Origin of the sequence: Allosphingosinicella sp. (assembly GCF_035626655.1) — a bacterium.
Lineage (GTDB): Bacteria > Pseudomonadota > Alphaproteobacteria > Sphingomonadales > Sphingomonadaceae > Allosphingosinicella.
This window is the reverse complement of the sequence record NZ_DASPNF010000009.1, coordinates 52,490-105,607: the sequence shown is the minus strand read 5'-3', so window position 1 is coordinate 105,607 and position 53,118 is coordinate 52,490. Positions and strand designations below refer to the sequence as shown.

Here is a 53,118-nt window from a genome sequence, read left to right as displayed (position 1 = left end):
TACGCGCCCGAAGGCGGCATAGCCCTCTGCGTCATTGTTGCCGCTGGAGGGGCGGCGGTTGCCAGCGTCCATCGAGGTCATGGTCCCCGAGACGATGAAGAAATCGCCCATCGCACTGCCCGGCTCGAGCCGCGCCATGGAGATCGTGCCGTCGACATGGCGCAGCCCGGTGCGGCTGGTCGGCTCGTGCGCGATCGGCGGCAGGCCGAGCATGGCATTGCGCCGGATGCCGCCCTGGATGAAGCCCTGGCCGGTCCGCCGCGGCGTCCGCGAGGCGCGGTAGAAGGTCACGCCGTCGAACCGGTGCTGGTCGACATAGGCGAGGAAATTGGCGGTGGTGACCGGCGCGGCACGGCCGTTCAGTTCCAGCACGATATTGCCGGCCTCCGTCTCCAGCCGAACCCGCGCCCGGTCCGGGACCGGCGCATTGGCCGTGCTGTTGCCCGACTGCGCCGCCGTATTGGCGGGGGCGGGCGCGTTGGCGGGCTGGCTCTCCCCACAGGCGGAAAGGAGAAGGGCGGCAGCGAGTCCGAGCGCGCGAATCATGGCGCGCACCATATCCGCAACCGCGCCCGCAGAGGCGAATTTTCCTACACGGCGAATTTGTGATCTACGCTCGCGGATGGACGATCCGTCGACCCCGCGCCCGCCTCGCCGGCAGCTGCCCGCTTTCGATCCCGTCCCGCTGCGCGCACGCCGCGACGGCTGGACCGAAGCGCGCCAGCGCGAGTTCATCCGCTTGCTCCATGTGAAGCGCTCGATCAGCACCGCCTGCCGGGCCGTCGGGATGAGCCGCAAGAGCGCCTATGCGCTGCGCGAGCGGCCGGGCGCAGAGAGCTTCGCGGCGGCGTGGGATGCGGCCTTCCATGGTAATGCCCAGGTTGTGCCGGCCGAGCACTATCCGCTCTGGCAGGCTCTGCTCCGCGGCCGCACGCGCGGCATCGTCCGCAAGGGCAAGGTGATCGGCACGATCACGCGCCCCGACAATGACGCCGCGCTGAGACTCCTGAAGCGGCTCGATCGCAGCGGCCGGCCGCCTCGCGCATGGCAGCGGTCGCGGGGCCCGGAGCCGGAAGGTGACAAGTGAACAAAATCCGCGAATCCGTCCACTTTGTCACCTTCCGCGGCCACGGGCGGGGGGCTAGATTCGACGCTTCACGCCAGCAACGAGGTTCCCGCCATGTCCACTTCCCCCTGGGGTGCGCCCTACAGCCACTCCCGCCAGGCCAATGTCGCCGACGACATCGATTATGCGATTCGTGGCCAGGAGCTGCAGTTCGTCGAGATCGAGCTCGATCCGGGCGAGAGCGCGGTCGCCGAGGCCGGGGCGATGGTCTGGAAGGATGCAAGCGTCGAGATGACGACCGTGTTCGGCGACGGCGGCGGCCAGGAGCAGGGCGGCTTCATGGGCAAGCTGCTCGGCGCCGGCAAAAGGCTGCTGACCGGGGAGAGCCTGTTCACCACCGTCTTCACCCACCAGGGCACGGGCAAGGCCAGGGTCGCGTTCGGCGCGCCGGTGCCGGGGGCGATCATTCCGGTGAAGCTGGACGCGCTCGGCGGCACCCTGATCTGCCAGAAGGACAGCTTCCTCTGCGCCGCCAGGGGCGTCTCGATCGGCATCCATTTCCAGCGCCGGATCATGACCGGACTGTTCGGCGGCGAGGGCTTCATCATGCAGAAGCTGGAGGGCGACGGCTGGGTGTTCGTGCAGATGGGCGGGATGGTGATCGAGCGCGAGCTCGCCGCCGGCGAGGAGCTGCACGTCGATACCGGCTGCATCGCGGCGATGATGCCGAGCGTCGAGTTCGACCTGATCGGCGCGGGCGGGGTGAAAAGCGCCCTGTTCGGCGGCGAAGGGCTGTTCTTCGCGCGGCTGACCGGCCCGGGCAAGGTCTGGATCCAGTCCCTTCCCTTCGCGCGGCTGGCCGGGCGGATGCTCGCCGCGGCGATGCCGATCGGCGGGCAGAATCGGGGCGAGGGCTCGGCGCTCGGGCCGCTCGGCAACTGGATCCAGGGCAACAGCTGAGATGGCGCAGTCGCTCGCCCATGTCGCGCTCGTCGTCCGCGACTATGACGAGGCGATCGCCTGGTTCAGCGAGAAGCTCGGCTTCGAGCTCCTCGCTGACGAGTATCAGGCGGAGCAGGACAAGCGATGGGTGCTGGTCGCCCCGCCGGGCTCGCCGCCCGGCGGCACCTCCCTGCTGCTCGCCCGCGCGGCGACGCCGGAGCAGGCCGCCTTCGTCGGCGACCAGGCGGGCGGGCGCGTCTTCCTGTTCCTGCGCACCGACGATTTCGACCGCGACCATGCGGCGATGCTCGCCAGGGGCGTCACCTTCGTCCGCCCGCCGGTCGCGCAGCCTTATGGCAAGGTCGCCGTCTTCCTCGACCTCTACGGCAATCGCTGGGATCTGGTGCAGTTCAGCGCGGCCCCGGCGCCCAGCCCCGCGGGGCGAGCGTGAAGCCGGCAAAGTCGAAGGCCGGCGAGACGACACAGGAGACCAAGGCCCAGCCCCGGTCGGCGCGCGCGGCCTGCCAGTGGCCGGGCGGGATCCGGAATTGTGGCACCTCGCCCGCGAGCACGTCCGGCCCGAGCCGCGCGGTTTCGACAGGGCCCTCGTCCGCGGCCGCGGTCTCCAGGCGAAGGGCGCTGCCGGCGTGGAACAGCCAGAGCTCGGTCGCGTCCACCTTGTGCCAGTGCGAGCTCTGGCCCGATTCGAGCAGAAAGAGGATGGCGGTCGCGGACCCGCGCGTGCCGGCCGGCGCCTCGGCGCGCCAGGTCTCGCGGTACCAGCCGCCTTCGGGGTGCGGCGCCAGCGCAAGCGCGTCGATCAGGGCCCGGGCGTCGTCCATGCCCGATTATAGGCCGCTTGGGCCGGGGCGAAAGCGGGTCGGCCGCCCCGGACAAGAAAAGGGCGCCCGCGTCGGGGCGCCCTCCAGGTGGCCGGTCGGGAAGACCAGCCTACATGCCGACCGTGTTGGATTCGACATTGTTGGTGCTGCCGCTGTCGCGGATCGCGTCGGCGGCGTTGCTGCCGGCGTCGCGCACCGCATCCGCGCCGTTGGTGAGCGCGTCCGCGGCCTGGTCGTTGGCGGTGTTGCTGGCCATCGCCTCCATATTGTCGGCGACGTTCTCCATCGCGTCCTGGACGTTGGCGGCATTATTCTCGGTCGGCGTCCGGCTGCAGGCGCCGAGCGACACCAGGCAGGCCACCGCGGCGAGCTTCAACACAGTCTTCATAAGGCATTACCCCTTCGAAACAGGATCGGGCGCCCTGGCCCGGCCCGGACGCCCCCGGATGCGGTCAGGCATCCGCGGGCGACAAAGCCCGCCATGGCGAAAAGGTTCCCTCGGCTTGGCTCGGCCTGCCGCATTTAGCGCCGCTTTAACCCTTGGCGCCTAGGATGGGCGCCCGAAACGACGGGGCAGAAATATGAGCTTCTCCTTCTCCGATTTCGCGGCCGCGCTGCGGAACGGCCACCGGATCACGCCCGAGGACGTGCTGGCTGTGCGCCGCGCAGTCTGGCCGGACGGCCGGGTCTCCGACGCCGAGGCCGGCATCGTCTTCGACCTCAACCGCGCGGTCGGCGAGCCCTCTCCCGAATGGCGCGACTTCTTCATCGAGGCGCTGACCGACTATGTCGTCAACCAGAAGGCGCCGCGGGGCTATGTCGACGAGGCCAATGCCGCCTGGCTGATCGCCGAGGTCGACCGCGACGGCGAGCCGGTCAGCCGGCTCGAGGTCGAGCTGGTCGTCAAGGTGATCGAGCGCGCGCTTAACTGCCCCGCAAGCCTCAGGAGCTGGGCGCTCGCCCAGATCGAGGAGGCGGTCGTGCGCGGCGCGAGGACGGTCGACGCCGACGAATGCCGCCTGCTCCGCCGGCTCGTCTTCGCGCCGGGCGGCGAAGGCGCTCTGGTCGTCGGTCAGGACGAGGCCGATCTGCTGTGGCGGCTCAAGGATGCCTGCCTCCGGTCCGACAACGCCCCCGAATGGAAAACCCTGTTCGTCCAGGCGGTCGGCAACCATCTGATGGCCTGGTCCTCCTACAAGCCGCTCGAGCGGGACGAGGCGGCGCGGCTCGAGGCTTTCGTCAACGATCATTCCAGCTCGGTCGCCGGCTTCTTCGCCCGGATGCGCGGCGCCAATCCGTTCGCGGAGGCGAAGAAGGTGCTCGACGAGGAGAAGGACGTCGATCACGCCGCGCGGCTCGCCGAGGCCGAAGAGGTCACGCCCGACGAGCAGGGCTGGCTCGACCGCAAGGTCGAGGCCGACGGCGCCCGCGACCCCTATGAGGAAGCCCTCCTCGCCTTCGTCGCGGCGGAGAAGCGGTAGGCAGAACGGGCGGTTCGGCTCGCCCCGTCAGCCTGTCATCCGAGAGGGTCACGGCGATCTCTTCCGCCGCTTGTCCCTCGTCCAGCCCATCACCCAGACCCACATCCGGGGGTCGTTCGAGCCGCACCGTTCGCAGCGGAGTCTCAGCCCGGCTTCACGCAAGGGTGTCGCGGTCGGGAACATTTGCCGCAGCTCATATGGGTCGGCCACGACGGTCCGACCGCAGCGACGGCACCGCATCTCCAGCTTGCAACCGAGATCCACCAGGGTCCGGGTGGTAACGATGCCGCGTCGCAGGAGCTGGGCGGCAGCGTCGCTCATCCGCTGCGGCGGTAGACCAAAGCCCCGTGCGCCACGGGTCTTGGGGCTCACGGCTCGACTCGCATGTTCCCATTATGTTCTGCTCCTCGCCGAGAGTCGAATCAGTACGGCTCAACACTCTCTTGGGGCCGGGCCGGCGGCGCGGTGTTCAGGCGGAAGGCCCGGTGAAGGCGCGGCTCACCAGGCTTCGCTGACCGCCCGCACGCCCCGATATTCGTCGATCCGGCGGAGAGTCGCGGGCGAGACGCCCCCGGGCAGGGCATCGAGCGCGAAGAAGCGCGCCTCGGCCACCTCGACCCCGTCGGCGCGGACCGCGCCGTCGACGCGGGCGCGGAAGAGGTGGACGGTGTCGCGCTTGCCTTCGCTGGTCGAAATATGGGTGGAGACGAAGACCAGATCGGCAAGACCGCAGCCCAGCTCCTCGCGCATCTCCCGCGCCGCCGCTTTTGCCGGCTGCTCGAACGGGCGGATGCCGCCGCCGGGCAGCAGATACTGGTCGGTGCGGCCGTAAGTGTGACGGACGAGCAGCACGGCCCCGGCCTCGTCGAACAGCATCACCTTCACGCCGCGGGTGCGCGGGCGGAGGATCCGCCAGAGCCGGCGCTGCAGGAGGTAGAGAGCGACGAGCCGGCGCACCGCGATCCGCGCGGCGGCTAGAGAAACTGGGTGAGGCTGAGGCCGTTGCCGTCCGGGTCGTTGAAGAAGGCGACCTTCGCGCTGCCGTCCGGCGAGGTCCAGATGCCCTTTTCGTCCTGGCCGAGGCCCGGATAGATGTTCATGGCGACGCCGTTCGCGGCCAGCGCCGCGACCGCCGCCTCCATGTCGTCGACCTGCCAGCCGAGCACCGGATGGGCCGGCGGAATGTGGCCGGGCACCTCGGTCAGGCGGAGCATCACGCCGTCGAGGTCGAACAGGGCGGCGAAGCCGTCATCGCCCGCGCGCGGCAGGCCGAGCGCCTCGGCGTAGAAGGGCTCGGCGGCCTTGCGGTCCTTAGTGGTGATCATGGCGATCGGGCGGGCACCGGCTAGTGACATGGCGAGTCTCCCTATTCTTGCGTCCGCACGATCATGCCCCATCCGGAGCGAAAAGCCATCGCCCGGACGGGTGATTCCGGCGCGCTCTAGCGCTCGACCGTCACGCGCAGATAGGTGGCGGGGATTTCGGTGCGGTCCGGTCCGGCCCGGTTCTGCGCCTCGAACAGGAGCGTGAGCTCGGCATGGAGATCGGCCGCGCGGCCCGACGCCTCGGCCGCCGCATAGGCGTTCATCGTCGGGCCGTAATAGAGGCGGAAGATGTCGAGGAATTGGGCGGGCGGGCCGTCATGGCGGAAGACCCAGGTGTCGGGCAGGCAGGAAATCCGCCCGGCGGGAATGCCGGCGGCGCCGAAGCGCTCGCGGACTTTGTCAGCAACGCCCCAGGTCACCGGGCTGACGAAGCCTCGGGCGGCGGCGGCGTATAGGCGGCGCTGATCTTCAGAATCTGCGCGACCAGGGTCGGATCGCCCGGGATCCAGTTGCCCATTACGATGCGCCCGCCGGGGCGGGTGACGCGCACCATCTCCCTCGCGACGTCGTGCGGGCGCGGGGCGAACATGGCGCCGAACATGGTGAGCACGAAGTCGAAGCGGGCGTCGGCCAGGCTGGCGAGATCGGAGGCGTCGCCTTCCTCAAAGCGGAGATTGGCGAGGCCCGCGGCCTGCGCCCGTTCATTGCCCGCGGCGACGAGATTGGCGGCGATGTCGATGCCGAGCACGTTCGCGCCGGCGCGGGCGGCGGGCAGGGCGGTGGTGCCGTCGCCGCAACCCAGATCGAGCATCTCCATGCCGGGGCCGATGCCGAGCGCAGCGATCAACTCCTCGCCGCTCTCGCGCATGGTCTCCGCGATGCGGGTGAAGTCGCCCTTTTCCCAAAGGGCCTTGTTGGGGTTCATGATCCGTCTCCTCGGTGAAGGGCGCCGCCTAGCCGGACCGGCCGGGCGGGACAGGCGCGTGCGACCGAAACGACCGATCGCGCGACGGAAAGGGCGAGAGGCTCAGGCGGCGGCGAAGCTGACGGCCTCGATCTTGTTGCCGTCGGGATCGCGGACGAAGGCGCCGTAATAATGGGCGTCATATTCGGGGCGAAGGCCCGGCGGGCCGGCATCCTCGCCGCCATTGGCCAGCGCCACGCGGTAGAAATCGTCCACCATCGCCCGCGTCTCGGCGAGGAAGGCGACATGGACGCCGTTGCCGACGCTGGCCGGTCGGCCGTCGGTCGGCTTCTCCAGGCTGAAGAACATGATCGAGGTGCCGTAATCCAGCGAGCCGTCGCGCTCGTGCAGCTTGCGGATACCCAGGGTGGCGAGCACCGGATCGTAGAAAGCGGCGGCGCGGGCGGCATCACTGGTGCCGAGGGAGACATGGCTGAGCATGCGGACGGGAACGCGCCGCCAGCGGGGCGGTTGCGGGCGGGTTTCGACGGGAGCGGGTCGGGCTTCGACCAGCGACGCGCCGGGCAGTGGCGCTCCCGGGGCCCTGCTCTTACGGTTTCGCCATGAATATTTCCCTCCGTTCGCTCCTGGCCGCGCTGGCCCTGGTCTGCCTCTCCGCCTGCATGACCGTTCCGGCCGCGCGCCCGTCGCTGGCGGGCGCTTGGCATTTCCGGATCGACACGGGCGGGGGCCGGATCACGCTCGGACAGCTCAGCCTCACGCCAGCCGCGGGCGGCTATACGGGCAGCCTGACGACCAACCGGGGCGACAATGTGCTCCCGGTCCGCTCCTTCACCGTCGACGGAAGGGCCGTGCGCATGCACGTCGAGTCGCCGCAGGGCGCGGTGACTTTCGCCGGCGACCTCGCCCCGGGGTCGCGGGCCTTCGCCGGCACGGTTACCTATCATGACGGTCGCCGCTTCACCCTGCGGGCGACGAAGGACTGACGGGCGGCCGCAGGGGACGCGAAAGGTCACCAAGGTCACGCCTCTACGCGCGCGCGCCCGAGGAGCGAGAAAGGTCAGACCCGGGAGGAACGAAAGACTGGCCATCCCCAGCGTAGACCAGAGACTTTCCTACATTGAAAGCGTCGCCGCTCAGGCCGGCCGCTGGACGACCCGCAGCGTGTTGCCGAACGGGTCGGTGACATAAAATTCGCGCGTCCCCCAGCTCTGGTCGACCGGACCGAGATGGACCGGAGATTCGGTACGGCCCGACTGGTCCAGACCGCGCCCGGTCCAGCGGGCGAAGAGGGCGTCCACGTCGTCGACGAGCAGATGCGCATTGACGCGGGGGACCTGGTCGGTCGGCAGGCTGGTCAGCATCAGCTCCGCCCCGTGGCGGGTGAGGCTGACGACGGGATCGTCGGGCGCCCCCCAGAGCGTGAAATCGAGGAGGCGCGTGTAGAAATCGACCGCGGTCCGCATGTCGGCGACGTGGAAAAGCGGAACCATCTTCATGCCGCGTCGCCCGTCGTCGCGCTCAGATCAGTTCCGCCGTCCGGGCGAAGCCGAGGCTGTCGAACATCTCCAGGAAGCGGACCGCCTTGCCGCCCTCGAAGGTCCAGATGTCGACCTTGGGCGTGTCGATCTCCTGCCCGGTCCGCCGGTGCCGCCAGGCGCAGCGGCCGATCCAGACCACGGTGTCGCCGTCCGCCACGATCTTCTCCTGGGGAAAATCGATCATCTCCCAGTCGCGGTGGACGATCGCGAAATATTCGCGCGCCTCGCCCTGCGAGCGGCGCCAGGCGGCGAGATCGTCGGGCAGAGCGGGCTCGAGCACCGAGCGCATCTCGATCCCGTCGGCCATCAGGTCGAGGAACAGATCGGGGGTCATCCCCCTGGTGTCGCGCCACTGCGCGTAGGCGTGGGCAAGCCGGTCGACCGGCAGTTCGGGATCAGGCATGAGCGTATCCTCCCCGGGCGGGGAGGATAGCACAGAGCAGGGCGCGCGGCGCGCGTTTTGTTCGGCGGTCAGCGCGCCGGGCTGCCCCGGGCGATCCACGCCAGCTCGGCGTCCAGGGCGGCGCGGGCCCGGCGGGCGTGGCGGAGGAAATGCGGCCAGGCGCGGGCCAGCGAGCGGCGCAGGGCCGCCGCCTCGGCCCGGGGCAACGGGCATTCGCGCAGATAGTCGGCCAGCCGCTGGTCGAACGAGCTGCGCGAGGTGCCGAGCTCGAACGGCACGATCGCGCTCGCATCCCCGCTCCGGCAGCGGCCGCGGCGAAATTCGTCCGAGAGCACGACGCCGCCATTGCCGCGCCAATATTCGAGATAATGTTCGTAGGCCCAGCCGCGCCCGCGGCGGGACAGGCGGGCGACATAGCCGCCGTCGCCCGAGCCGCCCGAGCTGATCCGCCAGCCGGCGACCATTTCGGCGCGGTCGCGGGGCCGGACCGGAGCCGCCGATGCGGCCGGCGGGGCGAGGATGGCCAGCGCCAGCAGCAGCTGTGCAGCGAGACGGACCTTCATCTCTTCCCTCCCTGGACGGCGCCGGCAACGCGGCCGGATCGTTTCGGTAGCGGGCCGGCGATGAACCGGCGGCAACGGCCGGGCTCAATCGATGATCTTCATGTCGCCTTCGGCCGCCATCCGGGCGAGCGCGTCCTTCATGTCCTGCAGCCGCCCGGGCGGATGGGGTTCCCACTCCGCGACCTCGCCGACGATGCGGAGCGGGTCGCGGGAGCGGTAGGAGCTGGTCGGGTTGCCGGGGAATTTCTTGTCGGTGAGATTGGGGTCGTCCTCGAACGGGCCGGTCGGCTCGACGATGTAGATGCGCTCGCGGCCTTCTCCCCTGGCCAGCTCGCAGCCCCAGATCGCCGCGTCGAGCGAGGCGGAGAAGTAGACCCAGGAGAGCTTCTGTTCCTGGTAATTGGAGCTGAAGCCGGGCGCGAGCAGGTCGCCGACGCACAGATCGGCGCGGGTGCCGTGGTAGAAGGGCGGCACGGCGTCCTTCGCGTAGGTCATGGGCGCCTCACCGCGTCACTCACGCTCGGGCTCCGCCTCGCGATTGTCGTGCCAGACCCACCAGTCATAGGGGTCGGTCTGAGGATAGCCGGGGGGTGAATCCTCCCATTTTTCCTGGCGGCCGAGCGCGGTCATATCGAGCCAGTTCCACAAGTTTCCCATCTGCTCGTCGCCGCGGCCGCTGGTGAAATAGGTGCGGAAGATGCGCTCGCCGTCGCGGAAGAAGAAATTGGTGCCGTGCCATTGGTCGACCCCGAAATCGGCGTCGAACTCGTCGGTCAACGTGTACCAGGGGATATGCTCCCAGCCCATCTTCGCCTTCTGCCGGGCGAGGTCCGCCTGCGAGCCGCGCGAGACGAAGGCGAGCTGGGTGTCTCGCTGATTGAGGTGGGCGGGATGCACGGCGTGATCGGCGACCAGCGAGCAGCCGATGCAGCCCCGCTCCGGCCAGCGCGACACGCCCGGCTCCATGAAGGCGCGGTAGACGATGAGCTGGCGGCAGCGGCCGAACAGCTCGCGCAGGTTCACCCGACCCTGCGGCCCCTCGAACGCATAATCCTTCTCGACCGCCAGCCAGGGCATGCGGCGGCGTTCGGCGGCCAGGGCGTCGCGGGCGTGCATCACCTCCTTCTCGCGCTCGTGCATCCGCGCAAAAGCGGCGTCCCATTCGGCGCGCGAGACGACGGGGGGAATCTGCATGGCTTCGCCCGTGGCGTTCGCGGATGATCCCGTCATCGCTCCATCTCCGATCCTGTTGCGGGAACTGCCACGCGGGCAGGCCCGGGATCAACGTCGACCCGCGCGGAAAGGTTGCTCTGGATCAGTTTCGGGCCGGCGGGTGCGGAACCTGACAGTCCAGAAGCTGACAAAGCTGACACGATAATCCTACAGCTCAACGCTCGTCCTCGTCGCCGTCGGGGCGGCCGCGATGGACGGGTTCCGGCTCAGGGTCCGGCATCCGTTCGCCCCGCAAGGCGGCGTTGAACTGCCGCCACGCCGCCTTCAGCATACGCGCGATGCGGAAGGAGAGGATCCCGATCGGCCCGTCCTCGTGCCGGCTCACCTCCTCCAGCCGGTCGTGCCAACGGCCGTAGCGGACCGGATCGCGGTAGCGGAGCAGGAACATCGTGAGTCTCTCGTCAAAATGCCGCCGCTCGCCGATCTGCTCGCCATTGTGAAAGATCGGCACCGGCACGCCGTTGATCGCGCGCGCCATGGCGGCATCGTCGAGCCGCTCCACCATCACGTCCTTCGCCGCGGCCCAAGCGAGCCGGAAGGCCTGCGCGTCGGGACGGCGGCGCAGCGCGTAGGCGGAGTCGCGGCTCATCCCGACCGCGCGGCAGGCCTCGTCGACGCAGCCGCATTCGGCGAGGCGCTGGATGAATTCGAGCTGCTTGTCGGGGACCCAGCCGTCGTGGCGGTAGCGGAGCAGGACGGGCTCGAAGAGGGCGTCGTCCTCGTCGGCGTCGGATGGGGTGGCGGGGTCCTCGGGGGGAGGGACGGGGGAGGATGAGTCGGTCATCCCCAGCTTAGGACAGAGATTATCCTACATTGGGAGGGGAGATTGATCCGGAATGGAGTTGGTAACACGCGAGCCGCAAGGCGAGAAATTGGAGCACTGTCACTGCAATTCCGCATTGACGCTGTATTAAAGCAGTAATACGCTTCGCCGAGAAAGGGAGCGAGCGATGCGGTACTGGCTGGCTCTGGCGATGATCGCGGCGGCCGGGAGCGCGCCGGCCTGCGCCCAGGAAACGACCGCGGCGGCGGTTCCCTCGACATTGGCTGCGCGGGTCGACGGCAGGACGGTGAACCATGCCGGCGAGGGCGTGACGGTGCGGGTGCCGGCCGGCGCGACCTATGTCGGCGGCGAGCGCTTCAATCTCTACGGCGTGGCCGACGCCGAAATTCACGTCTACGTCGAAGCGGACGCGCAGCGCCGGCTGACCCGGCTCTACTGGATCCAGTTCGAAAGCTACCTGCCGAGCGCCGCCACTGCGCGGTACAATTATGCGGACGGCAACACCCGCTACGATCTGTGGGGCGCGCCGACCTGGCTGGTCTGGGGGCCGCGGCGGACGGACAGCCCGACCAGGGCCGGCTCGGACCGCGAGCACGTGACCGGCATCCTGACCCGCGCCGGCTATTCAATCCCGCCCGAGATGATGAACGTCCGGATGGTCCAGATCCTCGACGATCCGCAAGGGACGGGCCGCGGCCGGCGCGAGCTGATGATGATCTATTCCGAGGATCTGGCGCAGACCGGGCGGCGCTATGACGAGCTGGTCCAGGACGGCCGCATCGTCACGTCGGCCTGGCAGCCGCTGCAGCAGCCGCTGATCGACCGCGCGACGACGGCGTTCGCGGTGGAGCGGCGGTAGGGACAGGGGGCTTGTCGAAGTGGCGCCGGCCGCACGGCGCGGCCGGGAGGAGCGCCGCTGTGCAAGGCCGCCTTGATCTTCGCCGCTCGCCTCGCTCCGGCGCGGAAGATCATCCCGGATCGAGCCGGGGCAGGCTTCGCTGCAGGTCCTCAGCCGCAGTCCAACTTGTCATCGAAGCTCAGATCAGCCGGCGCCTGCCCCGTCGACCGGTCAACCACGCTGGCCTCGCAATGGGAGCCGACGACGGCTCTCAGGGCGACATCGTAGGTGGCGCCCGGGCGCGGCGTGAAGCGGACGGACTTCCCGCAATTGCTCCGCCAGGCCCCGCTGGCACGCATGGTCGACATCCACAGGGTCACCGGCGCGCCCGCCGGCAGCTGGCGCTCCCGCTCCGCGCCGCTCAGCCACGAAAAGGACGCGAGCCTTCGCCGGCCCTGACAGACGCCGGCCGGCAGATGATAATAGGACTGCGCCGTGCTGCTGCCGAAGCCAAGGCCGCGGTCATAAGCCTTCCGGAAGACGAAGGTCGCGGATGCGCCGGCCGAGGTGCCTTGCGATTGCACCGTGCCCGTCATCGTGGCCGCAAATATGGCAACGAATATTGCCGACTTCATGATCGCGCGCATGGCGAAGCCCCCCTCTCCTGCATCGCGCTTATGCTGCGAATTCAGGAGTATCGCAACGAAGGTGCGAGGCCCTCAGTCATGTTCGCGCCCGCCGGCGCCCATGTAGAGTTCACTGCCTTTCTCCCGGAAGACCTTGCTCATTTCGGCCATGCCGGCCTCCGCCTCAGCCAAGGCTTCGGCGGACAAGTCCGCTTCCCCCTTCTCCTCCGTTCGGGCTGAGCCTGTCGAAGCCCTGCCTTTCTCTTCCGCCGTAAGAAAGGAAAACCCTTCGACAGGCTCAGGGCGAACGGTGGGGGTGGAGGCTGCGAGGAAACTGTCTGCCGACTGGTTCTGCTTCGCAGCAAAATCCCTGACTTCCTGGGTGATCTTCATCGAGCAGAATTTCGGCCCGCACATCGAGCAGAAATGGGCGGTCTTGGCGCCCTCCGCCGGCAGGGTCTGGTCGTGATATTGCTCGGCCGTGTCGGGGTCGAGGCTGAGGTTGAACTGGTCGCGCCAGCGGAATTCGAACCTCGCACGTGACAGCGCGTCGTCGCGGAGCTTCGCGGCCGGGTGGCCCTTGGCCAGGTCCGCGGCGTGGGCGGCGAGCTTGTAGGTGACGACGCCGACCTTGACGTCGTCGCGGTCCGGCAGGCCGAGATGCTCCTTCGGCGTCACGTAGCAAAGCATCGCCGTGCCGAACCAGCCGATCATCGCGGCGCCGATCGCGCTGGTGATATGGTCGTAGCCGGGGGCGATGTCGGTGGTGAGCGGGCCGAGCGTGTAGAAGGGGGCCTCGCCGCAGGCCTCGAGCTGCTTGTCCATATTGGCCTTGATCTTGTGCATCGGCACATGGCCGGGGCCCTCGATCATCACCTGGACGTCGTGGCGCCAGGCGATCTGCGTCAGCTCGCCCAGGGTGGCAAGCTCGGCGAACTGGGCCACGTCATTGGCGTCGGCGATGCTGCCGGGGCGGAGGCCGTCGCCGAGGCTGAAGGCGATGTCATAGGCCTTCATGATCTCGCAAATCTCGTCGAAGCGGGTGTAGAGGAAGCTCTCCCGGTGGTGGGCGAGGCACCATTTCGCCATGATCGAGCCGCCGCGGCTGACGATGCCGGTGACGCGCTTCGCGGTGAGCGGGATGTAGGGCAGGCGCACGCCGGCATGGATGGTGAAATAGTCGACGCCCTGCTCGGCCTGCTCGATCAGGGTGTCGCGGTAGATTTCCCAGGTCAACTCCTCGGCGACGCCGCCGACCTTCTCCAGCGCCTGGTAGATGGGGACGGTGCCGATCGGGACGGGCGAGTTGCGGAGGATCCATTCGCGCGTGTCGTGGATGTTGCGGCCGGTGGAGAGGTCCATGACCGTGTCGGCGCCCCAGCGGATCGCCCAGACCATCTTGTCGACCTCCTGCGCGACGTCGGAGGCGACGGCGGAATTGCCGATATTGGCGTTGATCTTGACCAGAAAGTTGCGGCCGATCGCCATCGGCTCGGACTCGGGGTGGTTGATGTTGTTGGGGATGATCGCGCGGCCGCGGGCCACCTCGTCGCGGACGAATTCGGGGGTGACGTAATCGGGGATCGAGGCGCCGAAATCCTGGCCGTCCCGGAGGTGGCCGCGGATTTGCTCGCGTCCGAGATTCTCGCGGACCGCCACATATTCCATCTCGGGCGTGACGATGCCGCGGCGGGCATAGTGCATCTGGGAGACATTCGCGCCCGGCTTTGCGCGGAGCACCTTGCGGCGGACGTTGGGGAAAGGCTGGACGCCACCGCTCCGGTCGGGGCCGAGCTGGCCGTTGTCCTCGGGGCGAACCTCGCGCTGCAGCACCTCCTCGACATCGCCGCGGCCGCGGATCCAGTCGCGGCGCAGCTCGGGCAGGCCCGCCATGATGTCGATGCTCGCGGCGGGATCGGTATAGGGGCCGGAGCAATCATAGACGCGCAAGGGCGGCTCGCCCGAACTGGGCTCGAGGTCGATCTCGCGCATCGCAACGCCCAGCGGGCCGACGTGAATCTTGCGGCTGCCGCGGATCGGGCCGGTCGTGACCTTGAGCTCGGTGCGGGCGGGGATGTCGGCCATTCGTCATTCTCCTTCAGCGGAGGGAGGACGGGCGGCCCGCATCTCCCTCCCTACGCCGGTGTCAGCCGGATCAGGTTCGACGGGTCTCGGCGTGCTCGCCGACTCTCAGCCGCGCGCAGCGGCCCCCCGGGGAATAGACCCGTCTAGCCCGAAGCCGGCCCGGGCGCTAGGCATGGCGGATGGAAATGCGAAAGCGGCCCAATCTGGACGATCCGGCCGAGCTTGCGGCCTACAGGCAGGAGCTCCGGCGGCTGATGCGGGTGCCGCGGATCCTGGGGCTGCTGCTGGTCGCGATCGGCACCGGCATCGTCATCTACGCGCAGCGCGCCGGCATCGAGGGGGCACTGAAGCCGATCGGCTGGGCGCTGGTCGCCTTCGGCTGGCTCAACCTGTTCCTGATCATCTATTATCGGAGCCGCTACCACCGCGCGCGCATGGCCGAGGATCCGGACGCTTTCTAGCAGCCGGGCTCGACGAGCCCGGCCTTCGCTTCGCCATGCTGAAATTGCCGAGATCTTCAGGCGACCTGCGTCACCAGAAGCGAGCCCGCCGGCAGCGGCTTCAGCAATTCCCTCGCGGGAATGGCGGGGTCCAGCCAGCGGGCCATGTCGGTCCTGCCCAGGATGGAGATGCCCCGATTGTGATACGGCGCGACGTCGGGATGCGGCTCGATGGTCAGCATGGTGAAGGCCTCCTCCCCGATGCCGGCGTCATGGCGCCAGAGGCCGGCAATGCCGAACCAGTCATGGTCCTGCAGGGTGAACAGCCATTTGTGCTTCGTCTTCGACTTCGGATCCGCATGGGCAGTAAATTCGTAGAAGCCGTCGGCGAGGATGATGCAGCGGCCCTTCGGGAACTCCCGCCCGTCGGCGCGATAATTGAAGACCGGCTTGCCGCCGGGGCCCGGCCAGGACCAGCGGCGCTGGACGAGCTCGACGGCGCCCGGCTTGTCGGTCGCGGCGCGCAGGATCGGCGCGCGGTCGGTGATGCGGATATCCGCGCGCGGCTCGAAATTGGGGATACCCTCCGGCGCGAGGACATTGGGGAAGAGCGTCTCCGCGGGCACGCGCTCGATGAGGCGGTAGTCGTTGCACATCAGAGCGGCAGCTCCAGCTCGAGCTCGGCGGGCTCGAGCTCGTCGCGGTCGGGGCTTTCGGTGAGATTCGAAAGGGTCAGGCCGAGCAGGCGGATGCCCTTGGCGACCGGGAGGAGGGTGCGGAGCAGGGCGACGCCGGTCTCGAGGAATTCCGCGCGGTCGGCGACGTTGCGCTCCAGGCTCTTCGCTCTGGTGATGATCTGGAAGTCCCGGAACTTGACCTTCAGCGTGACCGTGCGGCCCTTGATCCCCTTGTCCTCGATCCGCCGCCAGACGGTCTGGCTGATCCGGTCGAGCTCGGCGATCAGGGCGTCGCCGTCGGTCAGGTCCTCGAGGAAGGTGTCCTCGGCGCCGATCGACTTGTAGGGCCGGTCCGGCCTCACCTGGCGGTGGCAGATGCCGCGGGCGAGATTGAAATAATAGTCTCCCGAGCTGCCGAAATTATGCTGCAGGAAGGCGAGGCTCTGGGCGCGGAGGTCCGCGCCCGTCTGGATGCCGAGCCGCGCCATCTTCTCCGCCGTCTTCGGGCCGACGCCGTGGAAGCGGGAGACGGGCAGGGTCGCGACGAAGGCCTCGCCCCTGGACGGCGGGATCACGCAGAGGCCGTCCGGCTTGTTCTGGTCGGAGGCGAGCTTGGCGATGAACTTGTTGTAGGAGACGCCGGCCGAGGCGGTGAGCCCGGTCTCCGCCCGGATCCGGGCGCGAATCTCCTGCGCGATCAGGGTGGCGATGCCGATCCCCTTCAGGTCCTCGGTGACGTCGAGATAGGCCTCGTCCAGGCTGAGCGGCTCGACCAGCGGCGTGTAATCGAGGAAGATCGCGCGAATCTGCTGCGAGACGGCGCGGTAGGCGTCGAAGCGCGGCTTCACGAAGATCAGCTCCGGGCAGCGGCGCTTCGCCGTCACCGAAGGCATGGCCGAGCGCACGCCGAACCTGCGCGCCTCGTAGGAGGCGGCGGTGACCACGCCGCGCACCTGCCCGCCCACCGCCACGGGTTTGCCCCGGAGCTCCGGATTGTCGCGCTGCTCGACCGACGCATAGAAGGCATCCATGTCGACATGGATGATCTTGCGCAGGGGCGCAGCCGCCGCTTGATTCTGGGTCGCTTGACTCGGGGACGCGTCGTCGTTCACGCTTTGTGCTTATCATTCATCGCGGGGCCGCCGACAGTCCCAAAATGGCTTGATGCAGGTCAAGCGTGGCTTCCCGGGGCGGAATAAGGTTAAGGCGAGTCATGGCGCGAGGCAGGCGGGACGGAATCGTGATCGCGGGGGGCGGCCTGGCCGGCGCGCTCGCTGCGCTTGCCATGGCCCGGCACCGGCCGGACGTCCCCCTGCTGGTCGTCGAGGAAGCCGAGACGTTCGGCGGCACCGGCATCCGCACCTTCTCCGACGCCGAGCTCGGCCGGGACGGCGCCGGCCTGATCGGCGCCGAGGCGATCGCCCGCTGGCCGGGCATCTATCTCTCCTTCCCGGGCATGAACCGGAACCTCAGGCTGAACTGGAGCGGCTTCGGCGGGGTCGACCTGCACCGGGCGCTGGTCGAGGCGCTCGACCCGAAGCAATATCGGCTCGGCACCAGGGTGGTGGCGGTGCGCGAGGACGCGCTCGTGCTCGAGGGCGGCGAGGAGCTGAAGGCGGAGAGCGCGATCGACGCGCGCGGACCTGCCAATCTCTCCTCGCTCGAACTGCTCTACGAGGTGCGGCTGGAGCGCGAATATGCCTTTGCCGCGCCGCACCGGGTGGACCGGCCGGTGCTGATCGACGCGACGGTCGCGCAGGACGGAGCCCTGCGCTTCATGCAGTGCATCCCGCTGTCGGCGGACCGGCTGGTCGTCGGCGACGTCATGGTCTCGGAGCGGATCCAGCCGGATGCCGAGACCGGCGCGCGGCTCGACGCCTATGTGGCGGCGCGCGGCTGGAAGCCAACGGCCAGCGCCGATGATTCCGGGGGCGAGCATGTCGAGGTGCGGCCTTTGCCTCATGGCGGCGACTTCGCGGCGTTCTGGCGGCTGGGCGGGGCGCGGGTCGCCAAGCTCGGCCTGCGCGGCGGCTTCATCCATCCGCTGACCGGGCGGACGCTGGGCGACGCGGTGACCAATGCGATGCTGCTGACCCGGCAGCGCGACTTCTCCGCCGGGGCGCTGCACGATCTGTTCGAGGCCGAGGCCAAGCAGGCGTGGAAGAAGCGCGAGCTGCTGCGGGGCGTCACCGCCGCCTTCGCCAGGACCAGGCCGGAGGGCCGCCGCGACCTGCTCGCCGCGCTCTACGGGCTCGGCCCGGGAACCATCGCCGGGCTCAACACCGACGATCTCGGCTGGATCGACCGAATGAAGGTCAGGGGCGCGATCAAGGCCGCCTGAACGGTTCGTTACGGCGCAGTTCATACCCTATTCAGTCGCCATAATGTGATTTTGTCACATCACCCTTGCGGAGAGGAGGATGCGATGCGTTTCGTCGGCATGCTTTCGATGACGGCCCTGATCCTGACCGGCCTGCCCCCAGCCCCCATCGCACTGGCTCCGGCCGACGCGCAGAGCGCCGCAAGGATGCGGCGAATCCCCCCGCCGAACGGCGATCCCGACGCGCGCTGCGCGCCCTTCCTGCAGCGCGGCGGCGACTATGATTATGATCGCGCCGGCTACGGCCGGGGCCGCGGCCCGGCCGCGGGCATGGTGAACAACCTGCCCCAGGCCTATGCGCCGCCACCCCCGCCCCCGTCGCCACCGCCCCAGTACAGCCCGCCGGCCCCGCAGACCGAGCAGCGCAGCCAGTCCGGCCAGGATGTGGTGATCACCGGCACGCGGGTCCCGCGGCCCAACCTGCAGTCCGTCTCGCCGGTGACGGTTGTCGGCGGCCAGGAGGTCGGCAGGACCCAGCCCGGCCGGCCCTCGGACGGAACCCTGGCGCTGCGCAACGGGCGGCCGGACCTGCGGTACCAGCCCAATTACGTGCCCTCGCCCGAGAATCGCGAGCGCTACGACCGCCGCGACGTCGCCGCGGTGCTGGCGGTTGCCGACCAGCCCGTCTCGACCTTCTCGGTCGATGTCGACACCGGCTCCTATTCCAACGTCCGCCGGCTGCTGAACGACGGCCAGATGCCGCCCGAGGGTGCGGTGCGCACCGAGGAGCTGATCAACTATTTCCGCTACGATTATCCGCTGCCGCAGGACCGGTCGCGGCCGTTCAGCGTGAACACCGACATGACGACCACGCCCTGGAATCCGGAGACCCGGCTGCTGCGCGTCGGGCTCCGCGGCTATGACCTGCCCCGCACCCAGCGCCCGGCCGCCAACCTGGTCTTCCTGGTCGACGTCTCGGGCTCCATGCAGTCGCCGGACAAATTGCCGCTCGTGCAATGCTCCCTGGCCCTGCTCGCCGACCGGCTGTCCCCGCGCGACCGCGTCTCCATCGTCGTCTATGCGGGCGCCGCGGGCGTCGTGCTTGAGCCGACCTCGAATCGCGCGGCGGTGGTGGAGAGCCTGAAGAACCTGCAGGCCGGCGGCTCGACCGCGGGTGCGCAGGGCATCCAGCTCGCCTACAATGTCGCCCGGCGGAACATGATCGACGGCGGCATCAACCGCGTCATCCTCGCCACGGACGGCGACTTCAACGTCGGCGTCACCGACAACCAGGCCCTGATCAACCTGGTCGAGCGGCAGCGCTCGGACGGCATCACGCTCACCACCCTCGGCTTCGGCACGGGCAATTATAACGAAGCGATGATGGAGCAGATCGCCGATCACGGGAACGGCAATTACGCCTATATCGACAGCCCCCGCGAAGCGCAGAAGGTGCTCGACGACGAGCTCAGCTCGACCCTCTTCACCATCGCCCATGACGTGAAGATCCAGATCGAGTTCAACCCGATGTATGTCAGCGAATACCGGCTGATCGGCTATGAGAATCGCGCGCTCCGCGAGGAGGATTTCGACAATGACGCGGTCGATGCGGGCGATATCGGGGCCGGCCACCAGGTCACCGCCATCTACGAGGTGGTGCCGGTCGGCGGCCGCGGCTGGCTGCCGCAGCGCCGCTACGAGGGCAATCAGCGCCGCACGATGGGCGACGACAATGGCGAGCTCGCCTTCCTCAGGCTCCGCTACAAATTGCCGGGCCAGGACGCGTCGCGGCTGATCGAGCAGCCGGTCGGCGCCGGCATGATCCGCAATGCCCGGGCGCCGACGGGCGACACCGCCTTCGCGGTGGCCGTGGCCGCCTACGGCCAGCTGCTTCGCGGCGACTCCAATCTCGGCAGCTTCACCTTCGCCGACGCAAGGGCGCTGGCGGAGCGGGGCGCCGGCGGGAATTTCTGGCGGCGGGAGTTTCTGGGCCTCACCCAGCTTGCCCAAAGGCAGCGCTTCGCGTCGAACGACGGGCGGCGGTAGGAGGCATCCAGGTCGGCGCTGGTTCGCTGGCGTCGACCTGGGTCAACCGCATTACAGCGCTCGGTACGGAATATCGGAACGTCCAATTTCCAGCGTCCATGAATGGGCCTCCATGAAGTAGCGAATGCTATCTTCGATTGCGGACTGGTCGCCGGAAGGTCCGATGATCACCTTCCGTATTGGAGATCGCGTCCACCGGGATTCCGGCGGACCATCCAGTTCGCCGATGGCGCATTCCACCGTTGGCCGCTTCAAACCGGCGCGATCCGGAAAAATGAGGGGATTCCCGACATGATCCCCGATGTCCCCCCGGACTAATCGAACCTCGCGCTCGTGGCGGTAGGCTCGATGCTTGATTACACTTGGCAACCAAAAAACCGTATTCTGTAAGTAGTTCGCCTTGTTCAGGCCAACAGGGTCTCTCTCCAGATACGCTTTCGTCGACTCGGGGAGTGCCTCGAAATCCCGCAAATAATCCTGGATAACCTCTTCAACCAGCCGCCGACCTTCGTCCTCTCCATACACAATCCGTCGCGGAATAGAGCCGAGCCTACTCAGCAGCTCGGACGTCGCGGTCTCGCTGGCATCAAAGACCAAGCCAACACCCCGACCGTCGGCTCCATAGAGTCGCCACTGGCTCAGGTCCCCGACGTCCGCCTCATCGTCGACCGCTTCTGTCATGCAGAAAACGAAAGCCCTGAACCTTCTTTCAAGGTGTATCGGCTGCAGGCTTCTCGCGAGACGCGCGCCCCTCAAAATTCCTGGAAGCGTCGTTCGGACGCATTCGTTGACGATCGACGATCCGAGAAGAAACTCGGAGGGGTCGTTGGTGCTCAGCGCGGAAGTGTAACGAATTTTCCGAGATTCGATAATCGAATAGAATGCAGCCAAACTACAATAATGAACAAAAACGCCGGTGGTGGGGGCCAGCCTTGGGATGACGCGGCTAAGAGTATTCGACAGGTTGTACGCCGGTAAATAATCTTCATCCACCAGCCTAGACGTCCAGGTTCGCCACGTTCAGCGCATTTTCCTGGATGAAGTCGCGGCGAGGCTCGACCACGTCGCCCATCAGGCGGGTGAAGATCTCGTCGGCGACGTCGGCCTGGCTGACCTCGACCTGGAGCAGGGCGCGGTTGGTCGGGTCGAGCGTCGTTTCCCAGAGCTGCTCGGCGTTCATCTCGCCGAGGCCCTTGTAGCGCTGCACGCTGAGGCCCTTGCGGCCGGCGGCGAGGATCGCTTCCAGCAGCTGGGTCGGGCGGGTGACGAGCGCGCCGCGCGGATCGGGCGCCTGCGCCTTCACGGCGCCGCCCTCATTCTCCTCGGCTTCCTCGGCCGGCTCGGTGGCGACCGAGGAGCCGCGCAGCGAGACCAAGCGCGAGGCGGCGGCATAGGTCTCCGCCTCCGGCGCGCAGAGGCCGTGCAGCTTGCGCGCCTCGGCCGAGACCAGGAACTTGTGGTCGATGACATGGTGGTCGGTGACCCCGCGCCAGAGCCGGCGCAGCACATAATCGCCGTCCGCGCCGATCTCGCCGGTCCACTGTCCCTCCTCGTCGACCGCGTTAAGCCACTCGGCGGTCAGCGCGATCGCGTCGCGCCGGTCGCCGAGATTGGGGTTGAGCGCGCCGGTCAGGGCGAGCGCCTCGATGATCGCCGGATCATAGCGGCGCGGCACATAGGCCATGAGCGAGCGGACCTTGCGCGCATGCTCGGCGAGCGCGCGGAGGTCGTCGCCCGAGCGCGGCCCGGTGACGCTCTCCAGCGCGGTCAGGCCGACGCCGGCCTCGATCAGATAATCGTCGAGCGCGGCATTGTCCTTGAGATAGACCTCCGAGCGGCCCTTCGCGACCTTGTAGAGCGGCGGCTGGGCGATGAAGAGATGCCCGCGCTCGATGATCTCCGGCATCTGCCGGTAGAAGAAGGTGAGCAGGAGGGTCCGGATATGGGCGCCGTCGACGTCGGCGTCCGTCATGATCACAATCTTGTGGTAGCGCAATTTCTCGATGTTGAAGTCGTCGCGGCCGATCCCCGTGCCGATCGCCTGGATCAGGGTGCCGACCTCCTTCGAGGAGAGCATCCGGTCGAAGCGGGCGCGCTCGACGTTCAGGATCTTGCCCTTGAGCGGCAGGATCGCCTGGATCTCGCGGTTGCGGCCCTGCTTGGCGGAGCCGCCGGCGCTGTCGCCCTCGACGAGGAACAGCTCGGACTTGGCCGGGTCCTTCTCCTGGCAGTCGGCGAGCTTGCCGGGCAGCGAGGCGATGCCGAGCACCGACTTGCGGCTGGCCTCGCGCGCCTTGCGGGCGGCCTCGCGCGCGGCGGCGGCGTCGATGATCTTCTGGATGATGGTCCGGGCATGGGCCGGATTCTCCTCCAGCCATTCCGCCATCTTGTCGGCCATCAGGCTTTCCAGCGGCTGGCGGACCTCGGAGGAGACGAGCTTGTCCTTGGTCTGCGAGCTGAACTTGGGATCGGGCAATTTGACCGAGACGATCGCGGTCAGCCCCTCGCGCATGTCCTCGCCGGTGAGGTTCACCTTCTCGCGCTTCATGATGCCGGACTTCTCGGCATAATTGTTGAGCGTGCGGGTGAGCGCGGCGCGGAAGGCGGCGAGGTGGGTGCCGCCGTCGCGCTGCGGGATGTTGTTGGTGAAGCAGAGGACCTGCTCGTAATAGCTGTCGTTCCACTCGAGCGCGACCTCGATGCCGATCTCGTCGCGCTGGCCGGTGACCGAGATGGGGTCGGGGATCAGCGCGTTCTTGGCCCTGTCGAGATAGCGCACGAAGGCGGAGATGCCGCCCTCGTAGAACAGTTCGACGCTCTTCTCGTCCTCGTGCCGCGCATCGGTCAGGACGAGGCGGACGCCCGAATTGAGGAAAGCGAGCTCGCGGAAGCGGTGCTCGAGCGTGTCGAAGTCGAACTCGGTGATCTTGAAGGTCTCGGCCGAGGGCAGGAAGGTGACCTTCGTGCCCTTCTTGCCGGCCGGCGCCGGGCCGAGCACCCTGAGCGGCGCCTCGGCATCGCCGTGGCGGAAGCGCATCCAATGTTCCTCGCCATTGCGCCAGACGGTCAGCTCCAGCACCTCGGAGAGCGCGTTGACCACCGAAACGCCGACGCCGTGCAGGCCGCCGGAGACCTTGTAGGCATTCTCGTCCGAGGTGTTGTCGAACTTCCCCCCGGCATGGAGCTGGGTCATGATCACCTCGGCCGCCGACACGCCCTCCTCGGGGTGGATGTCGGTCGGGATGCCGCGGCCATTGTCCTCGACCGAGACCGAGCCGTCGGCGTTCAGCGTGATCAGGATCCGGTCGCAATGGCCGGCCAGAGCCTCGTCGATCGCATTGTCGGAGACCTCGAACACCATATGGTGGAGGCCGGAGCCGTCGTCCGTGTCGCCGATATACATGCCCGGCCGCTTGCGGACCGCGTCGAGGCCTTTCAGCACCTTGATGGAATCGGCGCCGTAGCTGTTGTCATTGGGGGTGTCTGTCATAGCCGACATATAGGGGCTGAAGCAGAAATGTCACGCGCGCGCAGGCGCGTGCGCGCGCGTGGACCCCGGACCGGCCCGGGTCAGAATTCGTCGGCGCGCCGCCCCAGCAGGGTGATCTCGACGCGGCGGTTGCGGCGCATGCCCTCGGCGGTCGCGTTGGAGGCGACGGGGCTGCGCTCGCCATGGCCGGCGACCCGGAAGCGGGTGCGCCCGGCGCCGAGCTCGTCGAGCGCGTCGCGCACGCTCCCGGCGCGGCGCTCGGACAGATCCTGATTGTAGGCGTCGCTGCCGCGCGCATCCGCATGGCCGTCGATCGCGACGCGCACGCCCGGATTGGCGCGCAGGTAGCGGGCGAGCGCCCGCAGCCGCTCCCGGGCCCGCGCATAGAGCTCGTCGCTGGCGGTGGCGAAGAGCACGTCCTGGTTCATCGTCATGCGCGCGCCCTGCGGGGTCTGGCGGAAGCCATAGGCCCGCATCTCGCTGCGGCTCCAGCCGGGCTCGCGCTCGCCGCCCGGCCGGGCCAAAGCCGGGGCGGAGAGGGCCGCTGCGACGGCGGCGCTGATCAACAGGAACCTTTGCATGTCGAGTCTCCCTGGACTGTATCGGCGCCGGAATGGACCTGCGTCGCTGAACGCCTTCTGAGGGATGCTGACAGCCAGGGTTCAGCCGGGATATTCAAGGCCGGTTCAGTGGCGGCGGCCGAACCTGGCAAAGCGGGAAAGGGGCATATGGATGAGCGGCAATCCGGCGAAGCGCGCCATGTTCGTCCTCGCGGTGCCGGCGCTGCTGGCGGGCTGCACCGCGGTGATCGACCGCGCCAGCTTCTTCCCGCAGCTGGAGCCCCCGCCGCAGGCGGTGCTGCAGCCGCCGCCCGGCTACCGGATGATGGAGGCGATGCTTGACCTGCCGGGGCTGGGCCGGGTCCATGCGGTGCGGCTGGACAATCCGGCCAGCGAGACCGTGATCATCTATCATGGCGGCAATGGCAGCTTCGTCGCCGCCCAGTCGCGGGGCGCGGCGGCGCTCGCGGCGACGACCGGGGCCGACTTGATCCTCTACGATTATCCCGGACGCGGCGGCACCGACGTGCCCGGCACGATCGAGGCGGCGATCGCCACCGGGCCCGCCTTGCTGGCGGCGTTCCGGCGCGAGGGCTGGATCGGGCGGGGGCCGCTCTTCGCCTACGGCTTTTCCTTCGGCGGCAGCCAGGCGGCGGCAATGGCGCGCGACGGCGCCGGCTTCGACGGGCTGATCCTGGAAGGGACGGCGTCGGATATCGCCGCCGTGGGCCGCAACTTCGTGCCGTGGATCGCCCGGCCCTTCGTCCGGATACGCCTCGATCCCGCGCTCGCCCGCTTCGACTATTTCGGCTACGCCGTCTCGGCGCGCGCGCCGATCCTGCTCATTTCCTCGCGCGACGACCGGGTCGTGCGGCCGCGCAACATGCGCGCCTTCGCGGCGCAGCTCAGGGCGCAGGGCCGCACGGTCGACCTGGTCGAGATTCCGGGCGGGCACGGCTCGGCGATCGGCGAGGCGCAGGGGCGCGCGGCGATCGGCGCCTTCATCGCCCGGCTCTCGCGCCGCTAGCCGAGCTGCGCCCGCGCCGCGGCCGGCCGCACCGCGCCGCCGCCCACGTCGAACCAGCTCGCCGCGCCGATGCCGGCGAAGAGCCCGGCCTCCGTGCCGGTCATCCAGACCTGCCCGCCCGCGCTGCCGAGCCGTTCGAACAAAGCGCGGCGGCGACGCGGATCGAGATGGGCGGCAATCTCGTCGAGCAGGAGGACGGGGCGCCGCTGCGTGCGCTCGGCGACGAGGTCGGCATGCGCGAGGATCAGGCCGATGAGCAGGGCCTTCTGCTCGCCCGTGGAGCACAGCCCCGCGGGCTGCTGCTTGGCCTGGTGGGTGACGAGGAGATCGGCGCGGTGCGGGCCGGCGAGGGTGCGGCCGGCGGCGGCGTCGCGCGCACGCGCGGCGGCGAGCGGGGCCGGCGCACCGCCTTCGAGGGCGATCAGCGCACGGGCGAAAGGTCCCTCAGGGACGGCCGCGAGCCGTTCGGCCAGAGCGGCGATCGTGACGGCGCGGGCCTCGGCGATGGCGGCGCCATGCTCCGCCATGCGCGCCTCCAGCGCGTCGAGCCAGGCCTCGTCCCAGGGCCCCTCCTCGCCGAGCAGCTTGTTCCTGGCGCGCATCGCCGCCTCGTAGCGGGCGCTGTGCATGGCATGGTCCGGGCGGAGCGCGAGGACGAGACGGTCGAGGAAACGGCGGCGCCCCGAGGCGGCGTCGGCGAAGAGCCGGTCCATGGCCGGCGTCAGCCAGAGCACCGAGAGCCAGTCGGAGAGGCTGTTTGCGGACGCGGGCGCGCCGTTGATGCGGACCTGGCGGCGCTCGGGCGCGCCCGGGGCCGTGCCCGTACCGATATCGATCTCACCGAGCCGCGCCGCCACCGCGAAGCCGCCCTGGCCGCCCCGCCGCGCCATCTCGCCGAGCGCGGCGCCGCGCAGGCCGCGGCCCGGCGATAGCAGGGAGACGGCCTCCAGCACATTGGTCTTGCCCGCTCCATTCTCGCCGGTGAGGATGACGAAGCCCGGCCCGGGCGCGAGCAGGGCGTCCGCATAGGAGCGGAAATCGGTCAGCGAGAGGCGGGTGACGGCCACACCTCTCCGTAACGGAACCGGCAGCGCCTTCAACCGCTGGCGCTTTTCCATCAGCCGGGCATAAGGTCAGTCAGAGAGGATGAGCGACGCGGAACCCCTGGTCCGGCCGATGGAGGTCGCGGGCAATCGCCTGACCCTGCTGCCGGACGGACCGGAGCGGCTGGAGGCGCTGATCGCCTTGATCGAGGGCGCCGAGGTTTCGCTGCGGGTCCTCTATTATATCTGGGAGGACGACGTCGCCGGCCGGAGGGTGCGCGATGCCCTCGTCACGGCGGTGCAGCGCGGGGTCTCGGTCTCGCTGCTCGTGGACGGGTTCGGCGCCTCCTCGGCGCCCAAGGGCTTCTTCAAGCCGCTGGAGGAGGCGAAGGCGCGCTTCTGCCGCTTCGTGCCGCGCTGGGGGCGGCGCTATCTGCTGCGTAACCACCAGAAGCTGGCGCTGGCCGATGGCCGGAAGGCGATCATCGGCGGCTTCAACATCTCCGACGATTATTTCGGAACGATCGAGCAGGGCGCCTGGCGCGACCTCGGCCTGATGGTCGAGGGGCCGAGCGTCGAATGCCTCGGCGGCTATTTCGATGCGCTCTTCGCCTGGGCGGAGACGGAGGATGCCTCGATCCGCCGGCTGAGGCGGATGCTGAGCAAGCACAGCGTCCGCTACGGCCCGCTCCACTGGCTGTTCGGCGGCCCGACCCGGCGACTCTCGCCCTGGGCGAAGTCGGTCAAGGCGGACATGATGCGGGCGACGCGGCTCGACCTCATCGTCGCCTATTTCGCGCCGAGCTTCTCGATGCTGCGCCGGATCTTCGGGATCGCGCGGCGCGGCCGGGCGCGGCTCGTGACGCCCGCCAAGCTCGACCACCAGTTCGTGGTCGGCGCGGCGCGCTTCCTCTACAATCTGCTGCTGAAGCGCGGCGCCGAAATCTACGAATATCAGGCGACCAAGCTCCATTCGAAGCTGATCGTGATCGACGACGTCGTCCATATCGGCTCGGCCAATTTCGACATGCGCAGCCTCTATCTCAACCTGGAGATGATGCTGCGCGTCGACGATCCGGCCTTCGCGGCGATGATGCGGCGCTTCGTCGAGGGGGAGATCGCCAATTCGAAGCGCATCCTCCCCGAGGAGCACCGCAAGAGCATGACGCTCTGGAACCGCATCAAATGGGCGCTGGGCTACTTCCTCGTCGCGACCGCGGACTATAACGTCTCGCGACGGCTCAATTTCGGGAAGAAGAGGTTCGGCGAAGGCTAGGGCCGTCAGCCCGAAAGATCAGTCCTTCCAGCCCCAGAAGAGGTGGCAGGGCGGGACGTTCGCCCACTCGAAGCCCTTGTCGATCCGCTCGAAATGCGGGGCCATGAAATCGCGGACCTTGGCCTTGAACTGGTAGACCAGGAAGGCGCCGCCCGGACGAAGGGCTTTGTGCGTCTCCTCGGCGATCTTCGGCCCGATGCCCGCCGGCAGGGTCGAGAAAGGCAGGCCGGAGAGGACATAGTCGGCATGCTCGAAGCCGCAATCGGCGATGATCTGGCGGACGTCGGCGGCGGAGCCCGTCACCGGGAAGAGCCGGTTGTCGGTGAACTTGCCGCGCAGGTAGCGGATGAAATCGGGATTGGTGTCGATCGCGATCAGGGTCGCGTCCGGCGCCATGCGGCGGAGCACATGCTCGGTGAAGGTGCCGACGCCCGGGCCATATTCGACGAACAGCTTGCAGTTCGCCCAGTCGACCGGCGCAAGCATCTTGTCGATGGTCGCCCTGGACGAGGGAATGATCGAGCCGACCATCACCGGATGCTTGATGAAGCCGCGCAGGAAATGCCAGAGCGGGTTGCCGCTCCCCTTGCGCGCGAAACGCCTGTTGGTCCGTGCCTCTTCCAAGGATGCCGACATGATGGTCCCAGATCTTTGTGGAAAGCCCGTGCGTTGCCAGCTTGAGGCGCGAAAGGCAAGGCGGATGCGCCGCGCCCGGGCAACGTCCTGCCGTCCCGCAAAGGGAAGAACCGGCAGGCGCACACCGGCCCGGCCGGCGGACGGGAAGGCTGAATGAGCGGCTTCGGCCTCTCGCGCGAACGATTCGCCCTGCTCTTCTCGGTGATGCTGGTCGCCGCGGCGGGCAATACGGCGATGCAGTCGCTGCTGCCCGCGATCGGCCGGCAGCTCGGCGTCGCCGACCTCTGGGTGGCAATCGCTTTCTCGCTCTCCGCCATCGCCTGGGTGATCATGGCCCCGGTCTGGGCGCACCGCGCGGACCGGCGCGGACGGCGCGCGCTGATGCGGCTCGGGCTGGCGGGCTTCATCGTCTCGATGCTGATCTGCGGCGGGGCGCTCGCGCTCGGCCTTGCCGGGCTGATGGGCCCGGCTCTGGTCTTCGGCATCTTCATCCTCGGGCGCAGCTTCTACGGCGCCTTCGGCTCGGCCTCGCCCTCGGCGGTCCAGGCCTATGTCGCCGCGCGCACCGACGGCGAGGCGCGGACCAATGCGCTCGCCGTCCTGGCCTCCTCCTTCGGCCTCGGCACGATCATCGGCCCGGCGATCGCGCCCTTGTTCATCTTCCCGCCGCTCGGCCTCTCGGCGCCCCTGATCGTCTTTGCCGGCATCGGCCTCCTGGTGCTCGCCGGGATCGTGCTGCGCCTGCCCGACGACACGCCGAAGAACCCGGCCACCGGCCCGATCGTCGCCTATCCCGCGATCGGCGGCTCGGATGCTGGCGCCGCCGCCGCCGAGGAGCCGCGCGGGCCGGAGCGGCTGCGCTGGCGCGATCCCCGCGTCCTGCCCTGGACGATCATCGGCCTCGCCGGCGGCCACGGCCAGGCGATCCTGCTCTCGGTGATCGGCTTCCTGGTGATCGACCGGCTCAAGGTGCCGCTCTCCGACGCCCAGCACTGGATCGCGATCGTCCTGATCGCCGGCGCGCTCGCCTCCCTGCTCGCGCAATGGGGGCTCATCCCCCGGCTCGGCCTCAGCCCGCGCCAGCTCGTCATCTGGGGCTCGCTGGTCGCGGCGGCGGGCTGCGTGGTCACCGGTTTCGCCGAGAGCGCCTATGGCCTGATCCTCGGCTTCGGCCTCGCCTCCCTCGGCTTCGGCCTGTTCCGGCCCGGCTTCACCAGCGGCGCCTCGCTCGCCGTCGGCCTCGACCAGCAAAATGCGGTGGCGGGCCAGGTCACCTCGGTGAACGGCATGGCCTATGTCCTCGGGCCGGGCCTCGGCCTCTGGATCTACGGCTTCAGCCTCGCCTTGCCGCTGCTGCTCACCGCCCTGCTCATGGCCGCGCTCGCGGCCTGGACCGCGCTCCGGGTCAGCCCTTCGGACCCCGCGGCGTCAGCATCCCCGGAGCGATGAAGCCGATCGAGGAGCCGGCGCTGCGCGCCTCCTGCTTCAGGCTCTCCTGGATCTTCTCATAGTCGCGCTCCATCTCGGGCGTTACCGAGGCGCGGGTCTCGGCGAGCGCCCGCTCGAACGCGTCCATCGTCACCTCCTTTGCCTCGATCGAGCCGCGCAGGGCGAACAGGCCGGCCCGGCGGACGAGGTCCTCGAGATCGGCGCCGGTGAAGCGCTCGGCGCGCTTCGCCAGCGTGTCGAGGTCGACATCCCCGGCGAGCGGCATGCCCTTGGTGTGGATGCCGAGGATGTGGCGGCGGCCCTCGGCGTCCGGCACCGGCACGTAGATCAATTCGTCGAACCGGCCCGGGCGGAGCAGAGCGGGGTCGATCAGGTTCGGCCGGTTGGTCGCGCCGATCACGACGACCGACTGCAATTCCTCCAGCCCGTCCATCTCGGCGAGGATCGTGTTGACCACCCGCTCGGTCACCTGCGGCTCGCCGAGCCCGCCGCCGCGGGCGGGGACGAGGCTGTCCAGCTCGTCGATGAAGATCACGGTCGGCGCCACCTGGCGGGCGCGGGCGAACAGGCGGGCGATCTGCTGCTCGCTCTCGCCATACCATTTGGAGAGCAGGTCGGACGACTTGGTGGCGATGAAGTTCGCCTCGGCCTCGCGCGCCGTCGCCTTGGCGAGCAGGGTCTTGCCGGTGCCGGGCGGGCCGTAGAGCAGGAAGCCCTTGGCCGGGCGGATGCCGAGCCGGCGGAAGCTGTCGGGATGCCTGAGCGGCAGCTCGACCCCCTCGCGTAGCCGCTCGCGGGCGTCGTCGACGCCGCCGACATCGTCCCAGCCAACATTGGGCGCCTGCACCATCACCTCGCGCATCGCCGAGGGCTGGACGCGCTTCAGCGCCTCCTCGAAATCCTTGCGGGTGACCGAGAGCGTGTCGAGCACCTCGGCCGGGATGGTGCCGTCCTCGAGGTCGAGCTTCGGCATGATCCGCCGCACCGCCTCCATCGCCGCCTCGCGCACCAGGGCAGCGAGGTCGGCGCCGACGAAGCCGTAGGTCTGGCGCGCCAGGCCGGGGACCTCGACGTCCTGGGCCAGCGGCATGCCGCGCGTGTGGATGCCGAGAATCTCGCGCCGGCCATTTTCGTCGGGCACGCCGATCACGATCTCGCGGTCGAAGCGGCCGGGGCGGCGGAGCGCCTCGTCGAGCGCCTCGGGCCGATTGGTGGCGGCGATCACGATCAGATTCTGCCGCGGCTCGAGGCCGTCGAGCAGGGTGAGCAGCTGGGCGACCAGGCGCTTCTCCGTCTCGCCGGTCACCTGGCCGCGCTTGGGCGCGATCGAATCGATCTCGTCGATGAAGATGATGGCGGGGCTGTTGGCCGCGGCCTCCTCGAAGACGTCGCGCAGGCGCTTCTCGCTCTCGCCATAGGCCGAGCCCATGATCTCCGGCCCGGCGATGTGGAGGAAAGTTGCGTCGCTCTCATTGGCGACGGCGCGGGCGAGGCGCGTCTTGCCGGTGCCGGGCGGGCCGTGGAGCAGCACGCCCTTGGGCGGGTCGACGCCGAGCCGCTCGAAGATCTCGGGATAGCGCAGGGGCAGCTCGACCATCTCGCGCAGCTGGTCGATGGTCGTGCCGAGGCCGCCCAGATCGTCATAGGTGACGTCGGCGCGGCGGCTCTCCTTCGCCTCGGTATATTCGGGCAGCAGGTCGATCTCGGTGTTCGCGTCGATATGGACGATACCCTTGGGCGCGGTCGAGACGACGACGAGGCGGATCTCCTGCAGGGCGAAGGCGGGCGCGGTCAGCATCTGCCTGAGCTCGGGCGGGATGTCGCCGCGCGGCACCTGCTGCTGGCCGGTGGTCGCGACCACGTCGCCGGCGGTCAGCGGCTTCATCCCGAAGCTGCGCTTCAGCGCATGGGCCGAGCCCTGCAGGCGGAGGTTGCGCTGCGCCGGTGCGAAGACGACGCGGGTGGCGGGCTTCGACTCGGCCTTGCGCACCTCGACATAGTCGCCCGAGCCGATCTCCGCATTGGCGCGCTGCAGACCGTCGAGGCGGATGATCTCGAGGCCCTCATCCTCCGGATAGGGGCCGACGGCCCGGGCCGGGGTGGTGCGCTTGCCGACCAGCTCGATGACGTCGCCCTCGGCGAGGCCGAGCTGGGTCATGATCGCGCGCGGCAGCCGGGCGATGCCGCGGCCGCTGTCGTCCGGCCGCATGGTCGCGACCTGGAGTTTCCGGGAGTTGGTTTCGACGTCCGCCATGGTGGCTCGCTCTCCTGTGCGGCCCTCACATAGGCAACCGCGCCCCGGCGTCAAACGACGGCGCGAGAAAAAGGGGCCCGGGCCGGGCGGCTGAAGGGCAAAAAAAGAGGGCCGGTCGAAACCGGCCCTTTGGAAGTTTTTAGGAGAGGATGCCTGAAAGGCAGGGCCTTTTTTGCGCTTGCGAAGACTTTGTGCAAGTGCGAAGAGGGCATCCATGATTGCGAAAAGTGCAATCAAAAATGAGCGGAAATCTGCCGTCCGGAGAGTCAGCGCATGATGTGCGCCGCACAATTTTGCTCCCTTGAAGCGGGGTTGGCGCAATGAAGAGGCTGCCGCCGCTCACCGCCGTGGAAGCTTTTGTCCAGACCGCCCGGCTCGGCTCGATCAAGGCGGCGGCCGAATCCCTGGCCCTGTCCTCCCCCGCTTTGTCGCGCCGCGTGCAGGCGCTCGAGCGCTTCGTGGGCCGGCCGCTCTTCGAGCGGCGCCACCAGGCGGTGCTGCTCAACCATGAGGGCGCGCAATTGCTGGCCGAGATCGGGCCGGCCCTGGAGGAACTCGGCCTGGCGATGGAGCGCGCCGCCGGCCATAGCGAGCTGACCCGCCTCAGGCTCGCGGTGCTGCCCCTGTTCGCCTCGCACCGGCTGATGCCCCGGCTGGGCGAGCTTCGCGCCCTGCAGCCCGATCTCCATGTCGAGCTGGACACCAGACCCCATGCCCTCAGCCGGCTCGACGAGGGGCTGGATGCCGCGATCACGCTCGCCAAGGAGGTGGACGAGTCGCTCTACAGCGTGAAGCTGGGGGCGAACCGGGTGGTCGCGGTCGGCGGCAAGGGAACCGCGCGGCTGAAGGATCCCGCCGAGCTCAGGGACGCGACGGTGCTCCTCCATCGCGACCTGCCCGAGGCGTTCGACTTCTGGCTGGAGGCGGCCGGCCTGCCGGGCCTGGAGCCGGCGGCGATCGACCAGTTCGATTCCGGCCAATTGATCCTCGACGCCGCGGCAGAGGGGCTCGGCGTCGCCTTCATGTTCGAGGTGCACCTGGAGCATGCGCACGATCCGCGGCTGGTGCGGCTGTTCGATTTCGCCGCGCCCAGCCCCTATGCCTATTGGTTCGCCTGCCGCCGCGCGGCGCTGAGCCGGCGGCCCCTGCGCATCTTCCACGACTGGCTGCTGAAGGACCTGGCCTGAAGCCGCTCACCGCCCCGGCGGGGCAAGAGGTGGAACGAAGCCGGCCCGGCGTTGCCGCCGCCAGGCCGCCGGGCTGATCCCGACCGCGGCGTGAAACATGCGCGTGAGGTGGCTCTGGTCCGAGAAGCCGCAGCCAAGCGCGATGGCGCTGATGCGCTCGTCGGTCCGCTCCAGCAGCTCGCTGGCCCGGCGGATGCGCTCGCGCACCAGCCAGCGATGTGGCGACGTGCCGGTGCTGATCTTGAACGCGCGCGTGAAATAGCTCCGCGAGAGACCGCACAGGCGCGCCAGATCCACGACCGGGAAATGGCCGCAGGGATTGTTCAGCAAGCGCCGCAGGGTGAGCTCGACCTGCCAGGGAGCGAGACCTCCCGCCGCTGTGTTCCGCACGTCCTGGCCGCGAGTCATAGGCGACTCCCCGAGCGCCGCTCCCATGCGCCCGGGCGCCGCGAATTTCAACGGCACATTCATTCCAAAACCGCGCTTTCGTTCAATCAATTCCGCCACCGTCACGACTAGGCCGATCTTATCTTCGATCAAGGAGAGCGATCATGTCAGACCTGCGTCATCCCGCCGCGCCGGACGGCGCCGAAACCGCTGCACCCGAATCCGGGGAGCCCAGGACGTTCGTTATCGGCGGCGCGCCGGCGGACGCGCGGATCAGGCCGTTCGAGTTCCATGCCCCCGAGGAGGACCTCGCGGACCTGCGCCGCCGCATCCTCGCGACGCGATGGCCCGACCGCGAGACAGTTGCCGACGACAGCCAGGGGGTGCAGCTCGCGACGATGGAGAAGCTCGCCGACTATTGGGCGAATTCCTATGACTGGCGCAAATGCGAGGCGCGGCTCAACGCCCTGCCCAATTTCATCACCGAGATTGACGGCCTCGACATTCACTTCATCCATGTCCGCTCGCGGCACGAGAATGCGCTGCCCGTCATCATCACGCACGGCTGGCCGGGCTCGATCGTCGAGCAGCTCAAGATCATCGGCCCGCTGACCGATCCCACCGCCTATGGCGGCACGCCCGCCGACGCGTTCGACGTCGTGATCCCCTCGATGCCGGGCTACGGCTTCTCAGCCAGGCCGGCCGCTGCCGGCTGGAATCCGCCGCGGATCGTCAACGCCTGGCTCACGCTGATGAAGCGGCTCGGCTACGACCGGTTCGTCGCGCAGGGCGGCGACTGGGGCGCGCTGATCACCGAGATCATGGGCGCGATCGCCCCGCCGGAGCTCGTCGCCGTCCACACCAACATGGCCTCCACGGCGCCGCCGGAGGTCTTCGACGCGCTGCGCGCCGGCGAGGGGCCGCCGCCCGGCCTCTCGGAAGACGAAAGCTGGGCCTACGAACGCCTCGACCTCTTCTTCACCCACGGGCTCGCTTATGCGAACCAGATGGGCCACCGCCCGCAGACATTGTACGGCATTGCGGATTCGCCGATCGGCCTTGCCGCCTGGTTCCTCGACCACGACATTTCGAGTTACCGGATGATCGCCCGCGCCTTCGACGGAGAGGATGAGGGACTGAGCCGGGACGATGTGCTCGACAACATCACCGTCACCTGGCTGACCAACACCGCCATATCGGGCGCACGGCTCTACTGGGAGGCGATGCCGCGCACCTCGTCGGGGTTCGGCATCGAGCGCAACAATGTGCATTTCTTCGAGCCGATCGGGGTGCGGGCGCCGATGGCCGTCAGCGCCTTCCCCGACGAGCTCAACCAGGCGCCGCGAAGCTGGGCCGAACGCGCCTATCCGAAGCTCATACACTACAACCGGCTGCCGAAAGGCGGGCATTTCGCCGCCTTCGAGCAGCCCGCCTCGCTCGTCGATGAGATGAGGGCCGGGTTCAGATCGGTCCGCTGACCGATGAAGGGCGCGGGCGAGGTTGCCCGCGCCCCTGCATTTCAGAAGGAGACCCCTTGTGCGCACCAGCTATTTCGCGGCGATCGCGCTTGCCCTGGGCAGCACCCTCGCCCTTTCGGCCCAGGCCCCGCGTCCGCCGGGCTCCACACGCACCGATCTTCAGCGCCACGATCTCAGCATCCCCGGCCGCGAGACGATTCAGGCGCGCATCGACTTCGCCCCCGGCGCGAGCTTTCCCGCGCACCGCCATCCGGGCGAGGAGATCATCTACGTGCTCGAGGGCAGGCTCGAATATCAGCTCCAGGGCCAGGCGGCCGTGACGCTCGCTGCCGGCGAGGTTCTGTTCGTGCCGGCTGGCGTCTATCACTCCGCACGAAATGTCGGCACCGGGCAGGGGAGCGAACTCGCCACCTACGTGCTAGAGAAGGGCCGACCGCTCGTCGAATTCGCCCCCTGACGACCGGAAAAAAGGACCTGGTCATGACCGATACCGCCACACTCGCCTTCGATCTCACCCCGCCCTCCGAGGCGCAGTTCGGGGCGCTCGCCGCGCAGCTCGACGACGACGCCCGCCGCGTGCTGCTCGATCACGGCACGGAAGCGCCCTTCTGCGGCATCTTCCTCACCGAGAAGCGCGAGGGCGTCTATTGCTGCGCGCTTTGCGGCCTGCCTTTGTTCAAGGGCGGCACCAAGTTCGACAGCGGCACCGGCTGGCCGAGCTTCACCTCGCCCTTCGCCGAGGGCCATCTGCGGGAAATCGAGGACCGCAGCCATTTCACGGTGCGGACCGAGATCGTCTGCGCGCGCTGCGGCTCCCACCAGGGGCACGTCTTCCCGGACGGGCCGCCGCCGACCGGGCTTCGCTATTGCATCAATTCGGTGTCGCTGGAGTTCACGCCGAAGGGCGAGCCGCTTCCCGACAAGCTCGGCCGCGGGGCACCGGAAGGACAGCCCTGGGAGGGCGCCGCGCCCGCCTAGACCTTGATCCGCCCGATGATGTTCCGCATCGTCGAGCGCGGCAGGATGCGGCTCATCTGGGCGCCGACCTTGTTCTTGAAGCCGGGGATCACGACCGCCTTGTTCGCGGCGAGGCCCTCAAGGCCCGCCGCCACGACTCCCGCCGCAGGCACCTTCATCCGTTCGAGCGTCGGGCTGTGCGAGTCGGCGACGTCGCTGAACTCGCTTTCGGTCGGGCCGGGGCAGAGCGCGGAGACGGCGATGCCGGTCCCCTTCAGCTCGTGATGGAGCGCCTCGGTGAAGGAGAGGACATAGGCCTTGGTCGCATAATAGACCGCCATGTTCGGGCCCGGCTGGAAGGCGGCAGTCGAGGCGACGTTGAGGATCGCGCCCGCACCGCGTTCGCGCATGCCGGGGAGGACCAGATGGCAGAGCTCGGTCAGGGTGCGGACGTTGAGGTCGATCATCTCGCTGAGCCGCTCGAGCGGCCGGTCCGCGAACCTGCCCCCGAGGCCAAAGCCGGCATTGTTGATCAAGGTGACGACGGCCAGGCCTTCCGCCTCGAGCTCCGCGATCAGGCTGGCGGCGGCGCCGGCCTTTGACAGGTCAGCCTCGAAGATGTGGACATCGCCGCCAATCTCTGCGGCAAGCGCCTCCATGCGGTCCCGGCGGCGCGCGGCGAGGGCAATGGCGTGACCCCGTTTCACGCATTGCCGCGCGAACTCGGCGCCGAGACCCGCAGACGCTCCGGTGATGAGCGTGACGGGCCGGCTCATGGCTTCGATCCCCTAGTCGCGCAGGCTCGCCTTGACGATCTTGCCGGGCGCGCGGGGCGGCTCCCCCTTGGGCAGATTGTCGACATGCTCCATGCCCTCCACCACCTCACCCCAGACGGTGTACTGGCCGTCGAGGAAACCGCAATCCTCGAAGCAGATGAAGAACTGGCTGTTGGCGCTGTTCGGATTCTGCGCGCGCGCCATCGAGGCGGTGCCGCGGACATGCGGCTCGTCGCTGAACTCGGCCGGCAGGTCCGGCCTGTCGGAGCCGCCCATGCCCGTCCCCGTCGGGTCGCCGCCCTGTGCCATGAAGCCGTCGATGACGCGGTGGAAGATCACGCCGTCGTAAAAGCCCTCTCTGGCCAGCTCGCGGATGCGCTCGACATGCTGCGGCGCAAGATCGGGGCGCAGGCGGATGACGACGTCGCCGCCGCTGTCGAGATTGAAGACGAGCGTGTTCTGTTCGGACATGGGATTCTCCTTCGGCGCGGGGCTTAGGCTTGGTGTATCGACAGGGCAAGCGCTCCGGCCTAGGAAGCGCCCACGAACCCAGCCAACACGCGAACCGGAGGAGGAGCGAGATGAGCGACAGCGACCTCGAAGCCTCCGAAGCGGAAGGCCTGGCGGCAGCGCCGGCCGACGAGACCCGGCTCGACGAGGACGACCGGCTCCGCCCCGAATATGTCGACGAGGTGATCGAGCGGCTCGAGGCCGGCGATCCCGAGGGCGCCCGCGCCCTGGTCGAGCCGCTGCATCCGGCCGACATCGCCGATTTGTTCGAGCTGGTGGGCAGCGACCATCGCCGCTCGCTCGCCGCCGCTCTGGCCGACCTGCTCGACGGCGACGTGCTCGCCGAGATGAACGAGTGGGTGCGCGAGGAGCTGATCGACGAGCTCGAGCCGCACGAGGTCGCGGAGATTGCCGGCGAGCTGGAGACGGACGACGCCGTCGCGCTGATCGAGGATCTTGAGGAGGAGGAGCAGCGCGCCGTCCTCCGCGCGCTCGATCCCGACGACCGCGCGGCGATCGAGGAGGCGCTCTCCTATCCCGAGGATTCGGCCGGCCGCCTGATGCGGCGCGACGCGGTCGCCGTGCCCGAGCACTGGACCGTCGGCCACATCATCGACTTCCTCCGCGCCGGCGACGAGCTCACCACCGATTTCTGGGAGGTGTTCGTGGTCGATCCGGCGCACCGGCCGGTCGGCACCTGCCTGCTCTCCTGGATCCTGCGCACGCCGCGGCGGATCGCCGTCGCCGACGTCATGCAGCGCGAGCAGACCCTGATCCCGGTCGACATGGACCAGGAGGAGGTAGCGCTCCGCTTCCAGAAATATGCTCTGATCTCGGCGGCGGTGGTCGACCAGGCCGGGCGGCTGGTCGGCATGATCACCGCGGACGACGTCGCCCATATCATCCAGGAGGAAGCGAGCGAGGACGCGCTCCTGCTCTCCGGCGCCGGCGTCGAGGGCGACATCAACGAGCCCGTTCTCGATTCCTACAAGGCGCGGGTGCGCTGGCTGCTCGCCAATCTGGTCACCGCGCTCGTCGCCTCGACGATCATCAGCTTCTTCGAGGGCGCGATCACGCAGATGGTGGCGCTGGCCACCCTGATGCCGATCGTCGCCGGGGTCGGCGGCAATGCCGGGACGCAGACGCTCGCCGTGACGGTGCGCGCGCTCGCCACCAACCAGCTGACCCGGTCGAACAGCTGGCGCGCGGTCGGGCGCGAGATCCGGGTCGCTTTGCTCAACGGCCTCAGCGTGGCGCTGGTGATCGGCATCGGCGTCAGCCTCGTCTTCCGCAATCCCGCGCTGGGCGGCGTGATCGCGGCGGCGATGATGGCCAATATCGTCATTGCGGGCCTCGCCGGCGTGCTCGTGCCGCTGACCCTGGAAAAAGCCGGGGCGGACCCGGCCGTGGCCTCGTCCGTGTTCGTGACGATGACGACCGATTCGATGGGCTTCCTGGTCTTCCTCGGGCTGGCGGTGGCGTCCGGCCTGGTGGGTTGATCGCAAGCCCTTGGCTTCCCATTAAAATTCCGTGGCACATCTGCATCTCTCGAAGGTTGCGTTCAGTTGCGCGAGCGTCGACACCCTGGCCAGACGGCAGCAGTCGCGGCTTGCGGACGGCATCGTACCGCTGGTCACGCGGTTCATGCCGAAGCGCGCGGATGAGCTGATCGGCGGGTCGCTCTACTGGATCGTCAAACATCGGCTGATCGCCCGGAACCGGATCCTCGGCTTCGCGGTCCGCGAGAGCGACGGGCGGACCATCATCAGGCTCGATCCGGAACTGGTGCGCGTGCGCCTGCATCCGAAGCGCGCGCACCAGGGCTGGCGCTACCTCGCCGCGGCCGATGCGCCGCCCGATCTGGACGGGGAACCGGACGGGCTGGACGCGCTGCCGCCGGCTTTGCTCGGCAAATTAGCGAGCCTGGCCCTGGTCTGAGCCGCCGCAGCGGACGTTGGCCGCGCCCGGGCCGCTGAGCACGCAGGCCGGCGTGCCGCCGATCGTGACCGTGCCGAGGCCATAGGCATTGATCTCCGCGCGGCCATTCACCCGGAGGGCGACCGCGCCGACCGTGTTGGTGGTGATCGTGGCGGTGTCGGCGGCGAGATTGGCGGCGGCGACGCTGCCCGTGCCCTGGAACTGGCCGCGCACGCTCCTGGCCGTGCCCGCCACCTCCAGCGAGCCGGCGCCGAGCAGGCCGAGCGAGAGCGCGTCGGCGTCGAGCCCCGTGACCCTGAGCGTGCCGCTGCCCTCGACCATGAAGTCGATCGCGAGGCCGGCCGTGCCCGCGCGTGCGCCCCCGACGTCCAGCACGGCCGGGCCGAGCAGCCGCGCCGAGCGCAGGACGCGGGTGGTGAGCCGGATCGTGACCGGGCCGGGATCCGCCGCCGCATTCGCGCCCCAGAGGTTGCGGCGCGGGCGGATGCGCAGCGTCTGGCCGGTGGTCTCGATGCTCACCCGGTCGAGGCCCTCGCGCGAGCCGCTCGCGACCGCCGTCGTGGGCCGGCCGACAATGAGCTCGACGCGATAGGGGCCCTCGACGATCAGCCGGTTGAAGTCCGCGACCGGGATGGCGCGGTCGGCGGCCCGGGCCGGGGCGGCCAGAGCGGCGAGCGTCAGCAGCGCGAGGGTGAGGCGGGTCATGGGCGGACCATGACGCCTAATCGTGAATCGTCAATGATCGCGCCGAAGGCTAGCTGATATCGTTGCCGTCGCAGCTGACATGGCCGAGGCCGCTCCTCTGGACGGTGCAGCGCGCGCCACCCTGGATCGCGACGCTGCCGACGCCGGACAGCCGGACCTGTGCTGTGCCGGTCGCCCGAAGCTCGACGCTGCCGGTGCCGCTCAAGGCGACGGTCGCGTCCCTGGCTTCGAAGCCGTTCAGGTTGAGATTGCCGACCCCCCTGAGCGTCGCCTCAGCCTGCTGTGCCCCGCCGGCGGCGCGCATGCTGCCCGCCCCGGAGACGGTGAAGCTGGCACTGGCGACGCGTAGCTGGGCGATGTCGAGGTCGCCGGCGCCGCCGATTGCCGCGGTGAAGCGGTCGCCCTGGATGCGGTCGATGTTCATGTCGCCGGCGCCGGCGAGCGACGCGGCCTGCAAGCTGGGCACCGTGACCCGGACGGTCACGCCGCCCCGATTGCCCGACCAGCTGCCTTCCCGCATGCCGATGCGCAGCTCCCCACCGACGACCGCAATCTCCAGCCTCTCGATGAGGGCGGCATCGCCCTCGGCTCGAACCGACGGCTGCCCGCCGACCGCGACCAACACGTTGGCGGCGCCGGTGAGATTGATCTTGTCGAACGCGCCGACCTGAAAATCGCGGCTGGTCGCGGTGCCGGTCGAAGCGGCGCTGCCGCTCCCCTGGCCGCTCGCATTCTCCCGGGCGCCGGCGGTGCAGGCGGCGAGGATGGCGGAGGCCGCGGTGAGGAACAGGCTGCGCATCGGGTATCTCCTGCTGTGTTATCGATACAATACAGTTACAAATGTCGCAGGGCAAGCAGAAAAAAGGGCGGCCCGCTGCCGGACCGCCCCTTCGAAGTTCACGAACCTGACAGTTCCCATCGGGACCCGTCAGCGTCCCGTTCAGGCCTCGATGCGGATCTTGTGATGGACGACCGCGGCCTTGTTCAGGATGTCGAGCAATTTCTCGAGCGCCGCCTTCTCGTCGATCTCCTCCATCGCGCCGAGCTCGCGGGCCAGGCGGGTGGAGGCGGCCTCGAAGATCTGCCGCTCGGAATAGGACTGCTCGGGCGCGTCGTCCGGGCGGAACAGGTCGCGGACCACCTCGGCGATCGACACGAGGTCGCCCGAGTTGATCTTCGCCTCATATTCCTGGGCGCGGCGCGACCACATGGTGCGCTTCACCTTGGGCTTGCCCTTCAGGGTGGCGAGCGCCTCCTGCATGGTCTTGTCGGATGACAATTTGCGCATGCCGACGCTTTCCGCCTTGTTGGTCGGAACGCGCAGCGTCATCTTTTCCTTCTCGAAGCGCAGCACATAAAGCTCGAGCTCCATGCCCGCGATATCCGTGCTCTGCAGCTCGATCACACGGCCAACGCCATGCTTGGGGTAAACGACATAATCGCCAACGTCGAAGCTCAACGCCTTCGTTGCCATCAATGAGACCTTCCTATGGAATGCGGCCGCGAGAACGATTCAAAGTGCATCTGCCCCAAAAGACGCAGTTCGAAGGTCGTTGGCGCGGCAAATCTTTCTAACGATCAGCGGGACGCGGATGCGCAAACACCCGCTTCGAGAGCGCCTATATAGCAGGAAATTGCCGAGAAATCTAGCGCTGCGTTGCAACACGCAACCAAAGCGCCTGATTCAGATCAAGGCATCCTGGCGTGCAGCCCTCGATTCACGCTCCGGGCTGATTCAGCCTGAAACGATCAGGGCTGGGGCGGCGCGGGCGGCGGCGTCCGATTGGCGCGGGCCGCATCGACGCTGAGCGGGCCGGCGCCGGCGAAAACCAGATAGAGGAAGACGAAGCAGTAGAGGATCGCCGCGTCGCCGCCATTGTTGACGGGGAAGAAATTCTGCGGCGCATGCGCATACCAATAGGCGACCGCCATCGTGCCCGAGGCCAGGAAGGCGGCGGCGCGGGTGAACAGGCCGATGGCGATCAGCAGGCCGCAAACCAGCTCGATGATTCCCGCCCAGGCACCCAGATTGGCAAAGGTCCAGCCCATGCCCGCCGCGGGGCCCGGCGGGAAGCTCGCGAATTTCTGGAGACCATGTTCGAAGAAGAGGAGACCGGTGACGATCCTCAGGACCGCGAGCATGATCCCCGCGTTCATCAGTCGCCCTCGCCCGGATTGGCGGTGAAATATTTGTCGAACTTGCCTTCCTCGCCCTTATGCTCGTCGGCGTCGGCGGGGCTGTCCTTTTTGCGGGTGATGTTCGGCCATTCGGCGGAATAGGTGGCGTTCACCTCCAGCCACTGCTCCAGCCCGCTCTCCGTGTCGGGGAGGATCGCCTCGGCCGGGCATTCGGGCTCGCAGACGCCGCAGTCGATGCATTCGCTGGGGTTGATGACGAGCATATTCTCGCCCTCGTAGAAGCAGTCGACAGGGCAGACCTCGACACAGTCCATATATTTGCAGCGGATGCAGGCATCGGTAACGACGTAGGTCATGTCGGTCTTCTCTCCCCAGAGACCGGAATCCCTAGGCTTGGCCGGCTTCGCTCGTCAATTCCGAATAGAGCATGCGGGCTTCGGCGGCCGGGCCGCGGCGGAGGGGGAGCGCCTCGATCTTCAGCACGCGAACCGCGCCATGGCGGGCGAAGCTCAGCACGTCGCCGGTGCGGACCGGGGCATGGGCCTTGTCGACGACGCGGCCGTTGAGGCGCAGGCGGCCGTCCTCTGCCATGGCCTGCGCCAGGGCGCGGGTCTTCACGATGCGGGCGAACCAGAGGAACTTGTCGAGCCGCAGACTCCCGGGGGCTTCAGCCACGGCGGAGCTCGGCGAGGGCGGCGAAATGGTGCGAGCCCTTGTCCGGGCCGCGCGGCCGGCGGCGGCGCTCGCGGCCGCGCCAGACCCAGTAAGGCGCGGCCTCGCTGGGGCGGAAGCCGATGTCGCGCATCAGCTTCGCCACCGCCTCGGGCGCCAGGCCGAGCGAGGTGACGAAGGCGGGGTCGAGCGGCTCCGCTTCGTCGCCGGCGGCGCGGGCCTCATGGGCGCGGGCCGCGATCCGCTCGGCCATGTCGACGCGGATCATCTGCGGGCCGATCGCACGGAAGCCCAGCCGGCCGAGCAGGGCGCGGTCGGGCGGCGTCGGCAGGACCACGGCATTGTGCGGCGGCAGCGCCGGCATCTCCTGGCCAGAGGCGGCGGCGCGGAAGGCGGCGCGCCAGCGCATCGCCTCCGGCTTCAGCACCGCCGGCATGAACAGGTCGAGCGCGCCGATGCGGACGCCGAAGCCAGTCACCGCGCGCCTCTGCTCCTTGTCGAGCGCGCCGAGCGCGCCCGCGACCGCCTCGCGCGCGACGATCCCGCCCTCGTCGACGAGCAAGGCGAGGAGCGCGCGCACGGCAGGGGGCGCCCCGGGATCCTGCGCGGCATGGCCGGCGGCGCGCAGCGGGCCGAGCACCGCCTCGGCGCCGCGCCGGAGCCAGTCCTTGAGGCGCAGGATCACCGCCTCGCGGCCCTTTTCCGACACCCGGTCGATCCGCCGGTCGAGCTGGATGCGCGGCGAGAGCAGGTTCTTGCCGGGCCCGAGCCGCGCCACCTCGTGCCCGCGCCAGAGAATCGCGACCGGCGCGCCGGGCTCGGTGCGCAGGGTGAAATGCTGGTCCTTGTCGGCGACCAGAGCGGCGGCGCGCTTCTCATATTCATGGCCGAGCCGCCGCTCGGCGGTGGCGAGCAGCATCTTGCGGTCGGCATGGCGGGCCGTGGGATCGACCTCGAAGGAAAAGCCGTTGAGCCGGCCGATCGCATAGGTGCCGACGCTGACCTCGCCCTCCTCGTCGATCTGCACCGGGAATTCGCCGGCGCCCTTGCCGACATCGCGCATCAGGACCGAGGTCCGACGGTCGACGAAGCGCTGGGTGAGGCGCTCGTGCAAGGCGTCGGAGAGCTTCTCCTCCACCGCCATGGTGCGCTCGGCCATGGTCTCGGGATTGGCCAGCCAGTCCGAGCGGTGGGCGATATAGGCCCAGGTCCGGACGCTCGCGATCCGGTCGGCGAGCGTCTCGATGTCGCCCTGGACATTGTCGAGCCGGGCGACCTGCTCGGCATACCAGCTTTGCGGGATATGGCCGCCGCCTTCCGCGAGATGGGTGTAGAGGCGGGCGACGAGGCGACTGTGATGCTCGGGGCCGGTCTTGCGGAAGTCGGGCAGGCCGCAGGCGGCCCACAGCCGGCGCACGAGCTCCGGCGACGTCGCCCGCGCGATCACCTCGGGATCGGAGGAGAGCAATTTGAGCACCGACAGGTCCACCGCCTCGGGCGCGGCGCGGACCTCGCGGCGGACCGGGCGCCGCTCCAGCGACTTGATAAGATCCTCGACGCTGCGGAAGTCGAGACTGCTCTCGCGCCAGTAGACAAACTCCAGGGGCGCGAAGCGATGCTCCTCGATCCGCTCGATCTCCTCGGGCCGGAATTCGGCGAGCAGGTCGCCTTCCAGGGTGAGCGCGCCGAACGTGCCGTCGCGCTGGTGGCGGCCGGCGCGGCCGGCGATCTGCGCCATTTCGGCGGCGGTGAGGCGCCGGCGCCGATGGCCGTCATACTTGGAGAGGCCGGCGAAGGCGACATGGTCGACGTCCATATTGAGGCCCATGCCGATCGCGTCGGTGGCGACCAGATAGTCGACCTCCCCGGCCTGGTACATGGCGACCTGGGCGTTGCGGGTCCTGGGCGAGAGCGCGCCCATTACCACCGCCGCGCCGCCGCGCATCCGGCGCAGCATCTCGGCGACCGCATAGACCTGCTCGGCGGAGAAGGCGACGATGGCCGAGCGCGGCGGCAGCCGGGAAAGCTTGGCCGGGCCGACCCAGGACAGCGTGGAGAAACGCGGCCGGGTGGTGATCTCGGCGTCGGGCAGGAGGGCGCGAACCATCGGCTTCAGCGTCTCGGAGCCGAGGATCATCGTCTCCTCGCGGCCGCGGGCGTGGAGCATCCGGTCGGTGAAGACATGGCCGCGCTCGGGATCGGCGCCGAGCTGGCCCTCATCCAGCGCGACGAAGGCGAAATCACGCTCCATCGGCATCGATTCCGCGGTGGCAAGGAACCAGCGCGCGTCGCGCGGAACGATCTTCTCCTCGCCGGTGATCAGCGCGACCTGGTTCGCGCCCTTCAGCTTCACCACCCGGTCGTAGACCTCGCGCGCCAGGAGACGCAGCGGGAAACCGATCATGCCGGAGCTGTGCCCGCACATGCGCTCGACCGCCAGATGCGTCTTGCCGGTGTTGGTCGGGCCGAGAATGGCCTTCAGCGCGGCGTTCATCGCCCCAAGATCGTGAAGCCTGCGGCAAAGCGCAACTACCTATGCTACTCGCCCCGCGCCGCTTTCGCCCTGCCGCAGAGGGAGCGGGAGGCGGAAAAGCGTAATTTGACTTTAACCTGTTTTCTTCACAGTCCTGCCGCCAGCCGGGCGGGGTGCGCGGCGGGCTTTTCGGGTGCGCGGGGACCAGCCGGCCTTGTATCAGATAAAGGAACTCAGCGGCGTGACGGCCGGCGGCCGCGGACAGCTGGCGCTCGAGCTGCCGTCGCTGCGACAGCCGCCCCTGCTTCGCCAGAGCTTCGGTAGCAAGGGCCTGGCGCCGCGCAGCGGCCGCTTTGCCAATGTCGACCTGGTCGTCGATCTCGGCCAGCGGATCGGCTCGCGCGAATGGTTCCGCGGCCTCTTGACCTGCGGCGCGCTCTGCTATGGCGCCTGGGCGCTGAGCCCCGGCATCCAGCCGGTCCCGGGCGAGAGCCCCGCCCCCTATACCGATGTCCAGCTGGAGGCCGCGCAGGCGGTCTCGATCCAGCCTTTGGCCTATGGCGCCGGCACCGGCCGGCGGATGGCGGCGACCGACGCCGTCGAGCCCCTGAGCCAGAGTCCCGAGCGGCCGATCGTCGACCTGCGCGCCACCGTGGGCCGCGGCGACGGCGTCGCCACGATCCTGCAGCGCGCCGGCGTCGGCGGCAGCGAGGCCGACCATGTCGCCACCCTGCTGGCGAGCATCTCGACCGAGCTAAGGCCCGGCGCGACCGTCGACATCCGCCTCGGTCGCCGGCCGGAGCCGAGCGTGGCGCGGCCGCTCGAGCGGCTCGCCTTCCGCGCCCGCTTCGACCTGCGCGTCGAGATCGTGCGTGCGAACGGCCTGCTGACGCTGAACGAGATCCCAATCCGGGTCGACGAGACGCCGCTGCGCATCCAGGGCCGGGTCGGCGCCAGCCTATACCGCTCGGCGCGGGCCGCGGGCGTGCCGGCGCGCGTGGTCGAGGCCTATATCCGCGCGCTCAACACGCAGGTGCAGGTTCCCGCCGGGATCGGCGCGGGCGACATGTTCGACATCATCATCGAGCATCGCCGCGCCGCCACCGGCGAGGTCGAGACCGGGCAATTGCTCTATGCCGGCCTGATCCGGACGAGCGGGCGCAGCCTGCAGCTGATGCAATGGGCCAATGCCGACGGCCAGAGCCAGTGGTTCGAAGCGTCGGGGGCCGGGCGGCAGACGGGCGGCGGCATGACCCAGCCCGTGCCGGGTTCGGTCAGCTCCAGCTACGGCCTCAGGATGCACCCGATCCTCGGCTATGCGCGCATGCATCGCGGGCTCGATTTCCGCGGCGGCTACGGGACGCCGATCGTGGCGGTGGCCGACGGCACCGTCAGCCGCGCCGGCTGGGCGGGCGGCTATGGCAACCAGGTCCGGCTCAACCATGCCGGCGGCCTCGCCACCTCCTATTCGCATATGAGCCGGATCGCGGTCTCGCCGGGCACGCGCGTGCGGCAGGGGCAGGTGATCGGCTATATCGGCTCGACCGGCCTCTCGACCGGGCCGCATCTCCACTTCGAGACCTACCGGAACGGGGTGACGATCAATCCGCGCTCGGTGCGCTTCGTCGCCCGCTCGGCTCTGTCGGGGAGCGACCTGGCAGCGTTCCGCACGCGGCTGCGCGGGCTGCTCGGCACGCCGGTCGGCGCGGCGCAGGCGCAGTCGCGGCCTGCCTCGGCGTCCACGAGAAACCCCGCTTAGTCATCCCGGCGAAAGCCGGGACCCATGCACACGGGTTGAGAGGGCGGCCGAAAGCGCCTTCGCCCCTTCTTCCCGCAGCAAGGTTCAATGGGTCCCGGCCTTCGCCGGGATGACTCCGGGGACGGTGCGTTACCGCCCCTGGGCGCGCCAGCGCTTGACGACGCGGGAGACCATCGCCTCTTCCTCGCCGGTCTGCCTCCAGAGCGACGAGAAGAGCGGGTCGGACGAGGCCGGGCAGCGGTCGCGCTCGAGATCGTCGAAGCTGACCCGGATCGGGATCGAGACGCCCTCGCCGCAGACGATGCACTCCCGGTTCCTGAGCGCCGGGATGACGTCGAGGAAGCCGCGCGAGCCTTCCGGCATGGCCGACTTCACGAAGGCCTGGTCGCGGTCGTTGTTGAGGCGCATCGCGATGATCGTGCCGCATTGCGAGAGCACGCCCTCGGCAAGGTCGGACGGGCGCTGCGTGATCAGGCCCAGCGAGACGCCGTACTTGCGGCCTTCCTTGGCGATCCGCTCGAGGATCTTGCGCACCGCCTGGCCGGCCGAACTCTTGTCGGACGGGATGTAGCGGTGCGCCTCCTCGCAGACGAGCAGGACGGGGCGCTGCACCTCGGAGCGCGACCAGATCGCATAGTCGAAGACCAGCCGGGAGAGCACCGCGACCACGACCGAGACGATGTCGGAGGGGACGCCGGAGACGTCGATGATCGAGATCGGCTTGCCTTTGGCGGGCAGGCGGAAGATCTTCGAGATGAAGCTGCCCATCGTGTCCGCGATCAGCATGCCCGAGAACATGAACTGGTAGCGCGGGTCGGACTTCAGCTCGTCGATCTTGGTCTTGAGCCGCATGAAGGGCGCGGTGTCGGTGGCCTTGTTGAGCAGGCCCATCTCGGCGGTGATCGCGTTGGTGAGGTCCGACAAGGTGTAGGGGATGGGCGAATCCACGGTGAGCTTGGAGAGCCCTTCCGCCGCCCGATTCTTGGCGCGCGCCTGCAGCAGGCATTTGGCGAGGATGTCCATGTCCTGCTGGCGGTCGGCGCCCTGCGAGGTCACGAACACCTCGCAATGCTCCTCAAAGTTCATCAGCCAGTAGGGCATGGCGAGATTGTCGACGTTGAACAATTCGCCATGGCCCTTGAACGCGGCCGAATATTCGCCGTGCGGATCGACCATCACGATATGGCCCTCGGGGCTCATGTCGCAGATCCGGTGCATGATCAGGGCGGCGCTGGTCGACTTGCCGGTGCCGGTCGAGCCGAGCAGGGCGAAATGCTTGCCGAGCAGGGCGTCGACATAGAGGGCGGCGCGGACATCCTTGGTCGGATAGACGGTGCCGATCTCGACATGGGCGCGCTCGTCGGCGGCGAACATCTGCTTCAGGTCGTCGCCGGAGACCGGATAGGCCTTGCTGCCGGGGATCGGATAGGAGGTGATGCCGCGCTTGAAGTTGACGAGGCGGCCGGTCTGGCGGTCCTCGTCGCCCTCGCCGAGGAAGTCGATCTCGGCGGTGATGTTGCCGGCCTCGGCGTCCGTCACCTTCAGCTTGCGGACGTTGGCGAGCAGCCAGCGATTGCCGGCGCCGATCTTGATCTGGCTGCCGACCTGCCCGGACATGGCGATCGACGGGTCCTTGTCTTCGGCCAGCTCGAACAGGCGGTGGCCGGAAATCTCGACGCAGGCGCCGCTGCCCCCCACCTCGATGATCTGGCCGATCGGCTCATGGCGCGGAACGAGGCCGGGACGCGGCGCGGGCGGTACGGGCCCGGTCTCCGGCAGGTCGTCGCGTGCCGGGAAATTGTGCAGATTCATCGCGTCGGTCATTCGGGCGCCTCTGAGTGCTGGCACCGGTGTCTAGACGAAGAGAGTAAATAAGAGATTTCTCTTGTTTGGCGTGATGTTGCGGGGGCCCGGGGGAGCGGGCCGGCACAGCCTCCGCGCGGGCGGAAAATTAGGCGTAGCGGCGCTGGAAGAGCGCGCTCGCGCCCCAGCCGAGCAGCAGGGCCAGAGCGACGCAGACGATGCCGTAGGTCAGCGACCAATGTTCGGCAGCGTTGGCGACGAAGCCCTCGAAGCCCAGCTTCTCGATGCGGATGTCGCGAGCGGCGCCGGCGATGACCCGGCCGTTGGAGATCAGGAAGGTCTCCGCCGTATAATTGCCCACCGGCACGCGGGCGGGGATCCGGATGCGGGCGGAGTAGAGGACGCCCTGGCGGATCTCCACGCCGCTCGGATATTCCGCATAGAGCTGGTTGCGGCGCCTGAGGTCGATCAGGCCGGATTCGAAGCGGCGCATGACCTCGCTGGAGACGCCGCCGCCCGGAGAGAGCTGGAGATTGTCGAGGCCGAGCTCGTAGATCGAGGCGGTGCGCTCGTTGAGCAGCTGCGCAAGCGGCCGCGACGAGGCGACCGCGTAGAAGGCCGGGGCGGAGCGGAAGCGGACCCGCTCGACGTTCATCCAGATGCCGGCGACGCGCTGCTTCTCGCGGAGCACGATCCGCTCGAGCGGCCCCTTGACCACGACGGCGATGTCCGGCGGCCGCGCCGGGGTCTGGCCGCCGGGATAGAGGATCGCGCCGAACAGCAGCAATTCGGCTCCGGTGAAGGAATAGCGGATCTCGATATGCTCCTGCGACACGTCAGGCACGAGGCGCGGCTGCGCCTCGCGCGAGCGGGGCTGCGCCTGGCCGAGGATGAGCGGGGCGAGCAGGCCCAGCAGGATGATCCGCGCGCGCCTCACAGCATCTGCACCGTGTAAATCTCCTCCGGGCGGTAGGTGAGCTGGAGGCCGAGCCGGAAGGCGACGCCGAGGACGACGATGGCGAGGATCATGCGCAGCAATTCGGGCTTCATTTTCTGCGCGAGCCGGGCGCCATATTGGGCGCCGATCACGGAGCCGAGCAGCAGCAGCCCGGCAAGGACGATGTCGACCGAGCGCGTGGTCGTGGCGTGGACGATGGTGGTGATCGCGGTGACGAACAGGATCTGCAGCAAAGAGGTGCCGACGACGACGGCGGCTGACATGCCGAGCAGATAGATCATCGCCGGCACCATGATGAAGCCGCCGCCGACGCCGAGCAGGACGGTGAGCATGCCGGAGATGAAGCCGAGGCCGAGCGGCGCCAGCGGCGAGATGTAGAGGCCCGAACGGTAGAAGCGCCAGCGGAAGGGCAAGGCGGCGATGATCGGATTGTGCCGCCGCCGGCCGCGCTCGAGCGCCCGCTCCGAGGGCTTCAGGATGCCGAGCGCGGTCGCCGCCTCCTTCGCCATGAGGATTCCGATGGAGGAGAGCAGGACGACGTAGAGGATCGAGATGACGGTATCGATCTGGCCGAGCTGCTGGAGCAGGCGGAACAGGAAGCCGCCGAGGATCGAGCCCATGACGCCGCCGGCGATGATCACCGCGCCCATATGGACGTCGACGCCGCGGCGGCGGCGATGGGCGAGCACGCCGGAAATGCTGGTGCCGGTGATCTGCGTCGTCGCCGAGGCCACCGCCACGGCCGGCGGGATGCCGTAGAAGATCAGGATCGGCGTGGTCAGGAAACCGCCGCCGACGCCGACCATGCCGGTGAGCAGGCCGACCAGCCCGCCGAGGCCGATGATGACCAAAGCGTTCACCGACAGGCCCGCGATCGGCAGATAAAGGTCCATGGGCCGTGGACCCTAATCGGGATCAGCCGCGCGCGGAAGGTGAAGCCGGGCTAAAAATCCGCGGCGAGGGTGAGGGTGGGGCCGGAGCCAGGCGCGGCGTCGCCGGCGAGGCGGACGCGCCAGTCGGCCTGCAGGCGCAGATTGGCGCCGCGGACGGGCAGGCGCCAGGACAGGCTCGGGCCCGCGTCGAGACGGGCGGCGCCGGGCTGGGCCGCGCCCCAGGCGGCTCCCCCGATTTCAATTGGGCCGAGTTCGACCGGACCGATCCGGCGGCCGAGGCGGACCGAGCCGTCCACGAAAAGATCGCGCGAGCGGAGGCCGACCACGCCCGCCTGGCCATAAACGTCGAGGCGTGTCCGGGGCGTGAGCGCCCGGCTGGCGCCGCCATAGAGGGCGAGCGCGATGGCGGAGCGGCCGTCCCGTGCAAGCCGCTGCCGCCGTTCCGCAAGGAGGTTGACGGGAAGCGAGGGCAACGGCCGCCAGTCGATCCCCGCCGCCAGCTCGGCAGCCGCCGTCTCGCGCAGGGGCAGGTAGGCCCGCCCGCTGAGCGCGACGCCGCCGCCGAGGGCAAAGGTGAGGCGCGCGCCGGCCTGGCTGCCGCCGAGCGTGCCGCCGGGCGCCAAAGCGGGCCCGCGGCTTTCGTCGCGCACGAGCAGCCAGGCGGAGAGGGACCAGCGCGAGGGGCCGGTGCGCGCGGGGAGGGAAAGCGGGGTCGGTATCAGGGCCGGCGGCGGTGCCGCGGCCGGCAAGCCCGGACGCCCGATGCGCGGCGCGGGTGAAGGCATGCGCACCGCCAAGCCCGGCGTCGCTGCGAGCAAGATCGGCTGCGGACGGGCCCGGATCTCCGCTGACGACGGCTGGCCGCGCATCGAAATGCGCGCAGGATCGGGCATCGCCGCCGCCGCGACCGGCATTGTTGATGGCGCCGGGCCCGCCACCCTGACCGGCGCGGCGGTGGCGGTGGGCACCGGGGCGAGGCCGCCGGACCAGTCCGGCAGCAGGATTGCGGCGCGGACGCCGGCCCAGAGCAGCAGCACCGCCAGCAGGAAGCGGACGGGCGCGGCCTTCATTCCGCCGGGACCTGATGGGGGAAAGCGTGCGCCGTCTTGTCCCACTGGCTGCGGCCGGAGAGATAGCGGGCGAGTGCGCGCCGCGCCGCCATCATCGCGACGATGTTGGCCGTGACCGTACGCGGCAGCGACCTGATCCCCTCGCGCCAGCCATGGGCGGCCGCGACGAAGCCGAAGCGGACCGCCAGCCGCCAGAGCAAAAGGACGGAATTGAGCACCAGCAGCCCGTTCAGCACCGGACCGAAGGGCGGCAGCTCCCAAGGTGTGAGCCAGTGGGCGAGCAGCAGCAGCACCCAGAGCGCCAGCGCCAGATAGGCGGCGGCCATCACCAAAGCGGCGATGGGGGATTGCCGGTCGCGCAGCCGCATCCAGCGTTCGGCAAGGCCGCCGGACCAGCCGAGCCGGTCCCAGCCCGCCAAAGCGATGCCGGTCATCCACCTCGCCTTCTGCGCGACCGCCGCCTCGAGCGCCGCCGGGAAATATTCACGGGTCGCGACCACCGGCCGGCCGGGCCCGGCGGGCAGCCGCACGAAGGCGCCGCGCCGGCCCATCATCCGGAGGCGGAGGCCGAGTTCATAATCCTCGGTCAGGGACTCGGGATCGAAGGGGGCGCCGCGCTCGGCCGCGAGCGCGGCAAGCGCCGCGCGCGAGATCGCGCAGCCGACGCCGGCCGACGGGAGGCTCGCGCCCAGCGCGGTCCGCACCACCAGCTCCTTGCCATGCGCTTCCGTGAACTCGTCGAGATAATGGCCGGAGACGAAGCGGGAGCCGGGATCGACCAGCGGCACGACGGGCAGCTGGACGAGGTCGTGCCGCTCGATCAGCGCGTCGAACAGAGCGAGCTCGGCCGAGTGGACGACATCCTCGGCATCGTGGAGGACCACCGCCTTGACCCTGTAGCGGGCCAAAAATTCTGGCCAAAAATTACCGATGAGAAAGAGCCCTGAAACTGTCCTGCAAAGGCCGTGAAAGCGGGCTTGTCGCCCGCCCTCACCTCACTCCTGCTGACGCCTCGCCACGTCGCAGCGCAGGTCCGCCGGAAGCCCCATCCCAAGGTCGCGGTGGAAGCTGCAGACGCGGGAGAGGGCTGCCTCGCAGGATCGACCCCAATCGATCACCGCGGCGGCGAAGTCGTCGCCATGGTGCGTGGTGCCCGCCTCGTCCGACGCCAGCTGCTCATCCGACAGCGCCGCCGGCTCCTGGCCGATGCAGCGCGGGCTGGCTACGTCACTGGCAGACGGGTGCTGGGCGACCTGCCGCTCGGGCGGCCTGCTGGTCGCGCAGGCAACGGTGAAAAGCGCGACGGCGCTGAGCAGGATCATTCGCATTGTCGGTCACCCTCCGGAGCTGGGCTTGCTCCTGTTGCTGCCGCTCCTGGTCGTCGAGCCGGGCGGCGGCGGCGTTCTCGCTCGCAGCGGCTGTGTTTTCGAGCATCTTCACGTTCCCGCGTTCGCGGGAGAGATCGGCGGCGTTCGAGCCGGCCTTGCGGCCCTCGCAATAGGTCAGGAGCAGGATCAGCCCCACGGCGCCGGCCAGCATGA

At 69.1% G+C, this 53,118-nt stretch carries 58 protein-coding genes, 1 pseudogene and 1 riboswitch (2 of these 60 only partly in view); of the genes and pseudogenes, 19 read left to right on the top strand and 40 right to left on the bottom strand.

The features are described 5' to 3' along the window. Positions 1–546, bottom strand: partial view of a peptidylprolyl isomerase gene (locus tag VEC11_RS08135; protein WP_464130201.1) — the 5' portion only. 129 nt of this gene lie to the left of the window's left edge; 546 of the gene's 675 nt are visible here — the first part of the coding sequence; its start codon is at positions 544–546; the stop codon falls past the left edge of the window. Positions 547–622: 76 nt separating this feature from the next. Between VEC11_RS08135 and VEC11_RS08130 the strand changes: the two genes are divergently transcribed. The 3 genes from VEC11_RS08130 (at position 623) to VEC11_RS08120 (ending at position 2,459) form a co-directional block, all read left to right on the top strand. Next, positions 623–1,087, top strand: coding sequence for a hypothetical protein (locus tag VEC11_RS08130; RefSeq protein ID WP_464130200.1), 465 nt, complete (start codon positions 623–625; stop codon positions 1,085–1,087). Positions 1,088–1,180: 93 nt separating this feature from the next. Beyond that, complete coding sequence (locus VEC11_RS08125; RefSeq protein WP_464130199.1) at positions 1,181–2,026, top strand: TIGR00266 family protein; 846 nt, start codon at positions 1,181–1,183, stop codon at positions 2,024–2,026. Between the two features lies 1 nt (position 2,027). Beyond that, positions 2,028–2,459 (top strand): VOC family protein, encoded by a 432-nt coding sequence (locus VEC11_RS08120; protein ID WP_464130198.1) that lies wholly within the window; start codon positions 2,028–2,030, stop codon positions 2,457–2,459. Here the strand turns inward: VEC11_RS08120 and VEC11_RS08115 are convergent. Together VEC11_RS08115 and VEC11_RS08110 are read right to left on the bottom strand one after the other, a co-directional pair. Continuing rightward, entirely contained in the window at positions 2,419–2,850 is a 432-nt protein-coding gene (locus tag VEC11_RS08115; RefSeq protein ID WP_464130197.1) for a cupin domain-containing protein, read from the bottom strand. The two genes, VEC11_RS08120 and VEC11_RS08115, sit on opposite strands and share 41 nt — an antisense overlap. Positions 2,851–2,959: 109 nt before the next feature. Beyond that, positions 2,960–3,238, bottom strand: coding sequence for a hypothetical protein (locus VEC11_RS08110; protein ID WP_464130196.1), 279 nt, complete (start codon positions 3,236–3,238; stop codon positions 2,960–2,962). Between the two features lie 193 nt (positions 3,239–3,431). On the opposite strand from VEC11_RS08110, the gene VEC11_RS08105 reads away from it, so the two are divergent. Continuing rightward, complete coding sequence (locus tag VEC11_RS08105) at positions 3,432–4,331, top strand: hypothetical protein (RefSeq protein WP_464130195.1); 900 nt, start codon at positions 3,432–3,434, stop codon at positions 4,329–4,331. 498 nt (positions 4,332–4,829) lie between these two features. Here the strand turns inward: VEC11_RS08105 and VEC11_RS08100 are convergent, their stop codons facing one another. From VEC11_RS08100 to VEC11_RS08080, 5 genes are all read right to left on the bottom strand, one after another. After that, positions 4,830–5,288, bottom strand: coding sequence for an NUDIX domain-containing protein (locus VEC11_RS08100; RefSeq protein WP_464130194.1), 459 nt, complete (start codon positions 5,286–5,288; stop codon positions 4,830–4,832). A 17-nt stretch (positions 5,289–5,305) separates the two neighbouring features. After that, positions 5,306–5,686 (bottom strand): VOC family protein, encoded by a 381-nt coding sequence (locus VEC11_RS08095; RefSeq protein ID WP_464130193.1) that lies wholly within the window; start codon positions 5,684–5,686, stop codon positions 5,306–5,308. A gap of 86 nt (positions 5,687–5,772) precedes the next feature. Beyond that, positions 5,773–6,075, bottom strand: coding sequence for a hypothetical protein (locus tag VEC11_RS08090; RefSeq protein WP_464130192.1), 303 nt, complete (start codon positions 6,073–6,075; stop codon positions 5,773–5,775). Then, positions 6,072–6,581, bottom strand: coding sequence for a class I SAM-dependent methyltransferase (locus VEC11_RS08085; protein WP_464130191.1), 510 nt, complete (start codon positions 6,579–6,581; stop codon positions 6,072–6,074). Before VEC11_RS08085 ends, VEC11_RS08090 begins: the two co-directional genes overlap by 4 nt. A 102-nt stretch (positions 6,582–6,683) precedes the next feature. Further along, positions 6,684–7,061, bottom strand: a complete 378-nt coding sequence (locus tag VEC11_RS08080; protein ID WP_464130190.1) for a VOC family protein — start codon at positions 7,059–7,061, stop codon at positions 6,684–6,686. Between the two features lie 122 nt (positions 7,062–7,183). Here VEC11_RS08080 and VEC11_RS08075 point away from each other — a divergent pair, with 122 nt between their 5' ends. Continuing rightward, positions 7,184–7,567 (top strand): hypothetical protein, encoded by a 384-nt coding sequence (locus tag VEC11_RS08075; protein ID WP_464130189.1) that lies wholly within the window; start codon positions 7,184–7,186, stop codon positions 7,565–7,567. A 150-nt stretch (positions 7,568–7,717) separates the two neighbouring features. On the opposite strand, the gene VEC11_RS08070 is transcribed toward VEC11_RS08075, so the two are convergent. From VEC11_RS08070 to VEC11_RS08045, 6 genes are all read right to left on the bottom strand, one after another. Next, complete coding sequence (locus VEC11_RS08070; RefSeq protein ID WP_464130188.1) at positions 7,718–8,080, bottom strand: bleomycin resistance protein; 363 nt, start codon at positions 8,078–8,080, stop codon at positions 7,718–7,720. Between the two features lie 22 nt (positions 8,081–8,102). Next, positions 8,103–8,525, bottom strand: a complete 423-nt coding sequence (locus VEC11_RS08065; protein ID WP_464130187.1) for a nuclear transport factor 2 family protein — start codon at positions 8,523–8,525, stop codon at positions 8,103–8,105. A 68-nt stretch (positions 8,526–8,593) separates the two neighbouring features. After that, on the bottom strand, positions 8,594–9,088 hold the full coding sequence (locus VEC11_RS08060; RefSeq protein WP_464130186.1) for a hypothetical protein: 495 nt from the start codon (positions 9,086–9,088) through the stop codon (positions 8,594–8,596). A gap of 84 nt (positions 9,089–9,172) precedes the next feature. Next, positions 9,173–9,583, bottom strand: a complete 411-nt coding sequence (gene arr, locus VEC11_RS08055) for an NAD(+)--rifampin ADP-ribosyltransferase (RefSeq protein ID WP_464130185.1) — start codon at positions 9,581–9,583, stop codon at positions 9,173–9,175. A 15-nt stretch (positions 9,584–9,598) separates the two neighbouring features. Further along, positions 9,599–10,282, bottom strand: a complete 684-nt coding sequence (locus VEC11_RS08050; protein ID WP_464130184.1) for a DUF899 domain-containing protein — start codon at positions 10,280–10,282, stop codon at positions 9,599–9,601. A 193-nt stretch (positions 10,283–10,475) separates the two neighbouring features. After that, positions 10,476–11,105 carry a hypothetical protein gene (locus VEC11_RS08045; protein WP_464130183.1) on the bottom strand — a complete coding sequence of 210 codons (630 nt, stop codon included), beginning with the start codon at positions 11,103–11,105 and terminating at the stop codon, positions 10,476–10,478. A 166-nt stretch (positions 11,106–11,271) separates the two neighbouring features. Here VEC11_RS08045 and VEC11_RS08040 point away from each other — a divergent pair, with 166 nt between their 5' ends. Continuing rightward, positions 11,272–11,964, top strand: coding sequence for a hypothetical protein (locus VEC11_RS08040; RefSeq protein ID WP_464130182.1), 693 nt, complete (start codon positions 11,272–11,274; stop codon positions 11,962–11,964). A 149-nt stretch (positions 11,965–12,113) separates the two neighbouring features. On the opposite strand, the gene VEC11_RS08035 is transcribed toward VEC11_RS08040, so the two are convergent. Beyond that, positions 12,114–12,590 (bottom strand): hypothetical protein, encoded by a 477-nt coding sequence (locus tag VEC11_RS08035; protein ID WP_464130181.1) that lies wholly within the window; start codon positions 12,588–12,590, stop codon positions 12,114–12,116. A 300-nt stretch (positions 12,591–12,890) separates the two neighbouring features. Continuing rightward, positions 12,891–14,654 (bottom strand): annotated as a pseudogene (gene thiC, locus VEC11_RS08030) (phosphomethylpyrimidine synthase ThiC); the annotation flags it as partial. 30 nt (positions 14,655–14,684) lie between these two features. Continuing rightward, positions 14,685–14,793: riboswitch (TPP riboswitch) on the bottom strand. A 40-nt stretch (positions 14,794–14,833) separates the two neighbouring features. Between thiC and VEC11_RS08025 the strand changes: the two are divergent. Next, positions 14,834–15,115 carry a hypothetical protein gene (locus VEC11_RS08025; RefSeq protein ID WP_464130180.1) on the top strand — a complete coding sequence of 94 codons (282 nt, stop codon included), beginning with the start codon at positions 14,834–14,836 and terminating at the stop codon, positions 15,113–15,115. Positions 15,116–15,171: 56 nt separating this feature from the next. On the opposite strand, the gene VEC11_RS08020 is transcribed toward VEC11_RS08025, so the two are convergent. After that, positions 15,172–15,750 (bottom strand): SOS response-associated peptidase family protein, encoded by a 579-nt coding sequence (locus tag VEC11_RS08020; RefSeq protein ID WP_464130179.1) that lies wholly within the window; start codon positions 15,748–15,750, stop codon positions 15,172–15,174. Then, positions 15,750–16,883: a DNA polymerase IV gene (gene dinB, locus VEC11_RS08015; protein ID WP_464130178.1), complete on the bottom strand. Its 1,134-nt coding sequence runs from the start codon at positions 16,881–16,883 to the stop codon at positions 15,750–15,752. The genes VEC11_RS08020 and dinB overlap by 1 nt, the downstream gene beginning before the upstream one ends. A gap of 101 nt (positions 16,884–16,984) precedes the next feature. Between dinB and VEC11_RS08010 the strand changes: the two genes are divergently transcribed. Continuing rightward, entirely contained in the window at positions 16,985–18,112 is a 1,128-nt protein-coding gene (locus VEC11_RS08010; protein WP_464130176.1) for a lycopene cyclase family protein, read from the top strand. Positions 18,113–18,196: 84 nt separating this feature from the next. After that, positions 18,197–20,137 carry a vWA domain-containing protein gene (locus VEC11_RS08005; protein ID WP_464130175.1) on the top strand — a complete coding sequence of 647 codons (1,941 nt, stop codon included), beginning with the start codon at positions 18,197–18,199 and terminating at the stop codon, positions 20,135–20,137. A gap of 51 nt (positions 20,138–20,188) precedes the next feature. Here the strand turns inward: VEC11_RS08005 and VEC11_RS08000 are convergent, their stop codons facing one another. From VEC11_RS08000 to VEC11_RS07990, 3 genes are all read right to left on the bottom strand, one after another. Continuing rightward, positions 20,189–21,130 (bottom strand): DUF2971 domain-containing protein, encoded by a 942-nt coding sequence (locus tag VEC11_RS08000; RefSeq protein ID WP_464130174.1) that lies wholly within the window; start codon positions 21,128–21,130, stop codon positions 20,189–20,191. Between the two features lie 4 nt (positions 21,131–21,134). Further along, positions 21,135–23,627 (bottom strand): DNA topoisomerase (ATP-hydrolyzing) subunit B, encoded by a 2,493-nt coding sequence (gene gyrB / locus VEC11_RS07995; protein WP_464130173.1) that lies wholly within the window; start codon positions 23,625–23,627, stop codon positions 21,135–21,137. Between the two features lie 80 nt (positions 23,628–23,707). Beyond that, entirely contained in the window at positions 23,708–24,208 is a 501-nt protein-coding gene (locus VEC11_RS07990; protein WP_464130172.1) for an OmpA family protein, read from the bottom strand. A 151-nt stretch (positions 24,209–24,359) separates the two neighbouring features. Here VEC11_RS07990 and VEC11_RS07985 point away from each other — a divergent pair, with 151 nt between their 5' ends. Then, positions 24,360–25,214: an alpha/beta hydrolase family protein gene (locus VEC11_RS07985; RefSeq protein ID WP_464130171.1), complete on the top strand. Its 855-nt coding sequence runs from the start codon at positions 24,360–24,362 to the stop codon at positions 25,212–25,214. Here VEC11_RS07985 and recF read toward each other — a convergent pair. Then, a complete protein-coding gene (gene recF / locus VEC11_RS07980; RefSeq protein ID WP_464130169.1) occupies positions 25,211–26,281 on the bottom strand; it encodes a DNA replication/repair protein RecF in 1,071 nt (356 codons plus the stop codon). The genes VEC11_RS07985 and recF overlap by 4 nt on opposite strands. A 79-nt stretch (positions 26,282–26,360) precedes the next feature. On the opposite strand from recF, the gene VEC11_RS07975 reads away from it, so the two are divergent. Beyond that, a complete protein-coding gene (locus tag VEC11_RS07975; protein WP_464130168.1) occupies positions 26,361–27,533 on the top strand; it encodes a phospholipase D-like domain-containing protein in 1,173 nt (390 codons plus the stop codon). Between the two features lie 18 nt (positions 27,534–27,551). Here the strand turns inward: VEC11_RS07975 and VEC11_RS07970 are convergent, their stop codons facing one another. Then, on the bottom strand, positions 27,552–28,169 hold the full coding sequence (locus VEC11_RS07970; protein WP_464130167.1) for a class I SAM-dependent methyltransferase: 618 nt from the start codon (positions 28,167–28,169) through the stop codon (positions 27,552–27,554). 153 nt (positions 28,170–28,322) lie between these two features. Here VEC11_RS07970 and VEC11_RS07965 point away from each other — a divergent pair, with 153 nt between their 5' ends. Then, positions 28,323–29,618, top strand: coding sequence for an MFS transporter (locus tag VEC11_RS07965; RefSeq protein WP_464130165.1), 1,296 nt, complete (start codon positions 28,323–28,325; stop codon positions 29,616–29,618). On the opposite strand, the gene VEC11_RS07960 is transcribed toward VEC11_RS07965, so the two are convergent. Then, complete coding sequence (locus VEC11_RS07960; protein WP_464130164.1) at positions 29,575–31,872, bottom strand: CDC48 family AAA ATPase; 2,298 nt, start codon at positions 31,870–31,872, stop codon at positions 29,575–29,577. The two genes, VEC11_RS07965 and VEC11_RS07960, sit on opposite strands and share 44 nt — an antisense overlap. A gap of 320 nt (positions 31,873–32,192) precedes the next feature. Between VEC11_RS07960 and VEC11_RS07955 the strand changes: the two genes are divergently transcribed. Then, positions 32,193–33,059, top strand: coding sequence for a LysR substrate-binding domain-containing protein (locus tag VEC11_RS07955; RefSeq protein WP_464130162.1), 867 nt, complete (start codon positions 32,193–32,195; stop codon positions 33,057–33,059). Positions 33,060–33,065: 6 nt separating this feature from the next. On the opposite strand, the gene VEC11_RS07950 is transcribed toward VEC11_RS07955, so the two are convergent. After that, positions 33,066–33,467, bottom strand: a complete 402-nt coding sequence (locus tag VEC11_RS07950; RefSeq protein ID WP_464130161.1) for a helix-turn-helix domain-containing protein — start codon at positions 33,465–33,467, stop codon at positions 33,066–33,068. Between the two features lie 143 nt (positions 33,468–33,610). Here VEC11_RS07950 and VEC11_RS07945 point away from each other — a divergent pair, with 143 nt between their 5' ends. The 3 genes from VEC11_RS07945 to msrB are packed head-to-tail and all read left to right on the top strand — an operon-like array spanning position 33,611 to position 35,902. After that, on the top strand, positions 33,611–34,924 hold the full coding sequence (locus tag VEC11_RS07945) for an epoxide hydrolase family protein (protein WP_464130160.1): 1,314 nt from the start codon (positions 33,611–33,613) through the stop codon (positions 34,922–34,924). A gap of 58 nt (positions 34,925–34,982) precedes the next feature. Further along, positions 34,983–35,381: a cupin domain-containing protein gene (locus tag VEC11_RS07940; protein ID WP_464130159.1), complete on the top strand. Its 399-nt coding sequence runs from the start codon at positions 34,983–34,985 to the stop codon at positions 35,379–35,381. A gap of 23 nt (positions 35,382–35,404) precedes the next feature. Further along, positions 35,405–35,902, top strand: a complete 498-nt coding sequence (msrB, locus tag VEC11_RS07935) for a peptide-methionine (R)-S-oxide reductase MsrB (RefSeq protein WP_464130158.1) — start codon at positions 35,405–35,407, stop codon at positions 35,900–35,902. Here the strand turns inward: msrB and VEC11_RS07930 are convergent. Together VEC11_RS07930 and VEC11_RS07925 are read right to left on the bottom strand one after the other, a co-directional pair. Next, positions 35,899–36,657, bottom strand: coding sequence for an SDR family NAD(P)-dependent oxidoreductase (locus tag VEC11_RS07930; protein ID WP_464130157.1), 759 nt, complete (start codon positions 36,655–36,657; stop codon positions 35,899–35,901). The genes msrB and VEC11_RS07930 overlap by 4 nt on opposite strands. Before the next feature lie 12 nt (positions 36,658–36,669). Continuing rightward, positions 36,670–37,128: a peptidylprolyl isomerase gene (locus VEC11_RS07925; RefSeq protein ID WP_464130156.1), complete on the bottom strand. Its 459-nt coding sequence runs from the start codon at positions 37,126–37,128 to the stop codon at positions 36,670–36,672. A gap of 110 nt (positions 37,129–37,238) precedes the next feature. On the opposite strand from VEC11_RS07925, the gene mgtE reads away from it, so the two are divergent. Together mgtE and VEC11_RS07915 are read left to right on the top strand one after the other, a co-directional pair. Beyond that, complete coding sequence (gene mgtE / locus VEC11_RS07920) at positions 37,239–38,666, top strand: magnesium transporter (protein ID WP_464130155.1); 1,428 nt, start codon at positions 37,239–37,241, stop codon at positions 38,664–38,666. Positions 38,667–38,697: 31 nt separating this feature from the next. After that, on the top strand, positions 38,698–39,105 hold the full coding sequence (locus tag VEC11_RS07915; protein WP_464130154.1) for a DUF1489 family protein: 408 nt from the start codon (positions 38,698–38,700) through the stop codon (positions 39,103–39,105). Here VEC11_RS07915 and VEC11_RS07910 read toward each other — a convergent pair. The 7 genes from VEC11_RS07910 to VEC11_RS07880 all read right to left on the bottom strand — a co-directional run bounded on the left by VEC11_RS07910 (position 39,082) and on the right by VEC11_RS07880 (position 45,115). Continuing rightward, positions 39,082–39,810: a GIN domain-containing protein gene (locus tag VEC11_RS07910; RefSeq protein WP_464130153.1), complete on the bottom strand. Its 729-nt coding sequence runs from the start codon at positions 39,808–39,810 to the stop codon at positions 39,082–39,084. The two genes, VEC11_RS07915 and VEC11_RS07910, sit on opposite strands and share 24 nt — an antisense overlap. Positions 39,811–39,859: 49 nt before the next feature. Continuing rightward, positions 39,860–40,609 carry a head GIN domain-containing protein gene (locus VEC11_RS07905; protein ID WP_464130152.1) on the bottom strand — a complete coding sequence of 250 codons (750 nt, stop codon included), beginning with the start codon at positions 40,607–40,609 and terminating at the stop codon, positions 39,860–39,862. 141 nt (positions 40,610–40,750) lie between these two features. Next, positions 40,751–41,284, bottom strand: coding sequence for a CarD family transcriptional regulator (locus VEC11_RS07900; protein ID WP_464130151.1), 534 nt, complete (start codon positions 41,282–41,284; stop codon positions 40,751–40,753). A gap of 275 nt (positions 41,285–41,559) precedes the next feature. Next, a complete protein-coding gene (locus VEC11_RS07895) occupies positions 41,560–41,967 on the bottom strand; it encodes a DoxX family protein (RefSeq protein WP_464130150.1) in 408 nt (135 codons plus the stop codon). Continuing rightward, on the bottom strand, positions 41,967–42,305 hold the full coding sequence (fdxA, locus tag VEC11_RS07890; RefSeq protein WP_464130149.1) for a ferredoxin FdxA: 339 nt from the start codon (positions 42,303–42,305) through the stop codon (positions 41,967–41,969). The genes VEC11_RS07895 and fdxA overlap by 1 nt, the downstream gene beginning before the upstream one ends. A gap of 31 nt (positions 42,306–42,336) precedes the next feature. Next, positions 42,337–42,624: an RNA-binding S4 domain-containing protein gene (locus VEC11_RS07885; protein ID WP_464130148.1), complete on the bottom strand. Its 288-nt coding sequence runs from the start codon at positions 42,622–42,624 to the stop codon at positions 42,337–42,339. After that, entirely contained in the window at positions 42,617–45,115 is a 2,499-nt protein-coding gene (locus VEC11_RS07880; protein WP_464130147.1) for a helicase-related protein, read from the bottom strand. Before VEC11_RS07880 ends, VEC11_RS07885 begins: the two co-directional genes overlap by 8 nt. 220 nt (positions 45,116–45,335) lie before the next feature. On the opposite strand from VEC11_RS07880, the gene VEC11_RS07875 reads away from it, so the two are divergent. Beyond that, complete coding sequence (locus tag VEC11_RS07875; RefSeq protein WP_464130146.1) at positions 45,336–46,853, top strand: M23 family metallopeptidase; 1,518 nt, start codon at positions 45,336–45,338, stop codon at positions 46,851–46,853. Between the two features lie 129 nt (positions 46,854–46,982). Here the strand turns inward: VEC11_RS07875 and VEC11_RS07870 are convergent, their stop codons facing one another. The 6 genes from VEC11_RS07870 to VEC11_RS07845 form a co-directional block, all read right to left on the bottom strand. Continuing rightward, positions 46,983–48,677, bottom strand: a complete 1,695-nt coding sequence (locus VEC11_RS07870) for an ATP-binding protein (RefSeq protein ID WP_464130145.1) — start codon at positions 48,675–48,677, stop codon at positions 46,983–46,985. A 127-nt stretch (positions 48,678–48,804) separates the two neighbouring features. Continuing rightward, positions 48,805–49,593: a TIGR02186 family protein gene (locus VEC11_RS07865; RefSeq protein ID WP_464130144.1), complete on the bottom strand. Its 789-nt coding sequence runs from the start codon at positions 49,591–49,593 to the stop codon at positions 48,805–48,807. Continuing rightward, complete coding sequence (locus tag VEC11_RS07860) at positions 49,590–50,507, bottom strand: sulfite exporter TauE/SafE family protein (protein WP_464130143.1); 918 nt, start codon at positions 50,505–50,507, stop codon at positions 49,590–49,592. The genes VEC11_RS07865 and VEC11_RS07860 overlap by 4 nt, the downstream gene beginning before the upstream one ends. A gap of 50 nt (positions 50,508–50,557) precedes the next feature. Beyond that, a complete protein-coding gene (locus tag VEC11_RS07855) occupies positions 50,558–51,577 on the bottom strand; it encodes a hypothetical protein (protein WP_464130142.1) in 1,020 nt (339 codons plus the stop codon). After that, positions 51,574–52,485, bottom strand: a complete 912-nt coding sequence (locus VEC11_RS07850; RefSeq protein WP_464130141.1) for a glycosyltransferase family 2 protein — start codon at positions 52,483–52,485, stop codon at positions 51,574–51,576. The genes VEC11_RS07855 and VEC11_RS07850 overlap by 4 nt, the downstream gene beginning before the upstream one ends. 319 nt (positions 52,486–52,804) lie before the next feature. Next, a protein-coding gene (locus VEC11_RS07845; RefSeq protein ID WP_464130140.1) for a hypothetical protein crosses the window boundary here: on the bottom strand, positions 52,805–53,118 show its 3' portion. It continues 64 nt past the right edge of the window; 314 of the gene's 378 nt are visible here — the last part of the coding sequence; the start codon falls outside the window, past its right edge; its stop codon occupies positions 52,805–52,807.

What these genes read in the sequence shown, in the direction of transcription:
- VEC11_RS08020 (WP_464130179.1), bottom strand. Translation starts at nt 15,750, where the DNA reads ATGTGCAACGACTACCGCCTCATCGAGCGCGTGCCCGCGGAGACGCTC.
- VEC11_RS08065 (WP_464130187.1), bottom strand. Translation starts at nt 8,525, where the DNA reads ATGCCTGATCCCGAACTGCCGGTCGACCGGCTTGCCCACGCCTACGCG.
- VEC11_RS08045 (WP_464130183.1), bottom strand. Translation starts at nt 11,105, where the DNA reads ATGACCGACTCATCCTCCCCCGTCCCTCCCCCCGAGGACCCCGCCACC.
- VEC11_RS07880 (WP_464130147.1), bottom strand. Translation starts at nt 45,115, where the DNA reads ATGAACGCCGCGCTGAAGGCCATTCTCGGCCCGACCAACACCGGCAAG.
- VEC11_RS08130 (WP_464130200.1), top strand. Translation starts at nt 623, where the DNA reads ATGGACGATCCGTCGACCCCGCGCCCGCCTCGCCGGCAGCTGCCCGCT.
- msrB (WP_464130158.1), top strand. Translation starts at nt 35,405, where the DNA reads ATGACCGATACCGCCACACTCGCCTTCGATCTCACCCCGCCCTCCGAG.
- VEC11_RS08120 (WP_464130198.1), top strand. Translation starts at nt 2,028, where the DNA reads ATGGCGCAGTCGCTCGCCCATGTCGCGCTCGTCGTCCGCGACTATGAC.
- VEC11_RS07860 (WP_464130143.1), bottom strand. Translation starts at nt 50,507, where the DNA reads ATGGACCTTTATCTGCCGATCGCGGGCCTGTCGGTGAACGCTTTGGTC.
- VEC11_RS07990 (WP_464130172.1), bottom strand. Translation starts at nt 24,208, where the DNA reads ATGCAAAGGTTCCTGTTGATCAGCGCCGCCGTCGCAGCGGCCCTCTCC.
- VEC11_RS07930 (WP_464130157.1), bottom strand. Translation starts at nt 36,657, where the DNA reads ATGAGCCGGCCCGTCACGCTCATCACCGGAGCGTCTGCGGGTCTCGGC.
- VEC11_RS08035 (WP_464130181.1), bottom strand. Translation starts at nt 12,590, where the DNA reads ATGCGCGCGATCATGAAGTCGGCAATATTCGTTGCCATATTTGCGGCC.
- VEC11_RS07965 (WP_464130165.1), top strand. Translation starts at nt 28,323, where the DNA reads ATGAGCGGCTTCGGCCTCTCGCGCGAACGATTCGCCCTGCTCTTCTCG.
- VEC11_RS08005 (WP_464130175.1), top strand. Translation starts at nt 18,197, where the DNA reads ATGCGTTTCGTCGGCATGCTTTCGATGACGGCCCTGATCCTGACCGGC.
- VEC11_RS07870 (WP_464130145.1), bottom strand. Translation starts at nt 48,677, where the DNA reads ATGACCGACGCGATGAATCTGCACAATTTCCCGGCACGCGACGACCTG.
- VEC11_RS08025 (WP_464130180.1), top strand. Translation starts at nt 14,834, where the DNA reads ATGGAAATGCGAAAGCGGCCCAATCTGGACGATCCGGCCGAGCTTGCG.
- VEC11_RS07925 (WP_464130156.1), bottom strand. Translation starts at nt 37,128, where the DNA reads ATGTCCGAACAGAACACGCTCGTCTTCAATCTCGACAGCGGCGGCGAC.
- VEC11_RS07905 (WP_464130152.1), bottom strand. Translation starts at nt 40,609, where the DNA reads ATGCGCAGCCTGTTCCTCACCGCGGCCTCCGCCATCCTCGCCGCCTGC.
- VEC11_RS08115 (WP_464130197.1), bottom strand. Translation starts at nt 2,850, where the DNA reads ATGGACGACGCCCGGGCCCTGATCGACGCGCTTGCGCTGGCGCCGCAC.
- VEC11_RS08050 (WP_464130184.1), bottom strand. Translation starts at nt 10,282, where the DNA reads ATGCAGATTCCCCCCGTCGTCTCGCGCGCCGAATGGGACGCCGCTTTT.
- VEC11_RS07945 (WP_464130160.1), top strand. Translation starts at nt 33,611, where the DNA reads ATGTCAGACCTGCGTCATCCCGCCGCGCCGGACGGCGCCGAAACCGCT.
- VEC11_RS07950 (WP_464130161.1), bottom strand. Translation starts at nt 33,467, where the DNA reads ATGACTCGCGGCCAGGACGTGCGGAACACAGCGGCGGGAGGTCTCGCT.
- VEC11_RS07900 (WP_464130151.1), bottom strand. Translation starts at nt 41,284, where the DNA reads ATGGCAACGAAGGCGTTGAGCTTCGACGTTGGCGATTATGTCGTTTAC.
- VEC11_RS08105 (WP_464130195.1), top strand. Translation starts at nt 3,432, where the DNA reads ATGAGCTTCTCCTTCTCCGATTTCGCGGCCGCGCTGCGGAACGGCCAC.
- mgtE (WP_464130155.1), top strand. Translation starts at nt 37,239, where the DNA reads ATGAGCGACAGCGACCTCGAAGCCTCCGAAGCGGAAGGCCTGGCGGCA.
- VEC11_RS08040 (WP_464130182.1), top strand. Translation starts at nt 11,272, where the DNA reads ATGCGGTACTGGCTGGCTCTGGCGATGATCGCGGCGGCCGGGAGCGCG.
- VEC11_RS07910 (WP_464130153.1), bottom strand. Translation starts at nt 39,810, where the DNA reads ATGACCCGCCTCACCCTCGCGCTGCTGACGCTCGCCGCTCTGGCCGCC.
- VEC11_RS08075 (WP_464130189.1), top strand. Translation starts at nt 7,184, where the DNA reads ATGAATATTTCCCTCCGTTCGCTCCTGGCCGCGCTGGCCCTGGTCTGC.
- gyrB (WP_464130173.1), bottom strand. Translation starts at nt 23,627, where the DNA reads ATGACAGACACCCCCAATGACAACAGCTACGGCGCCGATTCCATCAAG.
- VEC11_RS07975 (WP_464130168.1), top strand. Translation starts at nt 26,361, where the DNA reads ATGAGCGACGCGGAACCCCTGGTCCGGCCGATGGAGGTCGCGGGCAAT.
- VEC11_RS08110 (WP_464130196.1), bottom strand. Translation starts at nt 3,238, where the DNA reads ATGAAGACTGTGTTGAAGCTCGCCGCGGTGGCCTGCCTGGTGTCGCTC.
- arr (WP_464130185.1), bottom strand. Translation starts at nt 9,583, where the DNA reads ATGACCTACGCGAAGGACGCCGTGCCGCCCTTCTACCACGGCACCCGC.
- VEC11_RS08125 (WP_464130199.1), top strand. Translation starts at nt 1,181, where the DNA reads ATGTCCACTTCCCCCTGGGGTGCGCCCTACAGCCACTCCCGCCAGGCC.
- fdxA (WP_464130149.1), bottom strand. Translation starts at nt 42,305, where the DNA reads ATGACCTACGTCGTTACCGATGCCTGCATCCGCTGCAAATATATGGAC.
- VEC11_RS08080 (WP_464130190.1), bottom strand. Translation starts at nt 7,061, where the DNA reads ATGCTCAGCCATGTCTCCCTCGGCACCAGTGATGCCGCCCGCGCCGCC.
- VEC11_RS08070 (WP_464130188.1), bottom strand. Translation starts at nt 8,080, where the DNA reads ATGAAGATGGTTCCGCTTTTCCACGTCGCCGACATGCGGACCGCGGTC.
- VEC11_RS08010 (WP_464130176.1), top strand. Translation starts at nt 16,985, where the DNA reads ATGGCGCGAGGCAGGCGGGACGGAATCGTGATCGCGGGGGGCGGCCTG.
- VEC11_RS07985 (WP_464130171.1), top strand. Translation starts at nt 24,360, where the DNA reads ATGAGCGGCAATCCGGCGAAGCGCGCCATGTTCGTCCTCGCGGTGCCG.
- VEC11_RS08060 (WP_464130186.1), bottom strand. Translation starts at nt 9,088, where the DNA reads ATGAAGGTCCGTCTCGCTGCACAGCTGCTGCTGGCGCTGGCCATCCTC.
- VEC11_RS08085 (WP_464130191.1), bottom strand. Translation starts at nt 6,581, where the DNA reads ATGAACCCCAACAAGGCCCTTTGGGAAAAGGGCGACTTCACCCGCATC.
- VEC11_RS08095 (WP_464130193.1), bottom strand. Translation starts at nt 5,686, where the DNA reads ATGTCACTAGCCGGTGCCCGCCCGATCGCCATGATCACCACTAAGGAC.
- VEC11_RS07955 (WP_464130162.1), top strand. Translation starts at nt 32,193, where the DNA reads ATGAAGAGGCTGCCGCCGCTCACCGCCGTGGAAGCTTTTGTCCAGACC.
- VEC11_RS07855 (WP_464130142.1), bottom strand. Translation starts at nt 51,577, where the DNA reads ATGAAGGCCGCGCCCGTCCGCTTCCTGCTGGCGGTGCTGCTGCTCTGG.
- VEC11_RS07895 (WP_464130150.1), bottom strand. Translation starts at nt 41,967, where the DNA reads ATGAACGCGGGGATCATGCTCGCGGTCCTGAGGATCGTCACCGGTCTC.
- VEC11_RS07960 (WP_464130164.1), bottom strand. Translation starts at nt 31,872, where the DNA reads ATGGCGGACGTCGAAACCAACTCCCGGAAACTCCAGGTCGCGACCATG.
- VEC11_RS07970 (WP_464130167.1), bottom strand. Translation starts at nt 28,169, where the DNA reads ATGTCGGCATCCTTGGAAGAGGCACGGACCAACAGGCGTTTCGCGCGC.